Raw genomic sequence first — 57671 nt, forward strand, 5'->3', positions numbered from 1 at the left:
CTCGAGCGCCGCGAGGCGTGCCGCGGACCGCCGGGCAGCGGTGGCGCGGCGACGCGCCACCGCCCGGCGCGCCGCGGCGCGGAGCCGGGCGAGGGCCGCGAAGCGCCGTGCTTCGTCCCGCCGGAACGCCGCCCGGCGGACACCGGCGCGGGGCGGCGGGCGTCGAGGATCGGCCGCGGAGGGGCGTCCGGTCCGGCGCCCGCGACCCGCTCCCGCCGCCCCGGCACCGACCCGTCCGGCGCCGGCGCCCGCCCGGCCGGCACCGGCACCCGCAAGACCGACTCCCGCGCCCGCTCGCCCGGCGCCGGCACCCGCCCGACCGGCACCGGCGCGGGGCGGCTCGTCGGGATCCGACGGGAGCGCGGCGGCGGAGTTCCTGCCGTAGGCGGGCGTCCCCTGCAGCGCCGGGCGTCGCCCCCCAGCGCGGCCGACGGACCCGACGCGGGTCGTGTCGGGTTCGGTACCTCAGCGGTCCACGATCCGACACACCGGGCCCGCCCGTGCCGTCAGACCTCGTCGTGCGCCGGGGCGCCGGCCGCCTTGCCGCGGATGTCGGCCAGCTGGTCGTCGATCCAGTCGCCCGGGCTGCGGCGGAGGACGATCTCGCGCAGGCCGTCGGCGCGGCGCTTGCGCTCGGCGCCGCTCATGGTGAGGGCCCGGTGGATCATGTTCGCCAGGTCCTGCACGTCGAACGGATTGACGGTGAGGGCGAACTCGCCGAGCTCCTCGTGGGCGCCGGTGTTCTCGGAGAGGATGGAGACGCCGTCGCGCTCGTTGACGATCGGCCCCTCCTTCGCCACGAGGTTCATGCCGTCGAACATCGCGTTGACGATGTGGACGTCGTAGTGGCGGTAGGAGGCCATGGCCTCCTCGAGGTCGTCGCGGAGCTTCAACTGGATCGGCATCCAGTCCGGGGTGCCGTGGCGGTGGTTGACGACCGCGACCAGGGCCTCGATGCGCTCGAGGTACTCCTGGTACTCGGGCACGTCGGTCCGGGACGGCATCAGCTGCGCGACGAACGTGACGCGCTCGCGGAACTCGGGGTGCTGGTCGAGGAAGAGGTCGAACGCCGAGAAGCCGCGCAGGACGTTCTTCGACAGGTCCGCGCGGTCGACGCGCAGGATCATGTGGTCGCGGCGGCGGCGGAGGAGCTCGTCCTCGAACTGCCGGACGCGGACGCGGCGGGAGACCGTGCGGGTGGCCGCGGCGTCGATCGGCAGCGGGTAGGCGCGGACCCAGACCTCGCGGCCGTCGATGTGGACCACGCCCTGCTTGTGGTCGACCTCGAGGTCGAGGAGGTCCTCGCAGCACTGCAGGAAGTTCCGGCGGTAGTTCCGCGTGTGGAAGCCGATGATGTCGTTGGCGAGGATGCCGCGGTAGATCTCGTCGCGCATCTTCGGCGGCAGCACCCGCCAGGAGTCCGACTGCGACCACGGGATGTGCACGAAGTGGTGGAGGAAGACGTCCGGGCGGCGCTTCCGGATCATGCCCGGGAGCAGGTAGAGGTGGTAGTCGTGGACCATCACGACGGGGTCCTCGACGCCGTCGATCTCCTCGACCACGGCGTCGGCCATGTCCTCGTTGACGAGCTTGTAGCCGTACTCGTACGCCTCGACCTCGTGGGTGCGGATGTCCGGCGCGTTGGACTGGTCCCACAGGTAGTGCTGGATGAACCACAGCATCGGGTTGCTGATGATCGAGTAGAAGCCCTCGTAGGCCTCCTCGTCGGACACCACGAGCCGCACGTCGTAGTCGCCGCCCACGGGCGACTGCACGGTGAACGCCTTGCCGCCCGCCTGCCGCGCCCGGTCGGCGTCGCCGCGCCCCATCGCGCTGGCGATCCAGGTGACCGGCCGGTGCGACGCCAGACCCGTCAGCGCCGTCACCAGGCCGCCGGTGCCCCGGCTGATCGTCCCGTCGGTGTCGAAGGTGACCGGCCCCCGGTTGGAGACCAGGACGAGCGGCTTCTGGGGGCGATCCGGCATCGGACTCCAGGGTATCGGGGCGCCTCTGCGACCCCGTGGACGGAACGTGACCGTGCATGGATGCCCCGCCGGGGTCGCCGGCATGCGTCGCGACCGTCCGACGCGACGCGGGCGGGTTCGCGTCGCGCCCGAAGAGGCCTGCGGGTGCCCGATGCCGCGCCGCAGCCCGGCGTGGCCCTACCCGCGACGCAGCGGGCGGGGCCCGCACCCCATCCTCAGCCCTTCGGGGCGACCGCCGGCCGCGTGCCGAGCTTGACCTTCACGTCCCGCTCCTTGCCGCCGCGGAAGATCTTCATCGTCACGGTCTGCCCGGGCTTGAAGCCCTGGACGACCTCGGCGACGTCGGTGGAGGTCTTCACCGGCTGGTCGTCGATGCCGACGATCACGTCGCCGCCGGGGGCGAACGACGAGACCTGGAAGGCACGGGCCGGGCCGGACGGGCCGCGCAGGCCCGCGTCGTCACCGGGGCCGCCCTTCGGGATGTCCTGGATCCAGGCGCCGCTGTCGGTGCCGAGGTCGAACTCCTTCGCCAGCTGCGGGTACACGCCGACGGTGGAGACGCCGAGGTACGGGTACTTCGCCTTGCCGGTGCCGCGGATCTGCTCGATCGCCCGCTCGACGGTCTTGGCGGAGATCGCGAAGCCGACGCCGGAGCCGTCGCCGCTGGAGGTCTCGATCTGCGAGTTGATGCCGATCACGCGGCCGCGGGCGTCGAGCAGCGGGCCGCCGGAGTTGCCGCGGTTGATCGCGGCGTCGGTCTGGATCGCGTCGACGGTGTCGAAGCCCGACGTCGACCGGATCGAGCGGTCGAGCGCCGAGATGACGCCCTCGGAGACCGACTGCTCCTCGCCGAACGGGGAGCCGATCGCCACGACCGGGTCGCCGACGTGGGCATCCTCGGGGCCGGCGAAGCGGAGCTTCACGAGATCCAGGTCCTTCGGATCGATCTTCAGCACCGCGACGTCGTTGAAGCGGTCGGTGCCGACGACCTTCGCCGCCACCTGGTTGCGGTCCGCGAAGCGCACGAACACGCGCTTGGCGACCGGCGACGTGGCCTTCTCGCCGAGGGAGACGACGTGGGCGTTCGTGACGATCTCGCCCTTGTCGGAGATGACGAAGCCGGAGCCGAGACCGCCGGCGTCGGTGTTCGTGGCGCCGGCGGCGATGATCGTCACGACACCGCCGCCGAGGCGGGTGTAGATCGTCCGCGGGTCGATCGCGAGGCCCTTCTGGCTGCCGGAGTCGGACTGGATGTCCGGGATCGCGGTGACCGATCCGGACCCGGAGGACTGCGTGGAGACCGACGCCTTCGGGGAGTCGTCGTCGCCGCCGCACGCCGCGAGGGCGAGTGGCGAGGCCGCGAGCAGGGCGATCGCGGCGAGGCGTGCGGGTACGGCGTTCATGCAGGGAGCTCCAGGGTGAAGGTCGTCGTAGTGATACCCGATCCGCCCGCCTCGACGCCGAGGGTCCCCCGCATGCGGTGCGCGAGCTCGCGCGCGATCGCGAGGCCCAGACCGGCCCCCGAGCCGTCGCCGGTGCCGTGGAACGGCTCGAACACGCGGGGCAGGTCCTCGGCGGAGATCCCCGTGCCGTGGTCGGTGACCTGGATCCGCGCGGCACCGCCGCCGCGCGACACGCGGACGATCACCTCGTCCGTGGTCCCCGAGTGCTTGAACGCGTTGTCGACGAGGATCCGGACGATCTGCGCGACCCGCTCGGGGTCGCACCAGTGCTCCACCGGGTCGCCGGCGAGCCGGACGGTCAGCCGGCGGCCCTCGCGCTCCGCCCGCGGGACGAACTCCTGGGCGACCTGGCGGGCGAGGTCGTGGAGGTCCGTCATCTCGGGACGCAGGTCGAGGCCGCCGCTCTCGAGCTTCGAGAGGTCCAGCAGGTCGTAGGAGAGGCGCGTGAGCCGCCGGACCTGCGTGGCGAGCTGCTCGAGGAACGCGCGCCGCTCCTCCTCGTCGAGCTCCTCGTCCTGCAGCAGCTCGACGAACCCGGAGAGCGACTGCAGCGGCGTGCGCAGCTCGTGCGAGGCGGTCGCGATGAACCGCTTGCGGCTGGAGTCGAGCTCCTTCAGCTGGTGCTGCATCGTGTCCAGCGACCGGGCCAGCGCGCCGAGCTCGTCGGGGGCGTCGACGTCGAACCGGGTGGCGAAGCGCCCGGCCGCGACCTCGCGCGACCCGTCCTGGAGCCGCCGCAGGCGGGTGGAGACGCCGACGGCGAACGCCGTGCCCGTCAGGACCGCCACCACGAGCCCGAGGATGCCGCCGAGCACGACGCGGCGCCGGACGAACGACACCGTCGCGCGGACGTCGGCGAGGTCCTCGGTGGCCACGACCGCCCGCCGCTCGCCGGTCGACGTCCGGCCGGGCGACGCGATCGCCACCCGCGCGCGCAGCCGGTCGCCGTCGTCGACCGCGCGGGCGTCGTCGCGGTCCTCCAGGGACCGGCGGGCGAGTCGCAGCGCGGCGGGGTCCGACGACCCCGTCCCGGCAGAATCCCGGACGACGCGCACCGCGCCGGCGCCGTCCTCGGCGACCAGGAGGACGTCGGCGCCCGTGCGGGCGGCCACCGCGGCGACCACCGCGCGGTCGGACCGGGGACGACCGCCCGCCGGCGCGACGTCGGCCACCGCGGAGGAGGTGTCGCGGTCGAGCGACTGCAGGCGCTGCTGGGCGAGCGACGACTCGAGGCTCGGGAGCACCTGCAGCGCGATCGCAGCGACCGCGACGACCGTCACCGCCACGAACGCGAGCGTCAGGCGCAGCCGCAGCGAGCGTCGCAGCCGCGCGGTCGGCAGCAGCGCTCGGATCCCCGACGCGGACCCGTCGGGCCCACGGCTCGCCGGGTCCGCCATGCGATCAGCCGTCGACGTCGCGGAAGCGGTACCCGAGCCCGCGCACGGTGATGACGTACTCGGGGGCCTTGGGGTTCTTCTCGATCTTCTCGCGCAGGTGCAGCACGTGGACGTCGACGGTCCGCCGCTCGCGATACGCGGCCCCGCCCCACGCGCGCTCGAGGAGCATGTCGCGGGTGAACACCCGACCCGGCGCGTAGGCCATCGTCGTCAGGAGCTCGAACTCGAGGTGGGTGAGCTCGACCTCCTCCCCGCGCACGAGGACGCGGCGCCGGTCGGGGTCGACGACGAGGTCGCCGATCTCGATCGGCGGGGCCTCGCCTGCCGTGGCGGCCGGCATCGCGGCCCGGCGCAGCGCGGCGCGCACGCGGCTGCGCAGCTCGCGGACGGAGAACGGCTTGGTGACGTAGTCGTCCGCGCCGCTCTCGAGGCCCGTGACGCGATCGCCCTCCTCGCCGCGCGCCGAGAGCATGATGATCGGGACGGATGATCGCTGGCGCAGCTGCCGGCAGACCTCGAAGCCGTCGACGCCGGGGAGCATCACGTCCAGGAGCACGAGGTCGGGCCGGCTGCGGTCGAAGATCTCGAGCGCCGCGCGACCGTCGGCGGCGGTCAGGACCTCGTGCCCGTCGCGGCGCAGCGGGAAGGCCAGGAGGGTCCGGATCGATTCCTCGTCGTCGACGACCAGGATGCGGGCGGTGGAGGTCACGGTCGTTCGATGATGGTGGAATCGCGCGGCCCGCCGCAGCGGTCGTGAGGGTCTGCCCCGAAGGCGCGCCCGGACGGACCGGCGCAGCCACAGCGTAGTGCGCCGGTACGCTGGCGGTCCTTGGCGATTCGGATCGGCATCGGTGCGCTGCTCCTCGCGGCGCTGGTCGCGGTGTTCTCCCTGCGTGCGCTGCCTGGTCCCCTGACGGCCGACCTCCCCGCCGAGGCGTACGACGGCCCGGCCGCGAAGCGGATGAACGACCGCCTGAGCGAGATGTTCCCCGACCGTCGCGCCGGATCGCCGGGGGACGCCGCGCTCGGGCGGTTCGTCGCGACCGAGCTGCGCCGGGTGCTGCCGACGGCGAGCATCCGGGAGGACGAGTTCGAGGCCGACACGCCCGACGGCCGCCGGTCGCTGCGGAACGTCTCCGCCACGCTCCCGGGCCTGCCGGGCAAGGAGATCCTCGTCGTCGCGCACCGCGACGCGCTGCGCCGCGGTGCCGCGGCGGAGCTGACGGGCACGACCGCGCTCCTCCAGCTGGCCGCGATCGTCGGGCAGAACCGCTTCCGGCACACCGTGCAGTTCGTGTCGACCAGCGGCGGGTCGGGCGGCGGCCTGACCGGCGCGACGCGCCTGGCCCGTCAGGTCAAGGGCCGCGTCTCGACCGCGATCGTGCTCGGGGACCTGTCGGGCGACCGGGCCCGCGGACCGCGGGTCGTGACGTGGGCCAACGGCACCGCCGCGGGGTCCCTGCGGCTGCAGCGCACGCTGGAGACCGCGCTCCGGGCCGAGAACCTGCGCCCCTCGGACTCCGAGGCGATCTGGCGGCAGATCGTGCGCCGGGGGCTGCCGGCCACCGTCGGGGAGCAGGGCGAGCTGAACCAGGCCGGCGTGCCCTCCGCGCTCCTGACGTCGGAGGGCGCGTTGCCGGGCGCCGCCGACGCCCCGGTCGTCGGCGAGCGCTTCGCGGCGTTCGGCCGCGCAGCGCTGCGCGGGCTCCTGGCGGTCGACGAGCCGTCCGCGAGCGTCGGCCCGCCCCAGACGGGCGTGGTGATCGCCGGGCGCGAGCTGTCGGGCTGGGCGCTGCGGGTCCTGCTCCTGTGCGTCCTGCTGCCGCTGACCGGCGGTGTGCTCGTGCTGTCGATCGCGCTGGCCCGCGACGGCGTCAACCTGCTCGCCGGTCTGGCGTGGACCGCGGGCTGCGGCGTCGGCCCGGTGATCGCGGGCCTGGTGGCGATCGGCTCGGGCCGCAGCGGCCTGGTCGAACCGGCGGTCCCGGCACCGTTCGCGGGGCCGGCCCTGTCGACGAACGTGGGCTCCTGGGTGCTCGTCGTCGTCCTCCTGCTGGTCCTGGCGGGCACGACCGCTGCCGCGCGACCGTTCCTGACGCGCGAGGTCGCCGGGCTCCACCGGCCGACGCGGCCGGGGGTCGCGTTCGGGGTCTTCACGGTGCTGTGGGCGACGACGCTGGCCCTGTTCGTCCTCGATCCGCTCGCCGCGTTCCTCCTGCTCCCCGCGCTCGTGGCGTGGCCGGCGGCGGTCTCCCCCGTGCCGGTCGTCGCGCCCCTGCACCGGCTCGGGCTCTTCCTGGTCGGCGCGGTGCTGCCGGTCGCGGCGGCGACGACCGTCGTCGCCGACCTCGACGTCGGGATCCTCCAGGTCCCGTGGTGGCTCGTCCTGCTCGTGGCCGGCGGGCACGTGACCCCGGTGGCGATGCTGTTCATCAGCCTCGTCGTCGGGGCGGCGATCGCGACGGCGCTCTCGCTGGTGCCGCCGGTCCGCAACCCCTTCACGGGCCGGCGGGCGGCGCCGGCCGCGGCCGGGCGGGGACCGCGGCGCGGCGGGCGGCGTGCCCCCGCGGTGCCGGAGGACGCGGGTCCGAGCGCGGGCCGTGACGCCGGGCCGGGGCGCCCCCGCGGGCGATCAGGACGCGCGGGCCGCGGCGCGGGGCCGGGGCGCACCCGCCGGCGATCAGGACGCGCGGGCCGCGGCGCGGGGCCGGGGCGCACCCGCCGGCGCGCCGCCGGGGGGTCGGAGAGCGATGGTCGGAGCCCGGGCGACGGGGGTCGACTCGAGGACGACGCCTCCGACGGCCCGTTCGGCGTCGGCGAGCCGTTCGAACCCGTCCTGCCCGACGACGTCGTCCCGGCGGAGGATCCGGACCCGTTCGACGACCTGCCGTTCGGCCCCGACGACCCGCAGCTGCCCCGCCGCAGGAGGCGCCGCGCCGGGTCGTGAGCCCGCGCGCCTCTCGTGACGGCGAGCCGGATCGCGTCCGCGGCCCGAAGCGGCCCCGCTTGGTCGGTGACCGACCACGGGTGACCCCCGCGATCCAGGTCCCACGTTCTCCGCGCTTCCGAGGTCACCGATGGTCCACCGTCGACCGCCGAAGCCCCGACCAGGCCCACCACACGATCCCCGAGGTCACCGATGGTCGGATACCGACCACCATCGACCGCCGAAGCCCCGACCACGCCCACCACACGACCCCCGGGGTCACCGATGGTCGGATACCGACCACCATCGACCGCCGAAGCCCCGACCACGCCCACCACACGACCCCCGAGGTCACCGATGGTCGGATACCGACCACCATCGACCGCCGAAGCCCCGACCACGCCGCCGACACCTCCGCCGACGACCCCGCGGCCCCAGCCCCCGACCGCCTCGCCGGAGGCCGTACCCTACGCCCGGTGCTCGTGGCCGCGCACGGCGACCGGCGCGCCGTCCCGGAGCATCCGGACGCCCGGGGACTCGCCGGCCCCCGGCTCGCGGACGACGCCGACCCAGGTGATCCCGGACAGGCGGTCCGCGAGGGTCGGCGGTGCGGTGACCAGCAGCTCGAAGTCCTCGCCCGCCGACGCAGCGTGCACCATGGGGTCGCGCCCGAGCGCGCGGGCGACGTCCGCCACGCCGGCCTGGAGCGGCAGCAGATCGAGGTCGACGTCGAGGACGACGCCCGAGGCGCGTCCGACGTGCGCGGCGTCGGTCGCCGCCCCGTCGGAGAGGTCGATGCCACAGCGGACCCCGGCCTCGTTCAGCGCGAGCCCGGCCTCCAGCCGCGGACGGGGGCGCAGGTAGCGCTCCAGCAGCCGTCCGTGGACGGCGTCGTCGAGCGCGCCGCGGTCGGCGTCCCCCAGGACGAGCGCGAGGCCGGCCCCGCTGCCGCCGAGGGCCCCGGTGACGCCGACGCGGTCGCCGGGCCACGCGCGGTCGCGTCGCAGCAGGGCGTCGCTGCCCGACGCCCAGCCGACGACGGTGACGGTCATCACGAGCGCCGGCCCGGAGGTGACGTCGCCGCCGGCGACGGTGGTGCCGGTGCGGGCCGCGAGGGCCTCGAGACTGCGGACGGCGCGCAGCACGTGGTCGTCGTCCCAGTCGGCGGGGACCGTCAGCGCGACGTAGGCCTCGCCCGCGGCCACGCCCATGGCGGCGAGGTCCGAGAGGGCGGTCGCCAGGGCGCGGTGGCCGACGACCTCGGGCGTGCTCAGCGGGTGCCGGTCGGGCAGGTGGACACCGAGCACCGTGGTGTCGGTGCTCGTGACCGCGACCGCTCCCGCGGGGCGGACGACCGCGGCGTCGTCGCCGGGGCCGATCAGGAGGCGTCCGTCGCGGGCCTTCAGCCCGGCGGTGAACGCCTGGATCAGTGCGCGTTCGCCCACGGTCGGAGAGCTCGGTGGGGACCCGGAGCGGGTCGGAGGGAGCGCGCGGGACCGGTTCGACGCACGGTCGTGCGCCGCGTCCCGACCGGCGTCCTACCGGTGGCGGTAGACGATGCGCGCGCGGCTGAGGTCGTACGGCGAGACCTCGACGCGGACCCGGTCGCCCGGGAGGATGCGGATGCGGAAGCGTCGCATCTTGCCGGCGACGTGTCCGAGGACCTCGTGGCCGTTGTCGAGCTGCACCTTGAACATCGCGTTCGGCAGGGCCTCGACGACCTCGCCCTCGAACTCGACTTTGTCTTCTTTGGCCATCCGACCTACGGTACCAAGGCCCGGAGGCCCGACGCGGAGCGCCTACCACGCGCATCGCCTGCCATGGCGGGGGATGCGCCGGCCGGACCGGCGCCCCGCCTACGGCGTCGGCGAGGTGTCGTAGGTCTGACCGGTCCCGGTGCCACCGGCGTCGCCGGTGCCGTCGACCGTGTTGCCGTACTGGTCGACGGTGTTCCCGTACTGATCGGTCGTCGTGGTGCCGGCGGAGCCCGACTTGCCACCGGGGCGGCCCTTCGTGCCCTTGAACGGCACGAGCCCCTGGAACTGGCCGCAGAAGTCGCCGTGCGCTCCGGCCATGTACTCCTTCCAGATCGGCGCCGAGACGCTGGCGCCCTGGATGTTGCCGCCGGCCTGGGTGGTCGAGACGATCGTCTTGCGGGACGTCGGGTACCCGACCCAGACCGCGGTGGCCAGCCGCGGGGTGAAGCCCGCGAGCCACACGTCGCTCGGGCCGTCGGTCGTGCCGGTCTTTCCGCCCGCGGGGCAGCCGAAGTCGGCCGAGGCCGCCGTGCCGCCCTTGATGTCGGCCTGGAGGATGCGGTTGACCTCGGACGCGACGTCCTGCGGGATCGCGCGGGTCCGGCGGACCGGCTGCGGGCGCTTGACGTCGCCGTTCTCGAACTCGACCTTCGTGATCGCGCGCGGCGTGACGCGCATGCCGCCGTTGGCGATCGTCGCGTAGACGCGGGCGATCTCCATCGGGCTGACGCTCGCCGAGCCGAGCGACTCGGACGGCAGCGACTGGAGCTTCGACGTGATGCCCATCGCCCGGGCGGTCTTCGTGACGTTCTTCATGCCGACGTCGAGACCGAGCTGGAAGAAGACCGTGTTGACCGACTTCAGGGTCGCGGTCTTCAGGTCCATCGACCCGCCCTTGCTGCTCTCGCCCGCGAAGTTCTTGACGACGCCGGTGCCGTACTGCGGCGGGATCGGGATCGATCCCGGCGCCGGGTAGCTCGTGCTCGGGCTGATGCCCTGCTCGAGCGCGGTCGTCAGCACGATCGTCTTGTAGGTCGAGCCCGGCTGACGGCGACCCTGCGTGGCCAGGTCGTACTGGTTGCTGCCGAACTGCGTGGACCCGGTCGAGGCCTCGATGTCGCCCGTGGCGGGGTCGAGCGTGACGATCGCGGCCGACGGGTCGCCGGCCTTCGGGTTCAGCTTGTCGGACATCGCCTTGCGCGCGAGGTCCTGCTTCTTCAGGTCGAGCGTCGTGTAGACCTTCAGCCCGCCCTGGGCGACCCGCTTCTTGCCGTACTTCTGGACGAGGATGTTGCGGACGTAGTTCAGGAAGAAGCGCTCGCGCTTGTTCGTGTAGTAGCTGCCGCCCTTCTTGACGCCGAGCGGCTTCTCCTGCGCCTCGAGCGCCTCGGACGTCGAGATGTACCCCTGCGCCGCCATGCGGCCGATGACGTCGTTGCGGCGGCGCAGCGCGCCCTCCGGGTTGACGTACGGGTTGTAGTCCGTCGGCGCCTGCGGCAGGCCGGCGATCATCGCGGCCTGCGGGAGCGTCAGCTTCTTCGCCGTCGTCTTGAAGTACACGCGGGCGGCGGCCTCGACGCCCTTGATGGCCTGGCCGCCGTAGGTGCCGTACGGCGCGGTGTTCAGGTAGGTCGTCAGGACCCACGTCTTGCCCTCGCGCCCGGGGTGGCGGTCCTCGAGCTGCTGGGCGAGCTTCGCCTCGCGGATCTTGCGCTTCAGGCTCGAGGTGGTGTCCTTCGTCCACAGGTTGCGGATCAGCTGCATCTCCAGCGTGGACGCGCCCTCCGCGTTGCCGCCCTCGGAGATGTTGCGGGTCGCCGCGCGGAAGATGCCCTCGACGTCGACGCCGGAGTGCTCGTAGAAGCGGCGGTCCTCGACCGCGACCGTCGCGTTGCGGACGAGGTCGGTCATCTCGCTCGTGCGGACCTTCTCGCGCAGCACCGGGCCCGGCAGGTAGCCGAGCTTCGTGCCGTCCTTGGCGTAGACGACCGACGGCGCGCCGGGGTCGACCTGATCCATCTCGTTCAGGTCGACGGAGTCGGCGACGCTGACGACGTAGCCGACACCGCCGATCGCGCTGACGCCGAGACCGACGAAGACGACGGCGAACAGCACGAGGAGCACCCGTGCCGCACCGCCCTTGGAGCGTCGCTGGCGACGCTTGCGGGCTGCGTGGGACATACCTGTCGGCCACGATACCCGCCCGAGGGCCGTTCTCCTGCCGGTTGCATCGACGGATGCGCGGTCGAGCGGCGACGGCACCCGCCCGCACCCGCCGCCGGGGCGGGTCACGATCAGGCCGGTCGCGGGAGCGGACCGCGATCCGCGATCCGGCCACCCGAGGTGGGGGCGGGCCGCCACCGGGCCGTTCCGAAGGATCGACGAAGCACGCGCGGCCCCGCGATCCGCAACCATGGGGGCGGATGGGGCGACACACAGAGCTCGAGCGCCCCGCCGTGCTCGAGCCCCTGCCCGCCCCGCCCGGGTCGCCGGCGCCCGCCCCCGCGACGGTGGTGCCCGCCGCCCCCGCCGCGCCGCTGAGCTGGCGCGACACCGCGCGGGTCGTGTGGCCGCCGTTCGTGATCACGCGGATCGTCGCGCTGATCGCCGGGCTGCTCGGCACCGCGCTGTGGCCGACCCACGAGGCGTCGGACACGAACGACCCGCTCGGCCTGACCCGCGGCTTCGGCGAGCTCGGCGACCGCCTGCTGGCGCCGTTCGCGCACTGGGACGCCGTCTGGTTCCTCGACATCGCCAACAACGGCTATCCGACGGACTACGCCCCGAGGACCGCGTTCTTCCCGCTCTACCCGGCGATCCTGCGCGTCGGCGACGCGCTGTTCCAGTCGCCGCTGCTCTTCGGGCTCCTCGTCTCCACCGTCTGCGCGTTCGTCGGCACGATGATCGTCCATCGCCTGGCCGAGCTCGAGCTCGGCCGGCCCGCGGCCCGGATGACCGTCTGGGTGCTGCTCGTCTTCCCGGGCTCCCTGTGGCTGACGGCCGTCTACTCGGAGGGCCTGTTCCTGCTGCTCTCGGCCGCCTGCCTGTACTTCGCCCGCGAGGGCCGCTGGGGCCTCGTCGCCGTCGTGGGGGTCCTGGCCGCGACCACCCGCAGCGCCGGCATCGTCCTCGTGGTCCCCGTGCTCGTGTTCGCGTGGCAGCAGCGGCACGCGCTGCTGGCCCGGGCGGGCGCCGCCAGGGGCCTCGTGCCGGCCACGGCCGGAGGCACGGTGGGCGTCGGCGGATCGGCGTCCCCCACCGGGCCGTCCCGGCCGACCCCCACCCCGACCGGTCGGCCCGTCCGGCTGATCGACCGGCTGCCGATCCCGGCCCGGGCGGCGCTCGGGCCGCTCCTGGCCGCGGCCGCGGTCGTCGGCGGCCTCGTGCTCTTCGTGGTCGCCCTGCGGCTCAACGGGTTCGGGTGGCGCGCGACGTTCGACCAGCAGGAGGAGTGGGGCCGGCGCAGCGTCGGGCCGCTCGACGGGATCGTCCGGGCCGTCGACCACGGCGTCGACGGCGCCCGGCAGGTCGTCGACGCGGCCGGGATCTCGCTCGCCCGCGCCATGCAGGCCGACTGGATGGACCCGCTGCTGCTCGTGTTCCTCGTCGTCGGGCTCGTGGCGCTCGTCGGCGCCGCCCGACGGCTCCCGCCCGCCTACGCGGCGTACGCGGGCTGCGCGCTCCTGATGCCGCTCAGCGCCCCCGGGGTCGTCGACGGCACGGCGCCCCTGATGTCGCTCCCGCGGTTCCTCGGGGTCCTCTTCCCGCTGGCGATGTGGGCCGGCTGGTGGCTCTCCCGCGGCCCGCGACGGCGCACGCGGCAGCTGGCGCTCGGCGCCACGGGCCTGCTGCTCCTGATGCTCGTCTCCGAGCTGACGGCCCGCTGGATCTTCTTCGCGTAGCGCCGTCCGGTCGTCGCGCGGCGCCCGGCGGTGGGCCGTCCGGGAGGTCGCTCCGGATACCCTGGGCCCGGTGAAGCCGCCCGAGTCGACGACCCCGTCGTCCCCGTCGTCCGCGGAGCAGGGCGCACCGGCCGCGACCGACGGCGCCGCCGTCCCGCCGAAGTACTGGGGCTGGCAGGGTGCGGCGCTGGCGTTCGTCGCGGCGTTCGGCGCGCTGATCTTCGTGTCGATCCCCGCGGTGGCGATCGGCGACGACACGCCCGGGGCGACGGCCGCCGGGTCGGTCGTGAGCTCGATCCTGACGTGCGTCGTCTTCGTCGGGATGCCCGTCCTGATCCTCTCGATGCTCGTGGGTGGCCTGCGCCGGCGCGACGTCGGCCTCGTGCTCCCGTCGCGGAAGCTGTGGAAGATCCCGCTCTACGCGGCGATCGCCTTCGTCGTCTACCTGCTGCTGTCGAACGGCCTGCGGGAGCTCCTGGACGCCGGGGACCAGGAGGACGACCTGCCGAAGAAGCTCGGCGCGGAGGGCTCCGCCGCCGCCGGCATCGTCATCGGCATCGCGGTGACCGTCTTCGCGCCGATCGGCGAGGAGTTCCTGCTCCGCGGCATCGTCTATCCGGGGCTGCGGGACTCGCTGTCGGGCGTGACGTCCAAGTGGACGGCGATCGGGATCGCCGCCGTGCTCGACGGGATCCTGTTCGGCGCGCTCCACATCGGCGGCTCGAAGCTGGTCTTCGTCCCGATCCTCGCGGTCTTCGGGATGGCGCTCTGCCTGCTCTACCAGGCGACCGGCTCGCTCTACGCGAACATCCTCGTCCACGCCACGAACAACACGTTCGCGATCGGGATCGCCCTGGACTGGTCGTTCCTCGGCGGCCTCGCGCTCTGGGCCTTCGCGGTCACCTGCATCACCCTGATCGCCCTCGCGGCGCGGGCCCTCGAGCTCCGCCTGCCGCCTCCCCGGCCTCGACCGGGCGCGGTCGCAGCCCACCGCTGACGGGTCCACGGCCGGCGCGCGGCCGCATCACGGCCCCGACGCCCGGCCGGGACGACGCGACATCCGCCCGACGACGCGGCCGCACGCGGACGAGGGAGTTCCCGTATGAGGATCGCGGTACGACCATCCGGACCGGGGTACCATGATGCGATGAAGCCGCGTCGTGTCCCTGGTCGCAGAGCAGCCCTCGTGACGGCCCTCCCGGCCGCCGCACTGCTGGTCCCGACCGCCGCCCACGCCCAGTCACCCACGACCCCGGCACCGACCACCCCCGCGCCCGCGCCGGTCCAGACGAAGCTGACGCTCGTCACCGAGAAGGCCCGCACCGGCGAGGTCCTGAAGGGCACGAAGTGGCGGGCCCTCGCGGTCACCGACCAGTTCGTCGCCGGGACGAAGGTGCGCGTGTCCTACACCGCGGGCAAGCGCCGCGTCTCCAAGCTGATCACCCTGAAGCAGCAGAAGGACGGCGAGAAGGGCTACGTCCGCATGGCGCTGCCCAGCAAGGTCGCCAAGAGCTCGCGCGTGGTCGTCCGGGCGTCGATCCCGAACAACATGCCGATCGTCGCGGTCATCGCGAAGACCCGCGTCGTCCGGCAGGCCACCCCGAACGTCAGCCCGGGAGAGCGCGGCCTCGCCGTCCGCATGCTGCAGGACATGCTGGCGAAGAAGGCCTACGTGATCGGCAAGAAGGGCGTGTACGACGCCCGGACCCAGCGCGCCGTGCTCGCGTTCCGCAAGGTCCTGCGGATGGACGCCACGACCCAGGCCAACTCGGCGGTCTTCCGTCGCCTCGTCGCCGGCAAGGGCACCTTCCACCTGAAGTTCCCGAAGCACGGCCGTCACGTCGAGGGCGACATCGAGCGCCGCGTGCTGGTCCTCGCCGACAAGGGCAAGGCCATCCGGATCTACCACACGTCGCCGGGCAAGCCGTCGACCCCGACGATCCGCGGCAGCTTCCGCGTGTACATGAAGGACCCGGGCACGAACGCCAAGGGCATGTACAAGAGCTCGTACTTCATCCGCGGCTACGCGGTGCACGGCTACCCGTCGGTCCCGGCCGGCTACAGCGCCAGCCACGGCTGCTTCCGCGTCCCGATGTCCGACGCGGTGAACATCTACAACTTCATGACGCCCGGGATGCCGGTCGACACGTACTAGCAAGCGGGCGGGGCCGGGCGACCGGCCCGGCTGCAGCGGCCCACGCGGGGCGCGCCGCGCGCCGCGCAGCACCCACCGCCGGCCCGAGGGCCGGCGGTCGTCGTTCCGGGGGCGTCCGCCCGGGCCGCCCGCGCCAGCCGATCGGCCGGCGCCCCGTCCGGCCTACTTCTTCCTGAAGCCGACCGTCGCCGCCTTCCCGGGCGCGGTCGTCGCCGTGACGCTCAGCTTGTAGCTGCCCTTGCCGAGCCGGCCGAGCGCGATCGTGCCCTTCCCCTTCCGCACGGTCTTGACGAGCGTCTTCACCGTCCTCGAGCCGCGCTTGACGACGATCCGGACCTGCCCGGCGGCGCTCGCGGTGTAGCTCAGGGTCGTGCCCTTGACCTTCAGGCCGGTGAGCTTGGGCGAGGCGGCCGCGACGGTCGTCGTCTTCCCGGGGACGGTGACCGTCGGGCCGGGGACCGGGACGAGCGTCGGCGCAGCAGGCGCCAGCGTGGTGAGCGCGATGTCGGGGCCGTTCGTCGTGCCGCCGCTCGTGGTGACGACGAACCGGTAGTGGCTGTTGGCGCCCGCCGCGAGGCCCTCGAGCGCCGCGGCGACCTCGGTCTGACCGCGACCGGCGGCGAGGCTCCTCGGCGTCGTCGCGCTGCCGTACGCGTCGGTCGGGCCGTACTCGACCTTCCACGTGCCGGCGAGGCCCTTCGTGTCGGCGATGCCGGCGACCGTCGCACCGTTCGTCGTGATGTTCGACGGGGCGCCCGTGATCGCGACCGGGGCCGGACGGAACTCGTCGGCGCCCGCGTCCGGCGCGTCGCCGAGCGTGCGCGGGTCGCCGTCGACGTCGAGACCGCTCGACCCCGGCGCCGCGCCGGCGGCGTCGATCGTCGGGGAGCCCGCCGCCTGGTGGACGTCGCCGGACGCGGCGCCCACGAACAGCGGGGTCGCCGTCGAGTTGCCGCCGCCGTTGACGACGGTCGGGGCTCCCGTCGTCGAGAACGAGGCGAGACGCGCGAACGACGATGCGACGTTCAGGGTCGCGGAGTCGGTCGCCTTGACGACGCTCGCGTCGTTCGTCGGCCCGCGCAGGATCGAGCCGGTGACGGTGGCCTGGGCGGAGCGCCCTGCGACGCTCTCCACGCGGATGCCCGCACCGGTCGCGCCGTTGGCGACCGCGGTCACGTGGTCGAGCTGGGCGCTGACCGACCCGAACGCCGCCGGACCGCTGACCTGGACGCCGAAGCCCGATTCGGCGACGAACGAGGAGTCGCGGATCGTGACGAGGTCGCCGTCCATCACACGCGCACCGGAGGCGTTCCCGACGGCCCGCGACGAGACGCGCTCGACGACGCTGCCGGCGAACGCGGTCAGCGGCGTCCCGCCGGCGGTGCTGGTCCCGACGAGGTCGACGTCGGAGATCCGGCCGTAGCTGCCGACCCGCATGCCGAAGACATCACCGAACGTGATCGTCGGCCGGGGCTGTCCCGCCTGCCCGTGGACGTACGACCCGCTCGGCGACGTCACCTGGGTGGGCTGGGTGTACGAGCCCGGCGTGAGCACGATCTCGTCGCCCACGGCGGCGCCGGTCAGGGCGGCACCGAGCGTGCAGGGCGTCCCGACGGGGCAGGCCCCGGACGACGCACCGGTGGGCGCGGCGTACCGGACGGCCGCGCCGGCGGTCGCAGCGGTCGCGGGCAGGGCGGCGCCTGCGACGAGCGCGACGACGAGGATGCGGGGTGAGCGGGCCATGGGGGTCCTTCCTGGCGGTGGTCGCTGCAACCTAGGTGGCGCCACCGGCCCCGAGGTCCCGGATCGGTCCCGTCCGGACCGACGTCGGACCCCGCGGCCGGCCAGGGGATCGACCGCTGCCCCGGCGGGCGCCGACCGTCGTGGCGGACGGTCGCGGCCCCGCGCTCCGCCGCCTCCTCGTAGCATCAGCCCCCTGATGCCTGAGCCCGGGAACGCCAAGGACCGCCTGGTCGCCGAGCTGCGCCGGCACGCGCTGGTGATCGGGGAGGTGACGCTGACGTCCGGGAAGACCGCGTCGTACTACGTCGACGCGAAGCGCGCCATCCTCCGGCCCGCGGGGTTCAAGGCCCTCGGCGAGCTCCTCGCCGTCGAGGTCGAGCGCCTCGGTGCCACGGCCGTCGGCGGCCTGACGATGGGGGCCGACCCGGTCGCCTGCGCCGCACTCGCCGGCGGCGCCGACGCCAACGCGTTCTTCATCCGCAAGGAGGCCAAGGCCCACGGGCTGCAGCGCCGCGTCGAGGGCCCGTTCCTCGGCGACGCCGACCGCTGCCTCGTGGTCGAGGACGTCGTCACCACCGGCGGCTCGACGGTCCAGGCCATCGAGGCCCTGCAGGCCGAGGGGCGCACCATCGTCGGCGTCGTCTCCGTCCTCGATCGCCTCGCCGGCGGCGGCGAGCGCATCGAGGCCGCCGGCGGCGCCCCCTACGTCGCACTCACCACGATCGACGACGTCCACCCGGACCGTCCGGAGGCCTGAGCCATGACCTTCCTCGGCGTCCTCGTCCTCTTCCTCGGCATGATCGTCGCCGGAGCCGGCGCGGGCCTCGCCCTCTTCGAGCGCGTCGCACCCCGCGGCACGCTCCGCCTCATGGGCATCGGCTCGGTCGTCGGCATCGTCGGCCTGGCGATCACCCTGTTCAGCGCCGACGAGAACGAGAAGCTCTCCGCGGGCACCTTCATCCCCCTCGCCCTCGTCGTCGCGATCGTCCTCTACGCCGCCTGGTTCGCGAGCCGCTCCGACCGCACCACCTGACCCCCCGGCGGGCCCGCGCCCGCCCGAGGGGACGCACTAGGATTCCCCCTCCCGCCCCCGTAGCTCAGTGGATAGAGCAGTGGTTTCCTAAACCATGTGCGCAAGTTCGATTCTTGCCGGGGGCATGCTGGACGTCCGAGGATCGGCCTCCCGTGCGAGCGCGACCCCGCCGCGGGACCGCCCGCACGAAACCGGCGTTCTCCGGGGCACCCCGGCGGGGCGTGCGTTCGTCGGGGCATGGTCACGCTCGACGACGGCGGGGCGTACGTGCACCTGATGCCGGGTGAGGCGTCGATCGTGCGCGAGTCGATCCCGCTCGACGAGCTCGACGCGGCGGACCGGGTGCCGACGCTGGACGCGCTCACGCTCGACCTCGACCACTACGGGCGGCTGATCGGCATCCGGGTCGCCGGCGCGCCCGACTCGGTGCTGCTGCCGGCGCTGCTCGACGCGGCACGAGCCGGCTGAGGGTCGGGAGCCGGACCGGAACGCACGACGGCCGGCCCGCCCCCGGGGACCGCCGGCACACTGGCGGGTCCGGGGGCGAGCGGGCCGTGCCCGATCGGGTGGCGGTGCCCGCCACGTCGAGCCGCTCCTCGATCCCCCCGAGCGTCGTCGCGTACGCCTCGGTCATGTCGACGTCGAGACGATCGGCGAGGACGAGGACCCACCGGAGGAACCCGGCGAGCTTGCCCTCGAGCTGCTCCGCCACGCCCCCCTCGGGCGCCCAGCGCCCCTCGAGGACCCGCTCGCCGGCGCTCCCGGCCTGCGCGAACCGTCACGGACGTGGCGCGCTGCCGCTACCGTGAGCGGTGCTCCGGCCATGTCGGGCCCGGAGGCTCCCCCGTCCCCGAGGTCCCCGTGCGCGCTTCACGCCCCGCCCTGCTCCACGTCCTGCCGCTGGCCGGCGCCGTCGTCGCCCTGGCGACCGTCGGCGTGCAGGCCGCGTCCGCCGCGTTCCTCGGCGAGGCGGAGGACCCGGCCGGGGATGCGACGGTGCCCGAGGCCGAGCGGGACATCACCGCCGCCGGGTTCGGGTACGACCCGGCGACCGGGCGGATGGGTGCGGCGGTGCGCCTCCGGGGCCCGTCGGCCGGGGCGCCGGCGACGCTGATCGCCTACGCGGGCAGGCGCACCGCGACGGGCTGCGACCGCGGACCGACGATCGGGTTCGCGTCGGACACCGACCGGGACGACGCGTCGTGGCTGCGGACCGCCGCGGACGCGAGCATCGTCTCCCGGGGCCGGATCGACAAGGCCGGCGGGCGGTCGGCGCTGCAGCGCTTCGACGTCTCGAGCTCGGCGTTGCGGGACCTGAAGGCCGACTGCGCGCTGATCTCGACGACCGCGCTCGGCGACGGGACCACGATCTACGACCGGCTCTCGTTCGACCTGAAGGGCCAGCCGGAGCTCAGCCTCAGCACCGCCGGCCTGCCCAGCCGACTCACCGCGTCGTCCAAGCGGCACGCATTGCGGGTCGTGGTGCGGAACCCCGGGCACGGCCCCACGGGGAAGGTCCGGGTGCGCCTCGGGACGGTGCGCGGCATGCTCGCCACCCGGTCGACGGTGACGTTGCCCTCGATCGCGTCCGGGAAGTCGCGGACGGCGGCCTTCCGGGTCCGCTTCAGCAAGCGCGCCCGCCTGCGCACGGAGATCCCGGCGACCGCGAAGGCCGGGCGCCTGACCGTCGAGACGGTTCGCGACGTCCGCGTCCAGCAGCCGCAGGCACGGAAGCCGCGGCGCTCCGGTGGTGGCGGCGGGACGGGCGGGACGCCCTCGAGCTGCGTCCGGTACTTCCCCGACTTCTCCGGGGAGTCCGGCGGGTCGCTCGGCCTCGTGCCCTGCCTGCGGTAGCGCGGGGCGCCTGCGCGTCGGGCGGCACGGCGCCGTGCCGTCCGTCGTGCGCACGGCACCGATCCCGCGGCCGCGCGATCGACCACCGGTCGGCCTCAGCCGTCGTCGGGTGCCGTCGCGATCGCGACCGTCGTCCCGACGATCGCGGCCACCAGCGCCGCGTCGTCGATCGCCAGCGTGCCCTCGATGCGCCCGGTGATGAGCGCGATCGTCGCGCCGCCGATCGCGGTCGCCCGGCGCCGGCGCTCGTCGGCGCTGATGGGGCTGTCGGGGAAGAACAGCGTCCAGCGCTCGGCGAGGAGGCCGAACAGCCCCGCGACGGTGCGGCGCCGCTGCTCCTCGAGCTCGCGCACGCCGATGCCCTCGACGAGCGCGGCCCGGCCCCGCCGGGGATCGCCGACGTAGAGGCCGACGATCGCGCGGGTCGCGACCTCGACGCGGGCGACGGGCTCCAGCGCGCCCGCCGCGATCGCGTCGAACGCGGCCGCCCGCAGCTCGCGGTCCAGGTCGTCGAGCAGCGCGCCGTAGAGCGCCTCGCGGGTGCGGAAGCTCTCGTAGAAGTACCGCTCGGTCAGCCCGGCGACCCGGCAGATCTCGGTCATCGTCGCCTCGGCCCAGCCGCGGGTGCCGACGACGTCGAGCGCGGCGTCGAGCAGCCGCGCGCGGCGCTCGGCACGGCGCTCCTCCGTCGACCGGCCGCCGTAGCGCCGCCCGCCGCCCGTGTCGTCCGCGCCGGCCATCCCGCCGATCTTGACAGACCGCCCTGTCAGATGCCACGATCGCTTGTGACAGGACCCCCTGTCACTTCGAGGAGGACCGAGCCCTGAGCACCACCGCCCCCAGGCCGACACCCCGCGACGCCCCGAGCGCCGCCCCGCCCCCGTCGCGCGACCGCCGGATCACCCGCGAGGTCGTCCGCGACCTCCGCGACGAGCGGGCCGCCCGTCGCCGGCTCCCGCTGCCCGCCGGCGAGCTCCGCCCGAGCCTGCGCAACACGCTCGGCGTGACGACGGCCCCGCTCGAGATGCTCCTGCGCCACCAGCGGCGGTACGGCTCCGTCTTCACGCTCCGGCACGCCCACCAGAGCGTCGTGTGGGGCATCGGCGCCGAGGCCAACCACGACATCACCGTCAAGAACGCCGACGCGTTCTCGTGGCGCGAGAGCCGGTTCGGCGACCTGTGGCCGCTGCTCGGCGACAGCTTCTTCGCGATCGACGGGGCCTACCACCACGAGACCCGGCGAATGCTGCTGCCGGCGTTCCACGCGCGCTCGGTCGCCGACATCGCCCAGGGCGTCGTGGACGAGGCCGTCGCCGGTGCGGCCGAACTGACGCCCGGCACGCAGGTCGACGTGAACCACTGGGTCCGCGCCCTGGCGATGCGGATCGCCCTGCGCGTCCTGGCCGGGATCCGCACCGACGCGGCCACCGAGCGCGAGATGACGGACCTCTTCGAGCGGGCGCTCGCCTTCCACGGCCTGCCGCTGCCCCTGCAGATGCTGCGCGGACCCCGGACCCCGTACGCCGCGATGCGCCGGTCCCGCGCAGCCCTCGACCGGCTGCTGATCGCGGAGATCGACCGACGCCGCGCGGCGGAGGATCCGGGCCCGGGCGTCCTCGGCATGCTCGTGGCCGCCACGGACGAGCAGGGCCGCCCGCTCCCCACCGGCGCCGTCCGCGACCACCTCGTGTCGCTGCTGTTCGCCGGCCACGACACCACGACGGCGACGTTCTCGTTCCTCGCGCACGAGCTCGGCCGCACGCCGGGCGCCCGTGAGGAGCTGACCGCCGAGCTCGACGAGCGGCTCGACGACGGGCTGCCGACCGCGTCGACGATCGACGGGAAGGCGCTGCCCGTCCTCGAGCGCGTCCTCTCGGAGACGCTGCGACGCTACCCGTCGGCGTGGGTCGGACCCCGGCGGACCGTCGCCGACACCGAGGTCGCAGGCGTCCCCGTCCCCGCGGGCGTCGCCGTCCACTACTCCAGCTGGGTCACCCACCACCTGGAGGAGCTCTACCCCGATCCGCTGGCCTTCCGCCCGGACCGCTTCCTCCCCGGCGGCGAGGTCGACGCGCTGCCGAAGGGCGCCTACGTCCCGTTCGGTGGCGGGTCGCGGATGTGCCTCGGCAAGCGCTTCGCCGAGTACGAGCTCCGCGCGATCGTCGCGGCCGTGTACGGCCGGGTGCGGCTGGCCCCCGACCCCGCGCACCCACTGCGTCTGAGCTTCACCCCGACGCTCGGGCCGAAGGACGGGCTCGTGATGGCGGTCCGAGAGCGCTGAGCGTCGTCTCCCGGCGCCTCCGACCGGCCGGACGACGCCGCGCCCTGCCGGTCGGACGTCGACACCGCACGCACCCCGACGGTGGACGGTCGCCGGATCGAGGGACGGAGCGCGAGGTCGGCCGTCTGGCGGATGCCCGCGCTGGTACACCTCTCCGGGTGGACGACCGACACCAGCACGCCGTCCTCCGGCCGGACGTCGCCGTCGCCGAGCTGCGCGAGACGATCGACCGGACGTGCGCGACGGCAGCGTTCCAGGGAACGACGCCGAAGTGGTCGCTCCCGCCGGTCCGACGCCGGTGGCTCCGCACCAGCCGCGAGGGACCCGACGAGCTGCGACGCCGCCGGGCCGTTGCGTTGCTGCTGCTCGGGCTGCCGGGGTCCGCGTCGTACGACAGCGAGGCCGAGCACGCCCTGCACCTGGGGTCGGAGGATCCCGACGGGGCGGCGTGGAGCACGAGGGTGTCCGAGGCGTTCGACGAGATCCGCCGCCGCGGAGACGGACGCCGGGGATCCGCCGAGCCGGCATGGGAGCGTCCGCGGCGGGGGGAGTCCGGGGTCCTCCGCCACTGGACCGACCCGGCGACCACCGGCGGCATGCACCTCGTCATCGCCAACCTCGGGGACGTCCCCGCTGCCGTGCCGGACGGATCGATCGCCTTCGCCTCCGCCGACCCGCTCGGCCCGCTGCGGTCGACCAGCGACAACCACGACCTCCCACCTATGACGACCATCTGGCTCGCGCCGAAATAGCGGGCCATCGCCTCCCGACGAACGACCTCCGGCCCGAGCCGCGACGACCACCAGATCCGCCATTCGGCGGATGGAGCGCCCCACGCCCCCGGGATACCCTCGGGCGCTCATGGAGTGCACCGCCGCGATACCGGAGAAGGAGCGGCAGCCGAAGGCGCCGTCGCTCGTCAAGCCGCAGTTCCAACCACACGAGGGACCCGAGCCCTACTGCTTCGTGAGCTACTCGCACGCGAACTCGGACCACGTCTACTCGATCCTGAACGACCTCGCCGAGCACAACTTCCGGATGTGGTTCGACGACACGATGGAGATCGGCGACGACTTCCGGAAGGAGCTCCACGACCGGATCGCCGCGTGCGACGCGTTCCTGCTCTTCGTCTCGAAGGAGTCGATGAACTCGAAGTACTGCGGCATGGAGATCATCACCGCGCACGCCCTCGGCAAGCGCATCTATCCCGTGCAGCTCGACGCCTCGGCGGAGATTCCCGCGGCACTCAAGCTCGTCCTCGAGAACCTGCAGCACGTCAAGGCGCACACCGGCGAGGACAAGTACGTCCAGCGCCTGATCAAGAGCCTCCCGCCCGACACGATGCGGCGCCTGATCATCGAGGACGGGATCGTCACGAGCTGCGCCGACAACGGCACCGACGTCCTCGTCCCGGAGGGGATCACCGGGATCGGCGAGGCAGCGTTCAAGGAGTGCGTCAAGCTGCAGCGCGTGACGCTTCCGGAGTCCCTGCGCCGCATCGAGGACCAGGCGTTCCGCGGCTGCTCGCAGCTCCGGGAGATCACCCTCGGCGAGCACGTGGAGTACGTCGGGCACAGCGCGTTCCGCGACTGCATCGGCCTCGAGCGCGCCACGCTGGCGAACCCCGAGACCACGCTCGCCGGGAGGACGTTCGAGAACTGCGCGAAGCTCGTGGAGGTCGACCTGCCCGACGCCACCGAGGAGATCTTCGAGGCGGCCTTCAACTCCTGCGGTGCGCTCCGGCACTTCCGGTTCCCGTCGCACCTGAAGATCATCGGCGACTCCGCGTTCTCCGACTGCATCACCCTCGACAACGTGGAGCTGCCCGACGGCGTGGTGAAGATCGACGCGCGCGCCTTCGCCGACTGCGTGAGCCTGAGCTCGTTGCAGCTGCCGCCCCGCCTGTCGAAGATCGGGCGGTACGGGTTCAAGGGCTGCACCTCGCTGCGCGAGATCGAGATCCCCGTCGGGGTGGACTCCCTCAACGGCGACGCGTTCCGGGAGTGCGTGGAGCTCGAAGCCATCCGGGTCGCGCCGGCCAACCGCTTCTTCAAGGCCGTCGACGGGGTCCTCTTCAACAAGAACCGCTCGGTGCTCGTGGCCTACCCCTCGATGCGCGAGGCCAGCGAGTACGAGGTGCCCGACAGCGTCACCGTCATCAACCACTGGGCGTTCTGCCAGGCCGACCTCCTGCATTCGGTGGCCATCCCCGACAGCGTCGAGGTCGTCGGCGAAGGGGCGTTCTTCTCGGCCGAGAAGCTGGAGAGCGTCGTCCTGCCACCCTCCCTGGAGCGGATCGACGACATCGCGTTCCGCGACTGCGCGAGCCTCCGCCGTGTCGAGATCCCCTCGCACGTCTGGCACATCGGATGGGGTGCCTTCCTGAACTGCCCCGAGGTGGAGATCGTGTGCGAGCCCGGCTCGTACGCCTCGCGGTACTGCGCCGAGCACGACGTTCCGCACCGGAGCCCTGAGTGACCCTCGGTCGCGGGGCGCTCGGGCGCCTCGCGAAGCAGCACTTCGTCGTCCTCATCGCGTTCGTGGCCGCCGCCGCGTCATGCGTGGCCGTGCCCCCGGACGGCGAGTACGGGGACTACTTCGAGACCCGGACGCTGATGTGCCTGTTCTGCACGATGGCGGTCATCGCAGCGCTCGACAACGTCCACTTCATCTCCGCACTCGCGGGGCGACTGGTGCGTGGACTCGGGACGCGGCGCCGGCTGATCCTCGGCCTCGTCTACGCGACGGCGCTCTGGGCGATGCTGATCTCGAACGACATGGCGCTGCTCACGTTCCTCCCGCTGACCTACGTGGCGTTCGATGCCACCGGGAACCAGCGCTACCTCGCCTTCACGTTCATCATGGAGACCGCCGCCGCGAACCTCGGCGGGATGCTGACGCCCTTCGGGAGTCCGCAGAACCTCTTCCTGTACTCGTTCTACGAGATCCCGGCGGGCGAGTTCTTCGGGGTCATGGCGATCCCGTTCGCGGTCTCCATGCTGCTCATCACCGTGATCTGCCTTCGGGTCCAGGACGACGAGATCCGGGCCGTCGACCTCGACCAGGCGTTCAGGACCCGGCCGACGGTCGCGTACCTCGGCCTCTTCCTCCTGGCCATCCTCATCGTCTTCCGGGTGCTCCCGGTGTGGACGGGCTTCGTCGTCCCCGCGGCGCTCCTCGTGCTCGACCGCTCGGCCCTGGTGAAGCTCGACTACGGCCTGATGCTGACGTTCGTCCTGTTCTTCGTCTTCAGCGGGAACCTCGCCCGCATCGACTCGGTGAGCTCGGCCCTGGGCGAGCTCATGGACTCCCACGTGCTGCTCTGGAGCACGCTCGGGAGCCAGGTCATCTCGAACGTGCCGTCGGCGATCCTCTTCGCCCAGTTCACCGACGACTACCGCGAGCTCCTGGTCGGAGTGAACATCGGGGGCGTCGGCACGGTCGTGGGATCGCTGGCGAGCCTCATCGCCCTCGCGAAGTACCGGGAGTACCAGCCCGGGAGGACCGGCAGCTTCCTCGTCCTCTTCTCCCTCGTGAACTTCGGGCTGCTCGTCGTCCTCTTCGCCGTGATGAGCCTGGCGTTCGCCGTCGTGCTCTGAGCTCCGCGGCGGGGCGGGCTCAGCTCGCGGACGCGTCGTCGTCGAGGGCGTAGGACGCCGCGAAGCGCGCCGCGGGGACGATCCACTGCTTCCCCGCGTCGTCCTCGACGACCCAGTCGCCTGCCCGCGCGGTCTCGATGCCCTCCGTGGACACGACCTGCTCGCCGGCACGCGTGGCGCGCGCCGAGACGACCCCGGTGCGTCGATACGTCTCGCCCTGCACGTGCTCGTACGTCCGACGGAAGTCGGTGTCGGTGACGGACCACGCGTTGCCGTCGGCGTCGGACACCCGCCAGTCCCCCGGCTGCGCCGACATCTCGGCCCCGCTCTCGGTGCCCCACGCCCACGAGGCGTCGAGCCTGCGGGCGGCGACCGAGCCGCTGCGGCGGTAGCGCCTGCCGGAGTCCCTGCTGTGGGATTCGAAGGGGATGTAGCCCATGGCTTCGAGGTGCTTCAAGCAGTGCTCCAGACTCGCCACCGTGTAGGCGCGGTCCCGGTCCGGGAGGTCCTCCCACGGCACCAGGCCCGGGTGCCGCAACGTGCGGTTCGGCACCTCCCGGCGCGGTCCCGGTCGGAATCCACCGGCGAGATAGTACCGCCACCACGACTCGTGCTCGAGGTGCGCAAGGTCTCGTACCTCGTCGCTCCCGAGGCGCGCCGGGACGCGGCTGCCCCGTGACGGCGGGAGCCACGTGCGACCCGCACGCATCACGATCTGCAGGGCCACCGCCACCCGACGGCGGTTGCTCTCCCGATAGAACCGGGACAGGTCGTCCCACGGGAGCTGCCCGGGGCCCGGAGGGCCGTCGCCCGGCGACCGGGTGGCGACGTACTGCTCGTGGAGCCGGCGGGCGATCCGCTCCCACCCGTCCTCCGGCAGGACCTCGACGGTTCGCTCGCCCGTCCGGTGCGTGGCCACCAACGTGAGTCCGAAGGTCGTCACGTTCTCCAGCACGTTGCCCGCGGCGATCCCCTGGACACCGTCGTGCCACGCCAGGAACGGCACGTTCGGGTACCGCAGCGCCAACCTGCTCGTCAGCTGCCCCTGGTCCTCCGACGGCTCCGTCGCCACGACCACCAGCGCCGGGAGCTCGGTGTCGAGCGCTGCAGCGACGGACGCGACCGCCGGGACCGCGGCGACCGGCGTCGGCCGTTCGCCCCCGTCGATCCGGTCGCCGTACCACTCCTGCCCGCGCACGTGATCGATGAGCAGCTCCTCCGCGTCGGGCGCGATGACCACGACCTCGAGGTCGGGCGGGGTCCCGTCCACCGCCTGCTCGCGACGGTGCTGGACCAACTCCTCGAGAACCGCGACCGCCATGGGCGTCGAGCCGAGCACCACGAGTCGCCGCGGGTCGTGCCCCAGGGCCTCGTCGACGACCTCCTGGGCCGTCACGCGGAAGAGCCCGACCGTGTCCGTCAGCAGCTCGTGGTCGTCGGCGATCTGCCTGCGCCGCCACGCCTCCGCGTGCCGCGGATCGTCGAACCGCGCGACGAGGCGTGGCGAGGCGGCGTCGGTCGCCAGGTCGCCGACGACCGAACGGACGTGGCCGGCGATCGTGAGGGTCTCGCTGGCCTCCGGAGTGAGGATGTACGCGGCGCACAACCGATGCCGGTGCCCGAGGGGCCCGCGACCCACGAGCAGCCGCCGGATCTGCTCCGGGTCCGTCGGGTCGCCGTAGACGGCGCGGACGCCCCGCCTCCGGAGCTCGCCGACGAAGGGGTTGCCGCGGGTGGGCTCGAGCAGCACGACCGTGCTGCCGTCGAGGTCGTGGTGCGTGAGGATCTCGATGAACCGCCGCGTCAGGTCGTCGAGCCCGACGACCAGGACGACGGACCGCGCGAACCGCGCCCGCAGGCCGTCGCGCTGGGAGACCAGGGCCGTGAGGCCGACCGCTCCCAGGGAGAGGAACGTCGTCAGGATCGCGGTCAGTCGGGCGACCTGGAGGGCGAGCGGCTTCGTCGGGCCGCACACGTCCTCGGCGCTCCCGAGGAAGAGCGACAGCGTCCAGGTGACCGGGGCCCAGAACTGCGTCTGCCCACCGGTGCAGCTGACGTACGCCGGGACCGCGAGCACCACCGTCGTGACGACGAGGCTCGCCGCGACGAGGACCCCGAAGCCCGTCTCGGTCAGGCGACGCCACCTCCAGTAGAGCGCCGCCGCGACGATCGCCGCAGCGGCCATCACGAGCACCGTCTCCCACGAGGCGGGCTCCGCCGCCCGGGACAGCCACCGGGGGAGGTCGTCGACGACGCCGGGGCACGGACCTCGAACACCAGCAGGACCAGCGCCAGCACCATCACGGCGGAGGACACGACGATCCCCACGACCAGCGCGACGACCAACCACCGCGGGTCGTGCGCCTCCCGCACCAGCGGGCGCGCGAGCCTGCGGGCCCGGACCAGCCGCCACCACGGTGCACGGAGCACCCGCGGCGGCGTCGGGGTCCCGGCGGGAGGACGGTGCGCGCGGTCGGTCTGGCGGTGCACGGAGGGCCGGCGTCAGCGGGCGTGGAAGCCGACGAGCCGCCGCGCGTCCACGTCGTCGGCCGGTGGCCGCCGGGGAACGCCCGGCCGGGAGTCCGCTCGGCCCGGTGGTGCGCCGAAGGAGACGGACGGAAGCGTCGAGGAGTGCATCAAGAGGGTCGGTCGCGGTCGCCGAGGAGCGAGTGAGCGTAGTCGGAGGCACGCGGCGGGTCCATCCGCCAGATGGCTGAGATGGCCCGCACGGCGCGGTCAGGACCGACGAGGCGGGACTCCTGCGCGACAGGCCCCGGAGACGACGCACGGACGGGTCGGGCACGACGGGGGAGATCCCCCACGGACCGCCCCCGATCCGCCGTGCGGCGGAGGCGCAGGATCCGGTTCGGCCGATGGGTCCGGGAGCCCGGACCGAGGCCACGACCAGGAGCCATGACCGCATGACCGCCCCCACCCCCGACCCCGACCACCGCGACGGCGCCCGGGCGCTGACTGCCCGTGAGCGCGAGATCCTGCTCCACGTCGTCGCGGGCAAGTCCAACCGCGAGATCGCCGGCGAGCTGTGGCTCTCGGCCCGGACCGTGCAGACGCACCTCAAGAACGCCTCCCGGAAGCTCGGCGTCCCGAACCGGACGTGCCTCGCCGTCGCGGCGCTCAGGCACGGCATCGTCCCGCTGCACCCGTCCGGGCCCGACGGGACCGACGACCGGCGGGACGACGGCCCCGGACCCCGCCGCCGCGCGACGCGACCGTTCCCCCGCCGTGATGCCCGGCACCATCGCGTGGTGACGCTCCGGTGACGGACCCCACCCGGCCACGGGACCGCGGTTCGCGAAGCGTCGCGATCGCCGGTCGGGCGCCGGAACGTAGTCTTGCGGCACGTGGACCACACCCCGATCACCCTGGCACCCGCCCGCTGGGTCGCCGGCACGCACCCGGACGCCCTCGGCGTGTACGCCGGGGCGGGACGCGCGGTCGCGGTCGCGGGAGCGCAAGGCCTCTGGATGGCGGTGGCCGAGACCACCCTGGGCCCACGGGACCGCATCGTCGGTGTTCTCGGGTCGGCGGCCACGATCGCCGTCGGCGCCGCGGGGACCCGGCGCCCGGACGTCCTCGCCGACGCCGTGCGCGGCCCGCTCCCGGCGCCGGTGCTCCCCGGCCTCGCGATCGCGGCGGTGGCGGCCAGTCGACCCGAACGCAGCCCGCTCCTGATCCCCTCGATCGTGCTGACCGCGCTGGGGACCGGCAACACGGGCGAGCGGGGTGGGCTCGTGGTCGGGGCGGGTACCGCCGTGGCCTACCTCGGGGCGGTCGGCGTCGGCGCGCGCGCGTGGCGCCACCCCGACCGGCACCTCTGGTGGAACGCCGGGACCGCCTCCGCGTTCGTGGTCGCGGGGCTCGTGGGTTCGACCGTGGGCGACATCGCCCTCGGGGCCCGTGCGCTCGAGCGCCTGCACGGCCGACGTGCGTCCGCGGGGATCGCCGCCCCGCTCGCCGACCTCGTGACCCGGGCCGCGGCGATCGCGTCGGAGGTCGACGACCTGCTCGCCGCGATGGACCGCCCCCGGGATGTCGAGGAGGTGGGCGACGACGACACGCTGCGGCAGGCCGTCCGCGAGAGCCGGCGCCTCGCGATCCACCATCGCCTCAGCCCGCTCCTGGTCGCCGCCGCGCACGACCGTCCGCTCGCCCTCTCGGAGACCGTCGGCACGATGGTCGCCGCGTACCGGGCGGCCTGGGCGGAGAAGGACGTCCGGGTGACCGTCAGGGATCGCTCCGGCGACGGGGCGGCGGTCTCGGCTGCCGCGACGGCCGCCCTCATCCATGTCCTGAAGGTCGCCCTCGACAACTGCGCGGCGCACGAGGTGTCGCCGCTCGCCGACGTGCGCGTGCGGATCGACGGGACCGCCGAAGCGCTGGTGGTGACGGTCGAGGACGACGCCGGCGGTGCCGTCCCGGCCAGGGCGACGTGGGGCACGGGGCTGACCGAGTCCGCAGCGCTGCTCGACGCGGTGGGCGGGGGGCTCGAGCTGGAACGCGGCCGCGCAGGCGTCCGCGTCGTCGCCACGGTCCCGCGACGCGACGGGACTCCGGCGGGCCGCCCGCTGCCGCGGGGCGTCGTCGACCGGATGGACACCGACCTCGCGATGATCGCCCGACAGCTGCGTCGCGCGAACGTCCTCATGGGCGCGACGGGTCTCCTGACGGGACGGGACCGGCAGGAGCGTCGGGCGTGCCTCGTGCTGTTCCTCGCCGGGGCGGCGTTCGACGGCGTCCGCGGCCCGGCCCCGGGACGCTCGCGCGACGCGCCCGCGCTGCACGGGACGCTCGTGGCGCTCGCCGGCCTCTGGCCCGCGGACGGTCGTCCGCCGTCGGGGACGATGGGCGCGGCACTGTTCCTCGACGGGTTCCTCAACGGCTCACGCGTCCTCGGCCCGACGGGTGCGGCGGCCGGCGCCCTCGTCGCGTCCGCCCGTCGGGTCCGCGGATCCGTCGACCGCGGCAGGAGGGCGGAGAACGTCGTGTTCCCGCCGCTCTGCGCGGCGATCGGCCTGGCGGCCGGCCGCGGCCGGCGGGCGTTGCAGGTCGCCGAGGCCCGCGTCCAGTCCGGCCGGGCACGGTCGCGCCTGGTGGAGCAGATCGCCTACACGGCCCGCCTGCACCACAACATCATCAAGCCGCTCCTCGCCGCCCCCGCCTGGTGGGACGTCGTCGACGGCGACGCCGAGCAGCGACTCGTGCGGCTCTCCGCCGACCTGAGCTCCGTGCTGCGCGAGCTCCGTGCCCGCGTGGTCGCTGCGGATCCCTTGGCCGAGTTGCGCGACCATCTCGCGGCCGTCCTCGCGCCGGCCGAGATCATCGTCGAGGGCGACCGTCCCGATCGTGCCGGTCCCGGCCCGCGCAGGAGCGACGACGTGGTGCTCGAACGGGCACGGCAGAGCCTGGCGCTCACGACCGCGGCGGAGGAGATCGCGGACGAGATCCTGGCGATCCACGCTCCCGGGCCGCTCGGCATCTGGCGTCTGACCCGCGTTCGGTTGCTCCTGCGCCGTGACGCTGCGGATCCGGGCCGCACGACGATCGAGGTGCGGACCGAGCCGCGACGCCCGGGGGCGCGGCGATGGGAGAATCGGACCCGGCTCGCGGCGGCGCTCGACCGGGTCGGCGGTCGCGCCGGCCCGACCGTGTGCGACGGCGGCTTCACCCTGTCCGTCCCCTCCGACGTCCTGACCCCGTGACGATCCCGCACCCGCCGATCACGTTGTTCTCCTTCGACGAGGACCGTGGCGACCACGCCGGGGCACGAGCCCTGCTCGAGCGCCGTCTCGGATGCACCCCGGACCACGGGTTCGCGGTCCTGTCGCACTCCAACCGCATCCGGTTGTTCGACGCGATCGCCGCGCAGGCGACGCCCGCGGTCGCGCTCGTCGACCTGCAGGCGGAGGACCGCCTCGACAACGAGTACTCGGGGCATCGCGTCATCGAGATCGTGCGGCGCCATCCCGAGCTGCACGCGTCGTGTCGGCCCGTCGCGTTCACCGCGTTCGCCTATCCGGGGGTCGTCGAACTGACCCGGCGCCACGGCGCCTACGGGGTGATCAGCAAGCAGTGGGCGCAGACCCGGGACGTCGACCCCGGTGCCGTCCGGGAGTGGCTGCGTGCGATCGCCGGCGCGCCGCCCGTCCCGATCGAGGAGACCGACGGGTTCCGGACGCTCGGACCCCGGCTCGAGGCCGGCACGGAGGGCGAGGACGAGGTCGTCGCCTGGTTCTTCCGGGACCGGCCGTCGATCGTGGAGCAGCCGTTCTTCTGGGACGTCGTCCGGTACCTCGCAGACGACCTCGACCGCCGGTCGATCGCCCGGTGGGTGCACGCCGACCACCCTGGCGTCAGCGAGCAGGCCGTGGAGCGGCACCTCGAGCGGATGGGCGACGCCGTGGATCCCCGGTACCGGACCCAGGGACTCCGCCTGGAGGAGTTGGCGCGAGACCTGATCGCCGAGCTCCCCCACCGCCGCGCGGCGCCGACCAACGAGGTCCTCCTCCGCACCCTGCACCGGCTGCAGGAGCTGGGGACGATGACGACCGACTACCGCGTGGTCGCCGCGGGCCGGATCGACGAGGAGGCCCTGTCGGTCACCCGGCGCGTCCAGCGCGCCCTCGAGCAGGTCCGCATCCAGGGCGGTCAGCACGCCCACCACGCCGCGCTGCTCGACGTGCTCCGCCGGCTGGAGCCGGACAGCGGCGGCCGGGTCCTCCACGCGCCGCTGATCCGCGGGGTCCACGGCGTGGTGGACACCTGGAACGCGTTCCAACCGGGCGAGCTGGACTGAGGCGGACGAGCGCGGCCCGTCGCCGTCACCGCCACGGCTCCGTGTCTCAGCCACCACCCATCGCGGTGCGCGCAGCGCGCACCCACGCGCGCCTGCGCGTCGCCGCCGTGTCCTCTCGGCCGGGCGCCTCCGCTCCGTCGCAGGCCTGCAGCTCCTCCAGGAGGGACAGCGCACGAGGACGATCCTCCGTCGTCACGGCGTGCACCGCCGCCTCGCTCAGACCCCGGGCCAGGTACGCCGACCGTGCATGGCCGTCGGGCAGCAGGTCGTCGGCGGCGACCCGCGCCGCGCGCAGCATGTGCTCGTAGGCGGTCGCCGCCGCCGAGCCCTGACCGACGCGACCCAGGGCCCGTGCGTGCAAGGAGTGCGCCCGCGCCGCCCGGTGCGCCGACGATCCCGAGGGCACGTCCTCCGCGGCCACGGCGTCCGCCAGCTGCGCCGACTCGGCGAGGTCGGGGATGGCCTCGTCGTCCCGTCCCGCGACGAGGAGCTGTCGGCCGGACCACTCGACCGCGTCCTGCAGCGCCGCGAGAGCCTCGGACGACCCCGGGGCCCGCGCGACCCCGCCGCGGCGGATCGCGACGATCGCGGACCCCGCGGCGCGCCAGCGTCCGGGGACGTCGATCGAGCGCTCGAGGTGCTCGACCACGCGGTCGACCGCCCCGGGTCCGTGACCGGCGAGTGCGTCCACCAGGGCTTCGAGGCAGCGCCGTGACGCCTCGGCCTGGTCGGGGTCAGCCTCCCGGAGCACCTCGGTGCCCTGCGCGGCCGCCGCCAGCCAGCTCGAGACCTCGTCGACCGGGCCGGCACCGAGCGCCAAGGGCTCGATCGTCGCCATCGCCTCGGCGTGCAGATCCGATCGCCCCCCGCCGTCCGCGATCAGCGCCGTCTCGGCCAGCGCCCACATGATCGTCGTGCGGTGGATCGCGGGGTCGTCGTCCGCACGCAGCTCGTCCACGACGAGCCCCAGCACCTCGACGGCGAGCTCGGGGTGTCCGTCGCGGGCCGCTTCCACCGCCAGCGATCGCAACGTCTCGACCCGCGCCGCGATGCTCTCGGCGAACGGCGTGCCCGCGTGGCGGCAGAGACGGACGAGGGAGACGAGCTCGGGGTGCAGCTCCCGGATCGTCCGCGCGTCCCGCTCCCCGATCGCGATCCGCAGTCGGCGCACCGCGGCCCGCACGAACGCGCCTCGGACCTCCCGGAGCGTGTCGGCCTCGGTGAACGCGAGGTTCTCGATGTCGAGCCGGGTGCGGCTCCGGCGGCGGAACGCGAGTCCCTGGCGGTGCCGGCGTCCCTCCGGCCAGACGGCGAACACCTCGCGGGCGGTGGTGAGGGATCGCTCCAGCAGGGGGATCGACGTCCGATGCCGCCACCCGTCGAGCGCGCACCCGACGAGGACGTCGAGTGCGCGGAGCTGCAGCACCTGTCGCCGGTGATCGGGTTCGTCCGGCAGCTGGTCCGCGGCCCGGAGCGCTTCGGAGGCGGCGACGAGCGCCTCCGCGTCGCCGCCGAGCGCGTGGAGGGCCTCCGCGATCAGCACGAGTCCGTCCGCGAGGTCTTGGACGGGCGCCGGGTACCTCGTGCCCTCAGCGACGCTCCACAGCCGCTTGCCGATCTCCTCGATCTCCTGACGGGCGCGGGCACGAGCGTCCGGACCGTCCGCCTCGCGGAGGACGAAGATGCGGCTGCGCGGGTCGTCCAGGGTCGACGCGAGAGCCGTCCGCTCGCCCTGGTCGAGCCCCGGCGCGGAGAGTGCGAGGTCGGCGACGAACTCGCGGACGGGGGTGTGCGTCATCCCGGGTGACATGACGTGCGGGTTCATCGACCCGCCGGACCGCGGAGGCTCGTCGGTGACGGCCGCGGACAGCACGTCGATCGCGGTCCGGTCCGGGCGCTGTGCGGCGATCGCCTCGGCGGCCACGCGGAGGGCCCCGTCACGGGCGCGCGCCCCGCGGTGCAGGCGCTCACAGCACGCCGCCACGGCGTCGACCGTCGGCCGGGTCGCGTGGAGCAGGTGCGTGAGCAGCTCCAGGTCGTCGATCGGGTCCTCGGTCTGCGCACGGTTGAGGTGGGAGACGATCGCCACCCGGGCTTCGGGGATCACGTCCCGGACCGAGCGCTCCGCCGCCAGACGGCCTGCCTCGTTCCGGAAGGTGAGCCGGGTTCCCCCGACACCCGTCGTCAGAAGTCCGTCCAGCGAGCGGACGACACCGGCGACGACCAGGTCCGAGCTCTCGCAGATGGTCACGAGGTCGGCGCGGCGAAGTCCGAAGGGCGACGCGACGAGGAGGCCGAGGACCTTCCGCACCGCGGTGGTTCCGTAGCGGACACCCGTGCGCTCGACGACGCGCGAAACGAGCGACCCGAGATCGTGGGGGAACGATGCGGCGGTCCGTCGGAGCAGGAGCTCGGGTCCGTCGTCGCCATCGGTCTCGGACTGCCGGAACTCGTCCTCACCGAACGCCCGGAGATCGTCGACGGCGACGCGCAGCCAGAGCGGCCACCGCGGGTGCGCACCCAACGCGCCGGCGACGGCCGGGGAGATCGCCCGGTGCTGCGCCGCGGCGATCCCCCGTGCCGCATCGGCGGCCTGCTCCTCCCCCAGCGGATCGAGATGGATCCGTGCGAGGCCGCGCGCCGCCAGGAGCCGGCCATCGGCGCTCTCGGTCGTCGTCACGATCGCCGGGACCCCCAGGTCGCGCAGGAGGTCGAGTCGCGCACGGGCCCCGCTCGGGTCCATCCGGTCGAGTCCGTCGATCGCGACGACGAGCCCGGGGTGCCGGGCGGCTTCGGCGTACCACGCCTCCACCAGCTCCTCGCCCCCGATGGCGGACGGCCGCTGGATGGCGCCCGACGACTCCAGCAGCGACAGCATCCCGCGTTCCCTCCGCGTGAGCTCGGGGAACACCGGAGGCTCCCCGCCACATCGTCGGATCAGCCGGCGCACGATGCCGTCGTGATCACGGACCTGCGGCAGCGCGCCCACGGTGTGGGTCACGACGGTGCGCCCCGACTCGCGGAGGCGGGCGATCGAGGCCGCCCACACGGCGGACTTGCCCGAACCCGAGGGGCCCTCGATGCAGGCACCGGCGCCCGCATCCACGGCGGCGAGCACGCCCTCCACCGCCTCATCGTTCCCCGCCACGCCCCGGGCGACCTCGGCGATGAACAGCCGCTCGGCCGCGTCGTACGGGTCGGTGCCGGCGGCGCCGCGGCGACGGGCGATCGCCTCGACCCGCGGTGCCAGTGCCGACACCACGCGATCCTCGAACCCGGAGAGGTCGACGACCCGTTCGCCGTCGCACCGGGCGACGTACCGCTCGATCGCGCTGTCCGGCACCTGCGCCCGCAGCAGCCGGACCGCCGCCTGGTCCTCGTCCCTCCATCCGGGCGGCGTCGGGCCCTCGATGTCGCGGACGAGGAAAACGGGATCCGCGTCGGGGTCGAGCAGGGCTCCGTAGTGCACCTCGAGCGCGGTGACGGATCGGACGTCGGCGTCCGGACCGAGCCCGGCCTCGATCGCGACCTGCCGGAACCGCCGGGCGGGCGGCTCCCAGCCCGCCCGATCGCCGAGCAGCCCGAGGAAGACCGGCCGGCATCGATCGATCTCGGCCAGGCAGACGTCGAGCACCCGGTCGTGACGCTCGTCGTCCGACAGGGTCGAGGTGTCGACGCCCCACCGCAGGTCCACGAAATCGATCCGGGCCCCCAGGGGCTCGAGCAGCTCGTCGAGCCGGTGCCGGACGGCGCCGTTGAGCACGTCACGCTCCGCGTGGAAGTCGCGGAACGTCGACGAGACGAACACGGGAACGAGCGTGACGTCGTCGACGCCCTCGGCATCCGGACCCCGGCGACTCATGCGCCCACCCAGGGTCCGTCGTACGCGCCGAGTCCCACGAGCTCCGGCGGTGCCGGGGGCGTGTCCGGGTCGACCGCCCGTGCGGCGATCGGGATCTCGCTCCTGCACCCGATGCAGCGGATCCGGTCGTCGCGATTGCCGTCCCGTCCGCACCGGGGACAACGCCAGGGGCCTCCGGTCCGCCCCGCTGCGGCCTCGTGGTCGGCCCGGCTCGCGCTCGGCACCGACGGCACGTCGCCCGTGCCGGGCCCGGAGACGTCCGGGAACTGCCGGCGCCCCTCAGGGGTCAGGGCCCACGTCGCAGCCCCGAGGGGACGGACGACGAGACTCTCGAACGACCGCGACCCGCCGCCGTCGCGGACCGCCTCGCCCTCGACCACCGGACGCAGGGTGGTCGCGAGCCCGTCCCAACGTCGCCTGCGGGCCGCTACGACGGCGTCCATGGCGACCGCCGCGTCCGCTCCTGAGAGGCGCAGGTCGAGACGCAGCTCGCGCCGCGCGCGTCGGGTCTCCAGCACCGTCGTGCACGAGAGCTCGTCGCCCGATCCCTGGAGCTCGGCGACCGCCTCCAGGAGGACGTGCGCCGCGTAGACGGAGTGCGTCAGGCGGAAGAGCATCGCGCTCGCCAGGTGCTCATCGATCCGGAACCGGTCACGTCCGACCAGCTTGAGCTTGGGGAGCGTCGCCACCAGGCGTCGGTCGGTCAGCACCAGCCGGCCCTTCGAGCGGTTCGAGACGCGCGGGAGCCCCGGAGTCGACGCCACCCAGTCCCGGACGCCCTCGGGGCCGTCGAGCCGGCGGACGAAGGTCGAGCACCCCGCGAGCCGCCAGGACCCGACCACCGTCTCCCCGTCGGCGAGCACGGGCTCCTTGGCGGCGTCGTGCGGCGGATAGGCGGCCGTGTCCGGCCCGTCGTCCGCCTCGTCCGGATCCCGGACGTCTCCGAGGAGGAAGTCATCGGCCTCCACCCCGCGAAGGCCCCACCCACCGGTGCTCATCCGCCCGTGGCCCGCTACTGCTGCTGCCAGTTGTTGAACCTGCGGACGGCCTTGTACATGACCGTCGCCTCGGCCTTGCAGACCCGCTTCGCGTTGCCCGAGAACATCCGCCCGCAGATCCGGTTCATCTCGTTCCGGAACTTGACGTCGATCCTGTACCTGCGGTTCTCCGTGCGCTCCAGCATCAGCCCGTTGCCGAAGTTGCGGTAGCCGAAGTCGTGCTGGAGGCACGCGTTGCGGAAGCGCTCGCGCAGGTGGTCGGGCGTGGGCGGGCTGCAGCCGTCGTCCGACCAGTCGAACTCGTTGTACGGGGAGGGCTTGTTGCACCCGGCGGGACCGGTCCAGCAGCCATGGGCGACGAAGTCCGCCTTCCGGGCGGCGAACTGGTCCGCGGTGTAGCCGATGGACTCCTTGCCATAGCGCAGCTGCTCCTTCGTGAAGGCGTGCGCCGGCGTCGCCGCCGACAGCGTGGCGGCCAGGGCGACCAGCGCCACGACGAGCGCGACGAGGGCTGAACGGTTGCGGAGTCGTGCGGAGAGCGCGGTCATGGTCGGTCCTCGGGAGGGTCGGTGGACGTCGGGCGAGCCGGGCTTCGGAGCACCGTCTCGGTCGATCGCTCCGCCAGCGTCGCACCCGCCCGACCGATCCTCCAGCAAGATCCGCCGTCTGGCGGAGAGCTCTCCGAGGCGCCGGGCACGAGCTCGAAAGACCCGAGGAGGTCATCCGCCGGACGTCGTCCCCGGCTCCAGTCTCCGGGCGAAGATCCACGCAGAGCAGCGGCAGGGGTGTCCGCAGGCCGGGCAGTCGTACTCGTGCTGTTCGCTGTCCGCAGTCCAGAAGTCCGGGATCCGGCGGATCTCCGCGAATCCGGTCGCCGACATGGCCCCCGCGATGTGGCACCCACCTTCGGCGGAGTGCCAGCCGAAGGCGACGGCGGCGCGGGCGCCCTTCGTGGTCGCCCACTCCATGGCGTGCTCGATGAGGCTCGAGGCCGTCCCGCGTCCGCGGGCCTTCGGGATCACCGCGACGTTCTTCACCAGCACGGTGTTGCGGACATGCCGCACGCCGGGCAGCCCGTTCACCGCCCGTTCCTGCCCGGCGGGGGCGTGCGTCGAGAGTTCAGAACCCGGGATGAGCGCGGCGGTGAGGGCGCCGATGAGCCGGCCGCGCGCGTCGCGCGCGACCAGGCAGATGGTGTCCGGATCGTGCGCCAGGGCGATCACGTCGTCGAGCGTCACGTAGGCGTCGCCGAGTGCGCTCCCGAGGAGCGCGCACACCGCGTCGGCGTCGTCGCTCGTGGCCCGACGGATGGACTCCGCCATCACGCGGCGGAACACGTAGCGCCCCTGATCGAGGCCGTTGTCGTGCGAGTCGAACCCGGCCCACATGCCGATGAGATCGCCGGCCGTACCTTTGACGTCGAGGAAGAAGGTCCCCTGGCCGCGATCGTGTGGATCGGCAGCACCATAGATGCCGTGGATGAAACCGCCGGGCTCCAGCGTGCCGACGAGGCTCCACGACCGCTCTCCGTCCTCGAGCGTGCTCCCCGTGATCCGCGTCCCGCGCTGTCGCAGCTCGGAGATGCCGTAGTGGCCGCTCACCACCCCGGCCTCGGTGTCGTCGTACAACGTCCAGTACCGCCCGGTGAGTCGATACCGCTTGTTGAGCCGATGCGCCTGCAACGCCTTGCGCGCACGCGCGGCGCCGCCGCCGATGACCGCGGCGATCCCGGCGACGCCGAGCGACGTCGCGAGATCCATGTAGGGATCCGCCACGTCGGCTCACCCCCTCCGGACGCCGTCGGAGGACGACGATCCCCATGCCGTCATACCTCCCACACCGTGCCGCTCGACGCATCGTCGGTCCCGTCGCCATCGGTGGGCGCGCCATGACCCGGCGTCTCCGCAGGGCGATCCACGTCGGCCTCCGGCCGTGCCACCGCGGCCACCGACGCCAGGGACGCTGCGCCGACGGGGTCCGTGAGCTCGATCCGCTGGACCAGCACGCGGACGGGGTGACGGAACCGCGTGGTGCCCGCGAGCGCGACCACCGTGCCCCCCGGGGGCGTGACGTCGGGCGGCGGGGGGACGACCTCCCGGACGTCGTTCTCGGAGCCGCGCTGGTCCGCCCAGTGCCGCGGGAGCATCGAGATGCCGTCGTGGTCGACGAGGATCCGTCCGAGGAACCGGCTGGGGAGCTCCTGGCCGTCGTCGACGAGTCGATCGACGGGGGTGCGGTCGAGGACGCGGAGCAGCGCGGCCCCGAGACCGCTGTGCTCGACGTCCTGGTCCTTGCCCTCCCGGACCGCCGCCAGCAGGGCCCGGCGCGGCGAGCTCGGGTCCTCCGAGGTGTCCGCCGCGGGGTCCGGCCGGACGCCGGCGTCGGCTCGCCCCTGCACCTCGACGAGGGCGTCCATCGCGTCGGCCTCGAGCGCCCCGTAGAGGTCGGAGATCCAGCGGGTGTGGAAGACCTGCTGGCGCGTCTGCTGGGCGAGCTCGCCGATGCGGGCACCGGTCTTCGGGCGGTCCACGACCAAGGCCTCGGGGACGGTCTCCAGCCTGATCGCCGCGTCGACCAGCCGGTCCTCCGCGCGGACCTCCGTCCAGGGCCGGTGCACGAGCCAGCCCACGATCTCCGCCCAGTCCAGGAACTCCGTGTACCGACGCTCCAGTCGGACCGCGTCCCCCGTCCGCTGAGCGCGCAGGACCGCGGTGTTGATCCCGTCGAGCTCCCGCTGCAGCTCCTCGGTCGCGTCGCGACGCTCGCGGGCGAAGCGGGACCGGACCAGCAGCAGCACGGACACGACCCAGGCCGCGAGGACCGCGAGGGTGCCGACCGCGGCGAGGATCGCGCCGGCGACGACCCAGAGCACGACCACGACGACGAGGGCGAGCGCCGACCGCAGGAGGACGCCCTTCAGCAGCGACGGGCGCTTCGGCCGCGCCGGCGCCGACGCCGCCGGGGCGGCCTTCGGGACGTCGCCCGCGGCCGTCTCGGCCGGGTCCTCCGCGCCGTCGTCGATATCGCCCTCGGCGCGTGCCCGCGTGAGCTGCTCGGCGATGTGCGCCCCGACGATCCACGTCGGCGTGCGGAGGTAGGGCGTCACCCAGACGTCCGGGTCCACGGTCGGCGTGTCCTTCGCCCCGGTGCCGGCGGCGTCGTCCGTCGGCGTGGCGTCCGCTCCGCCATCCGCCCCCGCGGGAGCGTCGGCGTCCTCGCCCGTCGCCCCGGAGACGCCGGCGCCGGTGGTCCCGGTGTCTGCGGGGTCGGCCGCCGGCGCGAAACGCGGGTCCAGTGCCAGGGGGTCGCAGGCGCGGACCTCCCGGTCGCCGGACCCCGCGGGCGGCAGGGCGCCCGGATGCGGTGCGATCGCGAGCGGGTCCGTGATCACCGCGCGGAGCGCTCCGTGCTGGAGGCGATCCGTGTCGACCCCCTCGGGCAGATCGGAGCCGTCGACCAGCCCGACGCTGAGCGTCCGCAGATCGCTCCACGCGGCGGCGACCGGACCGTCGGGGACGACGATCGGCCGGCCGAGCTGGTCGGCCAGGTCGGCGAAGCCCTGCTCGCGGCGCCACGGCCGGATCACGATGTCGGTGTCCGGACCGGCGAGGCGCATGATGCGCTTCGACGCGGCCTCGTACGCCTTCCGGGCGACGGCCTCCGCCATGTCGACCGGCTTGCGGCGGATCCGCGCCGCGAGCTCCCGTCCGAGCTCCCGGACGGCCTCGCACAGGGAGAGCTCCTGCGGCGCGGGCAGGGTCAGGGGCTCGAAGCGGCTGAGCCCCAGGACCTCCGCGTGCTTCTCCAGGTAGCTCCCGACGACGTCGGGCACGACCCTGGTGGCGCCGGTCGAGCGATCGAAGCGCGCAGGATCGGGGTTCGGGTAGGGCTCGTCGGTCCGGAACGTCGCCTCGGCGAGGTGCCCCGCCAGATCACCCAGGTCGACGATGCGCGTGAACGTCCGCGCCAGCCGGACCGGAGCCGTCATGGCGCCCGACGGTCCGGGGTCGACCGCGTCGAGCGGCGAGACCGCCCCGGCCGACGCCGAGATCCAGAGGCCCGCGAGCGAGGCGAGCGCGTGCGCCGCGTGCCGGTGGTGCGCGGTGACGTCCTCGGCGAGGTGGTTGACCGCCAGCGGGTCGGTCCGGTCCTCCGGCGCCACGTAGACGTTCGCGGCGTGCCGCGAACGGAACAGCGATGCGGGCACCGCCGCCGCCACGGCCGGCGGGGCGACCACCATCGTGCACGCCAGCGGGCGCCTGGCGTCGAACACCAACACGTCCGCGGCCGCTGAGCGGAAGTCCTCCACGAGCTCGGCGAACGCGGCGTCGAGCGCGGCGTCGGTCGCCGGCGTGAACGCGACGAGCGCCACGTCGGCGGGTGCCACGCCGTCGAGGGCCTCGGCCAGCGTGTCGGTGTTCACCGCACCGTGCAGGACCGTCGTGACGCCCACGGGCGCCGGATCGTCGCCGGTCGGCCGCTCGAGCGCCGCCCACGCGAAGGGCCGGACCAGACCGGAGTCCGACCACGACACGAGGTGCTCGAGGACGGCGTCCCCGTCCGGTGTCCGCGGTGCGAGCAGGATGCGCATTCAGACTTCCTCGACGGGCCCCGTCTGCGCGAGCACGTCGGCATCGTCCGCCCGCCTCAGCGGCTCGCGGACGTCGGTCAGGACCTGGCTCAGGGAGACCTCCAGGAGGTCGCGGATCTCCCACGAGCGGGGGATCGTGAGCGTCGTGGGGATCGTGACCCGCATCGCGGAGTACTTCGCGTGAGTCGCGGCCCGGATGCGCTCGATCTCCGTCGTCACGGCCGCCAGCCGGGCCTCCGAGGAGTCGTCGGCCGTGCCGGCCGCCGCGACGGGCGGCACGGGCGGCGCGGGCGCCCCCGGATCGGCGATCTCGAGCGTCCCGTGCTCGATCCAGCGGCGCAGCGCTCCGTGCGGCACGCCGAGGTCCTGGTCCACCGACCCGAGCTCGATCAGGCGCATGTAGGCCCGCAGCTGCTCGCTCTCGCCGTTCCCGAAGACCACCATCGCGAGGGGCAGCGTCTCCAGCAGCGCCGGCAGGACCTGGCCGTGCGCGTTGACCTCCATCGTGCCGCCGAGGGAGTCGTGCTCGACGCCCAGGAGGTACCGCGGGAACCGCAGCGAGCCGGTCGGCGACCAGACGGCGAGCGGCGACTCGCTCCAGCGGCCGCGGAGGGTCCCGACCTGGCCGAGGACGCGCGCGATGAACCAGCCCTTCACCAGCGCCTGCTGCCGGGCGGGCGACAGCGGCACGAACGACGGCAGCGGCCGGGCACGACGGAACGACCAGAACTGCTCGCGCATGCCCTTGTCGGTCTGGGCGTTCCAGGCGGCCTGGATCGGCTTCGTCACCGAGTCGATCACGATCGGGTGCACCGCCTGCCCGAGGAACGACATGAGCTCGACCGAGGACACCGCGGCGTTCGGGTCGAACGCCCGTCGGGCGTCGTCCGCGGTCGCCCCGCCCTGGACCAGCGCGTCGTGCACCGGATCGTGGGCCCGGTGGCCGTCGGCAACCGGGATCGGGCTGATCAGCAGACTGGCCCCCGGGACCGGGCGTCCGTGCACGGCGTGGAACGCCTCGGCGTTCAGGCTCGCGAGCGGGGCGCAGGCCTTCGTCGCCTGGCCCATGAGGTCCACGAAGCGCTGGGCCCGGGCCGCCGCGTCGGGATCGTTCGCGTCCAGCCACGCGGGCAGCGTCTGCCGGACGCGGTCGGACAACGCTCCGCGGCGCTCGGCGACCCAGGACGTCGCGACCCGCAGCACGGCCCGCGGCTCGACCTCGACGCGGAAGAGCGCCGGCGCCGGCGCGAGTCCCGGCTGCCGGGCCTCGGAGAGCGTCGGGATCCACGGCTGCAGCGTCGAGATGAGGCGCTGGGCGTCGCTCGGGCGGTCGTCGACGCGGATCGAGTCCCACCCGTTGGTGATGACCTCCTCGAGCGCGGCGGCCTGCGCCGCCTGCGGAGCCGCGCCGTCGAAGATGCCCTGGAGCAGGGCGTCGAGCTCGCCCGGGAACTCGGCGGCGGGGTAGAGGAGCAGCGTGTTCGGGGCCGGGAGGAGGTGCCGCGCGACGTCGTGGCCCGACCAGGACGCCACGAGCGCGCTGTCGGCCCGCGCGAGCGTCTGCTCGAGGGCACCCCGCGCGCTCACGAGCGCCTGTCGGAGGCCGGGGAGCACCTCTGCGACGAACCGGCGGATCAGATCGGCGGTGCGGTCCTCGTACCGGCCCTCGGCGCGGCGCTGCAACGTCTTGCGGCGGAGCTTCACGTTGTCGGCGACCGCCTGGTGTCCGGCGCCGACGACCCGTGCCCGGACGGTGCGCAGGAGCTGGAGGGCGCGCTTCGTCTGGCCGGCCTCGTCGCCCCGCCGGAGCTCGGCGTCGTGCGCGAGCTCGTCCGCCGCCGCGAGCAGCTGCTCGGAGAGCTCGTCGACCAGCCCGATGGCGGTGGGCAGGCCGTAGAGCCCGACGTACCTCGCGGTCGCCTCCGCCAGTCGCGGCTGGATGTCGGTGGCCCACCGCAGGGCGTTCTGCTCGAAGTGGGCGTCGGCGCTCGCGAAGAACGTCGCACCGAACGAGCTGAACGCCACGGTCAGCCGCTCGTTCCACTCCGCGGGCTTCGCCTCGAGGCGCCCGAGGTCGTCCCGGACCTTCGTGACGACCTCGTCGAGCTCCTTCCCGAGGGTCGGCCCGTGACGCAACGCGTCGATGATCTGGTTGTCGTCCTTGCCCAGCTCGGCCAGTCCGGCCGCCTCGAAGTAGCTGTCCTTGACCGCCTCGATCCGCTCGGCCAGGAGCGCATCGTCGCTGCGCCGCTCACGTTGCTCCCGCGAGACGCCCTCCAGGTGGCCCGCGGTCAGGCGGTCGAGGGCCTGCTTCGCCAGGCGCTCGGACGCGTACTGGGCGAACAGGTCGTTGCCGAGCGACACCGAGGCGAAGCCGATCGAGGACGCGGGGCGCGACGACGCCGCCGGCTCGGCGAGCAGGAAGCTCTCCGCGGTCGTCGTCCCGCTCTTGTTCGCCTGGAGGTACTTGTCGAACGCCTCCTGCACCGGCCCGACGGTCAGGAGCGCCGCCAGCGCCTGCCCGATCGACCGGTAGACGTCCCGGGAGTCCGTGAACGTCACGTTCTCGCTCTTCGCGCCGATGAAGAAGTTCGTCACCGCGACCCGCCGGCCCGCGAGCTGACCGACGCCTCCCGCCGCGCGGTGGGGGGCGGACTCGGTCTGGGAGACCTCGCCCTCGTGGTCGTAGGCGCTCAGCAGCTCCGAGAGTGCCGCGAGACTGTTGGGCTCGGTGCCGACCTTCATCCCCGCGGGCAGGTGTTCGAAGAGCTCGGCCGTGTAGAGGACCGTGACGAGCTCCTCACGCAGCTGCGTCGCGACGCTCATCCGCTGGATGTGCTCGAGGACGTCGAGGAACGCGCCCGACCCCGACCCGCCGGCCAGCGACGAGATCACGATGATCTTCGGCTTCGAGACCTGCGTCGCCGACGGCTCCGACCCGCCGAGGTGGCTGTTCAGCGACGCGAGCTGCTCGACCGCACCCGGTGCCGTGAGGACGGCGACCTCGCGGGCGATCGCCGCGCCGATCTGCGCGAGCTCGGTGAGCACGGTGACGCGACCCACGGCGCGCCGCTGCCCGGCGCCGCGGTGCGGGGCCGGGTGGTCGCCGTTCGGGTCCGGCCGCCAGCCGACCATCGCCGGGAGGTGCTCCTCCGCGCTGAGCAGCCGGCGGTCGTAGTCCCGGTAGTCCAGCTTCGTGTCGCCGAGGCCGAGGTAGTCGATGTCGGCATCGGCGGGCACGTCGGCCTCGATGACGTCCGTGGCGTTCGGCAGGTCGACGTGCAGGAAGCGCCACGCCTCGGGCATCCCGTCGTCCCAGCCCGCGGCCTTCAGGCGGCGGTCGAGCTCGCGCCAGGTGTACCGGAGCGTCTTGCCCCCGGAGCCACCGATGCCGATGAGGATGAACTTGTCCAGCATGTCTCGTCCTTCGTCCTTCGTCGACTACCAGTTCGAGGAGCTGCCGCCAGGTCCCGACGGCTCCTCGTCGTCGCGGCCCGCGAGGTCGTCGTCCGACCCGGTGTCCACCGATCCGGAGGTCCCGGACCAGTCGTCGTCGGACCCGGAGCCCGACGATGCGGAGCCCCCCGACGACCCGCCCCACTCGTCGTCGGGTCCGTCGTCCGCGAAGCCGTCCCCGCTCCCGCCGGCGGCGGACTCGTCGTCCGTCCACGGGACGTCCTGCGGTCCGCCGTCGTCCGACCGCCGGAACCGGGCCTTCAGCCGTGCGAGCGGCGACGGTCGGTCCGCCTCCGCGCGCTGCGCGTCCAGGACCCCGGAGACCGCGGTCCACGTGTGGGTCCCGAGCGCGCCCTCGGCCGCCGTGACGACGTCCGCGGCCGCGGTGAGCCCGCCGCCGTCGGCGACGAACAGGACGAGCGTGCCCCGGACCTCGTCCGGTTGCGCGGGACCGTCGCCGTCGTCGCCGTAGGCGGCGGCTGCCTCCTCGGGCCACCGGATGTCCTCGGGCACGAAGAGCCACGACCCGGCGAGCCCGAGCGGGACCTCGTGCGCGACGCCCCCGCGCAACGGGACGACCTCGCCGGCTCCGGCGAGTCCGCCGACGATCGGCCGACCGTCGCTCGTCGCGACGCCGTACGGCCCGCTGAAGAGCGTCAGGCGCCGGTCCTCCCGCGAGCCGCTCGCGACGGCGTGCAGCGCGACGGGACCGACCGACAGCTCGCGCACCGCACGGCTCTGACCGGTGTCGGAGAGCAACCCGAAGGCCTCCCAGTCGCGGCGCAACGGCCCGCGGTCCGTCGACACGTCGGCCGGCCGGACCACCACGTCGTCGACCACCTGCGCCCGCACCCGCTGGGGCGGCGCGAACCGTGCCGAGAGGACGTTCAGGACGTGGAGCAGCAGCAGCGGGATCGCGATCCCGAGGAGGGTGAGCACCGACACGATCGCCCACCGCAGCGCGACCTTGGGCTTCGAGTAGACCTCGCCGTCGAGTCGCAGCAGGACGCTGCGCGTCTCCCCGCGCTTGAGGTCGCTCTGCAGCGTGATCGGGAGCGTCGCGTCGACCGAGCCGGTGGCGTCGTCGTCCTTCGTCGTGATGGTCACCCGGACCGTCCGGCGCTGCCCGCGGCCGACCCGTACGCACCCGGTCCCGGCGTCGGTCGCGACGGTCGGGCGGCCGGGCCCGGACACGCGGGCGGTCCCGAAGGTCACGCACCCGCCGCCCGACGACGAGCCGGTGATCGTGACCATCGCGCCCGCCGTGTCGGCACCCGCGATCGACGGCAGGTGCAGCTCGTCCGGCGTCACCACCGGGAAGCCCTGACCCGGGGGGTCGCGTACCGCGAGCTGGAACGAGCCGGTCTGCTGGGCGACCTGCAGGTCGCGTCCCGAGAACTCGATCGTCGCCTTGAGGAACAGGCGCGCGGCGGCCGAGCTGCCGGGCAGCGACGTCCGCGCGACGAAGAGGCCGCCGGGCTCGGGCGTCACGGAGACCGGGGACGTCTCGGAGGACTCCGGGTCGGTCACCTCGGCCGTCATCGTCCCCCCGGTGATGAGGGGACCGCCGGTGACCCGGGTGCCGTCGCGACGCTGGAGCGCGAGCCGCAGCGTCGTCGGCGCGCCACGGACGATCTCCTTCCGTCCGAGGAGGACCGGCGAGACGTCGGCGAACAGCTGGAGCGTGGACCGCGGCCGGGTGTCGCCGGCGCCGACCGGGGTGAAGCCGTAGGTCCAGCCCCCGATCCAGTCCTCGGACCTCCGGTCGAAGCGTCCTTCGATCTCCACCGCGCGGCGGCTCACCCAGCGCTGGGTGATCGTCGCACCGTCGAGGCGCTGGGTCGTCGGCCCGCCGAGGCGCAGGTCGAGGCGGTGGCCCCGCGGCCCGGTGAGCCGGACCGCGACCCCGTCGGCGCCCGTGACGGCGCGCAGGATGAACCGGTCCATCCCCTGAGCGGCGCGGAACTCGCCGTCGCCCTCGGTCGGGGCGGTGTCCGCGCCCGCGAGGAGATCGCCGAACTTGAAGAAGAGGTCCTGGCTGCCGTCCGCGCCGAGGTACTGCCCGACCTTCGGGGACCTCCGGTCGCCGCAGGGCGTGCCCGTGCCGTCGGTCATGCCCTCGAGGAACGAGCGGTCGGCCTGGGACAGCCGGCTGGACAGCGCGACCGTGAAGAGCAGCGTCCCGAAGGTGCCGTCCGTCGCGTACGCGTCCATGAGGCCCCCGGTGCGTCCGCCGGTGCGGCAGAGGTAGTCCTTGCCCGCGCGGACGGCGGCCTCCACCGTGACGTCCCGTCCGTCGCCGGTGACGTCGACGCCGGGCGCGTACGAGAGCTGCGTCGGGAGGCCCTGTGCCCTGGCCTTCCGGCCGTTGCGGTCCCGGATGTCGAACTCGCCGTCCGTGAAGAAGATGACGGCCTGGCACGGGCGCGCCGCGGTCTCCGCCGCCCCGTCGGCACGAGCGAGGTCGGCCGCGCGGCCCTGGAGGAACCTGCGGGCGCCGGTGAGCGCCAGTGCGTAGTCGGTGTCCTGTCCGGTGTCGGCGTCGGTGTAGAGCCGGCCCGCGGTCTGCAGGACGCCGTCGAGCGTGCTCGGGTTCAGGGACCGCCACTGGGCGCCGGCCGCCGACGGGTCCGGAACGACCTTGCCGGAGAACCCCGCGAGCAGCACGTCGACCCTCGGCCGGCGCCGGTCGCTGCCCGACGGGGTGTCCGCGAGCCGCGAGAGCCCCGCCAGCGTCGCCCGCAGGCCCTCGACGCGCTGGGCGTCCGGGTCGGTCGCGGCGAGGCTCCCCGACTCGTCCATGAGGACGACGACCGACAGCCGACCGCGGGTCTGCACGCACGTCGCGAGCCGGGACGCCGCCGTGTCGCCCGCGGCAGGCGACGCCGGACGTCCGCCGCCCTGGGACGCGGTGCGCGCCGGGACGACGGACGGCATCGCCAGCGCGGCGAGCAGGAAGACGATCGTCGCGGCGACCGCGCGCAGCGCCCTCATCCGTACACCCGTCCGATCAGGTACGCGTGTCCGCCGGCCTGCAGGACCCCGACGACGATGGCGGCCGTCATCGCCCACCGCACGACGGCGGGCGTCGCCACGCCCGTGGCGGCGACCCGCCGGACGAGCCAGCGGCGGTACAGGGCGACGAGGACGAGCGCCGCGACGCACCCGATGGCGTACCCGGCGAGGTTGACGCCGAGTCCGCGGCCGCCCGCGAAGGTCGCCAGTCCGACGAGCAGGCTCAGGACGATCGCGACGGGGAACGCGACGGCGGCGGCGCGCGCGCCGTCACCGGACGTCGTCGTGATGGGGGCGTCGTCGTCGGTCATCGGGTCACCAGTCGGATCCGGAGGAAGGGCGGTCGCCGAGCGGCTCGGGCTCCGCGCGGTACCGGTCGGACTCGTCGCCGAAGACCGCGGCGGCATCGATCACGCGGCCGCCCCGGGTGGTGACGGCGACGATGGCCCACCCGAACGGTCCGAGGAACGCCCCCCACGCCAGGCCGGTCGCCCACGAGCCGCCACGCGACCGCGCCAGGAGCGCGCCGATCCCGCCGAACACGAGGATCCACACGAGGACGAAGAGCAGCAGGACCTCGGCGAGGACCCCGAAGACCCCCGCGGTCACCACGACGGCTCCCGTCCCGGGGTGCGCGCCCAGATCACGAGCCCGGCGCCGGCTGCGGCCAGGAGTCCGGCGGCGAACGTCGCGCCGACCGCAGGGCCGATGTCGAACCCCGCCTCGATGCGGTCGAGGGGCACCGACCCGAAGCTCGAGACGTGCAGGTCCTTCACGCCGACGCGGCCGACCGACGAGGCGGCGACGATGACGATCGCGGACGCGAGCGACAGGAGCCAGCCGGCTCCCGCCGCGAGCAACGGTCCGGTCGTCCCTCGGTGGACGAGCGTGAGCACCAGACCACCGACGAGCATCCAGACGGCGAAGAGCGTCGTCGGCCCCAGCCACGGGAGCGCCCAGCCGTCCAGGCTCCCGTCGCTGCCGACGACGGTCGTCCGCAACCAGGGCTCGTAGCGCAGCACGCTGACCGCGACGCAGGAGACGGTGAGGGCGGCGAGACCCACCGTGAGGGGCCAGTCGATGCGGCGCCACGCGGGTCCGGCGACGTCTGCCGCTCTCGCGGACCCGTGCCAGGTCGCCGAGAGGGTCTCGAGGATGCGGTCCCAGAGCCGCCGGCTCCCCACGGCGACCGCGAGCGTCGACGCCCCGAACGCGAGCCAGAGGCCGGCGCCGCCGGTCACGTCGACCGAGCTCCTGCGGATCGTGTCGGGGAGCAGGCCGTTCGGGATCAGCGCGGCGACGCTCTCCACCAGGAGCAGCGCCAAGCCGCACGCGACCGCCACCAGCCCACCGACGAGGAGCACCACGGGCGGCTGGCCCGGTCCCCGCCCGTCCCGCTGCGCGACCGCGCCCGCGGCGACGATCACCGCGAGGACGATCACGAACACGGACCACCCGGCGCTGGAACTCAGCGTGAGGGACCACGAGCGGTCCAGCGCCTTGGCCTGGACCCAGGGAAGGAAGGGACTCGACGCGAGCGCGAGCACCGCGACGCCGAGGACGCACAGGCGGGCGACCTGTCCACTGCGAGTTGCTGGTCGTTCGGCGGAGAAGTCCGTGACTGAAGGGCTTCCCCACATGCGCCGGGCCAGCTTACGGCGCAGGATCGCGCCCGTCGAGAGAGATCCGCCATCTGGCGGAGGGGCCTTGCCGCCAAGGTCGTTCCGAGACGGATCCGGTCGCCTCGGATCGTCGTGGGCGCAGCCCAGGACGTGCCCCGGCGCCGAGGCCGACATCCGCCGCCGGAGCCGTCACCGCACCCCGCGCCGCACCGCCGTCGGCCTCGCGACCCCCAGCCGCTCGGCCAACTCCCACGCCGCGGCCCGGCCCGCGCGGTTGGCGCCGACGGTCGACTGCGAGGGCCCATAGCCGATCAGGTGGACCCGCGGCTCGTCCGCGACCCGGGTGCCGCGCAGCTCGATGCCGCCCCGGTCGTTGCGCAGGTGGAGCGGGTCGAGGTGGGCGATGTGGGGCTTGAAGCCCGTGGCCCAGAGGAGCACGTCGACCGGGGTGTGCGAGCCGTCGGGCTCGCGGACGCCGTCCGGCTCGACGGCGACGAACATGGGACGTCGGTGCAGGACGCCGCGCTCGCGGGCGGCCCGCACGTAGGGCGTCTCGATCAGGCCGGTGTAGGAGACGACGCTGCCGGTCGGGTTGCCGGCCTCGACGTCCGCCGTCACCCGCTCGATGACCATCCGGCCCTCGACCTCGGCCCGGAACTCGCCGTCGAGGAAGACCGGCTCCCGCCGCGTGTACCAGAGCACCGTGGACTTCCGGGAGAGCTCCTCGAGCAGCTGGAGCGCCGAGATGCCGCCGCCGACGATCGCCACCCGCTGCCCGGCGAACGCGTCGGCGCGCACGTAGTCGCGGGTGTGCAGCTGCCGCCCGCGGAAGGTCCGCTGTCCGGGGTAGGCGGGCAGGACCGGGGTGTTCCAGGTGCCGGTGGCGTTGATGATCGCCCGGGTCCGCAGGCGCCCGTCGGCGGTCGCGACGAGGAGGTCGCCGTCGGGGTCCTCGTCGGCGCGGGTGACCTCCGTGACCGTCACGGGGCGGCGGATCGGCAGGTCCTCCGCGCGCTCGAACGCGGCGAAGTACTCCGGCACGGCGACCCTGCTGGGAGCGTCCGGGTCGATCGGCGGCTTCGGGAACCGCGGCAGGTCGAAGATGCCGTTGACGGTGCGCATCGTCAGCGACGCCCACCGGTGCCGCCACGCGCCGCCCGGAGCGTCCTCGGCGTCCAGGACGACGAAGGTCGGGGCCGCCGTGGTGGATTCCGCGGCCGCTGCACCCGGTGCCGCGGCCATCGACGACCCGGCGTCGGAGGCCGCGACGTCCGCGAACCCCCGGCGACGCAGGTGGTACGCCGCGGACAGGCCGGCCTGCCCCCCGCCGATGACGACGACGGTCGCGTGTCCGTCGCCCGGGTTCCCCGTCGCGCCGCTCATGCACCGAGTGTCGCGCGTCGCGGCCGGGACCCCGTCACGGGGCGGGGATCCGGCGACCGCAGGGACCCCGACGACGGCCTGTTCTAGGGTCGTGGGCGTGCGCCTCTACCACCTGCCCGGTTCCCGATCGACGCGCGCCCTCTGGACGCTCGAGGAGATCGGCGCGCCCTACGAGCTCGCGCTGCTGCCCGGCGACGAGCGTCGCGGCGAGGAGCACCTCCGACGGCACCCGCTGGGTCGGGTCCCGGTGCTCGAGCTCGACGACGGCCGCCACGTCTTCGAGTCGGGCGCCATCTGCCTCCACCTCGCCGACCTGCACCCCGACGCCGGGCTGCTCGGTCCGGTCGGCTCGACCGAGCGGGCGCTGGTCTACCAATGGGCGTTCTTCGCGTTCTCCGAGCTCGAGGGCACCGTCTTCCCGTGGATGCGGGCCAAGCGGGCCGGCCAGGACCTCGACGCCCTGGCCGAGCGCTTCACGCCGGTCGCGGCCGCGCTCCGGGCGACGCTCTCCGAGGGCCCCTGGCTGCTCGGCGACCGCTTCACGGTGGCCGACGTGCTGTGCAGCGGCCCGCTCGGCGCCGCCTTCCGTCGCGGCCTGATCGACGAGGACGGCCCGCTGCGCGACTACCTCGACCGCGCGGCGGCCCGGCCGGCGAACGTCCGGGCGGAGGCCGTGCGGGTCCCGGGACCCTGACGACGGCGCGCGTGCCCGGCGGCCGCGCGCCGGGGCCGGACGCACCGCGCGCCCCGGCTACCCTTCCGCGGATGACGTCCTCCGAGGTCGGCCCCTGCGAGCTGGAGGTCGGCACCGAGGTCCTCCGCCTGCACTCCCGCGTGATCGACGCGTTCTCGTCGCGCTCGGACTGGTCGATGCGGATCCACGTCGACCACGTCGTGTTCGCCGCCCGGGCACCCGACCGCAAGGGGCGCGTCCAGGTGCGCATGGGGCGGCTGGACGAGAAGGGCGAGATGCGCCTGGGCTCCGAGCGGCTGAAGCTCGACCTCGATCCGCAGGAGTGGGAGCGCTTCGAGGCCTTCGTCGCCGTGGTGAAGCGCGTGCAGGCGGCGGGACCCGAGCCCTGGTGAGGCGGACGCGGCGCGGCGGTGCCCCCGGGCACGCGCGCGCCGCGACCGGCCGCCGGTCAGTCGAAGACCACGACCGGCTTGATGACCTCGCCGTCGGCGGACGACTTGACCGCCTCGTTGATCTGCTCGAACGGGAACGTCTTGATCAGCTCGTCGAACGGGAACTTCCCGTCGAGGTACATCTCGACCATCTCCGGGATGAACTGCTGCGGGTCGACGTCGCCCTCGATGACGCCCGAGAGCGTGCGGCCGAGCAGCAGGTGCCCCTGGTCGATCGAGATGTTGTTCTCGAGGCCCTGGAAGCCGACCGTCGCCGCGTGCCCCGGCGACTTCAGCACCTCGAGGGTGTTGCGGATGACGCCCTCGGTGCCGACCGTGTCGAACGAGTAGTCGAGCCCGGTGTCCGTGATCTGCTGGATGTCCCAGATCAGGTCCTTCGTCGCCGTCGGGTCGAAGACGTGCGTCGCGCCGTGCTCCTTGGCGAACTCGAGGCGCGCGGCGTTCGTGTCGATGCCGACGATCGGGTCGCAGCCCGCGGCCTTGGCCGCCATCAGCGCCGCGAGTCCGACGCCGCCGAGGCCGAAGATGGCGATGCCCTGCCCCGGCTTCGGGTTCAGGACCTTGAGGACCGTGCCCGCCCCGGTCTGGATGCCGCAGCCCAGCGGACCGAGCAGCTCGATCGGTGCGTCCTCGCGGACCTTGACGGTGTTCGTCGCCTTCGCGATGGCCCGCGACGCCCAGGACGACTGCTGGAAGAAGTTGCCGTAGACCTCCTCGTCGCCCTTGCTGTACGTGGTGGTCCCGTCCAGCCGCGTGCCGAAGTAGTTCAGCGCGGCGAAGAGCTCGCAGTAGGCCGGCCGTCCTCCGGTGCAGACGTCGCACTCGCCGCAGTGGCCGAAGCTGAGGACGACGTGGTCGCCCGGGGCGACCGTCGTGACGTCGGAGCCGACGGCGGCGACGATGCCGGCCCCCTCGTGCCCGAGCACGGTGGGCAGCGGGAGCGGGACCGTGCCGTCGATGCCGGTCATGTCGGTGTGACAGATCCCGGCGCCCTTGATGTCGATGAGGACCTCGTCCTCCTGGAGCTCCGAGACCTCGATCTCCTCGATCACGAGCGGCTGATCGATCTCGCGTAGCACTGCAGCGGTGGCCTTCACGGTCCCTCCGGACTCTCGGTGTTGCTGACGTTCCGACGCTACCCCGGGGCCGGGCCGCCCGCCTATGGTCCGATCGGGAGAGGTTCCTCGCCCGGGTGGCCGGCGTCGGACCGGCAGCGACGCCCCGAACGCGCGAAAGCGGCGCGGAGGTGCTCGACGTCCGCCGTACGGGAGAGGGAGACACCGTCCGCGAGGGATGGCCGTCGCGCGCGCCCGCGGAGAGAATCGCCCGATGACCACCACCACGCCGTCGGGGAGCACGGTCCTCCTGGACGTCTCCGCCGGGATCGCGACCATCACGCTGAACCGGCCGGAGACCGGCAACCTGTTCGACCACGCGATGACGGAGGCGTTCCGCGAGGCCGCCGCCACGGTCGCCGCCGACCCGGCCGTCCGGGTCGTCGTCCTGCGCGGGTCCGGGAAGGCGTTCTGCTCCGGTGGCGACGTCGAGTACTTCGGGGCGGCGGACGACCCGGCCGCCGCGCTCGACGGCATGGCGACGAACCTCCACGCCGGGCTCCTGCTGCTCACCGAGAGCGCCGCTCCCGTCGTGGCCGTCGTCCGCGGCGCGGCCTTCGGGGCCGGGCTCAGCCTCGCCGCCTTCGCCGACGTCGTGATCGCCGGGTCGTCCGCGAAGTTCCTCGGCGGGTACCCGGGCGTGGGCCTGACGCCCGACGGCGGCATGACCTGGAACCTGACCCGCAAGGTCGGCCTCACGCGGGCCACGTCCCTGCTGTTCGCCGGCGGGATGTGGCGGGCCGGTGACGCGCTGGCCGCCGGGCTCGTCTCGGAGGTCGTGGAGGACGACGAGCTCGAGGCCGCCGCGACGGCCCGGATCGAGGCCCTCGCCGCCGGGCCGACCGGGGCGTTCGCCGCGATCCGGCGCCTGCTCGACGAGGGGACCCGGCGGTCGTTCGCCGACCACCTCGACGTCGAGAAGGCGCAGATCGTCGCGCAGGCCACGTCGCCCGAGGGCCGCGAGGGGATCGAGGCCTTCGCCGCCCGGCGGACGCCCCGGTACGCCGAGATCGGGACCGCGTCGTGAGCGTCGCGCTCCCGAAGCTCGGGATCTCCCTCGCCTACTGGCCCTGGTTCACGTACGACGAGCAGGTCGAGCTGGCCGTGCTCGCCGACGACCTCGGCCTGGACTCCGTGTGGGCGAGCGAGGCGTGGGGGCAGGACACCGTCTCGATGCTCGGCGCGCTCACCGTCCTGACCGAGAACGTCCGGCTCGGCACCGCGATCATGCAGCTGCCGGCCCGGCCCGCGACGACCGCGGCGATGGCCATCGCGTCGCTCGACGTGATGTCCGGCGGCCGGCTGTGCGTCGGCATCGGGCCGAGCGGTCCGCAGGTCTCCGAGGGCTGGTACGGCGCGCCGTTCGGGAAGCCGCTGAAGCGGACCCGCGAGTACCTCGCCCTGATGCGGGACGTGATCGCCGGGGAGACGATCCCCGAGCAGGTCGACCCGGACGCGGAGGGCGTCACCGGGCTCGGCAAGGCGCTGCGCCTGCTGGTCCGTCCCGAGCGCCCGAAGGTCCCGTTCTACCTCGGGGCCACGGCGCCGAAGGCGATCGAGCAGTGCGCGAGGATCGGCGACGGCTGGATCGGGTTCCTCGTCGATCCCGAGCACCCGGGGCCGCTCCTCGACCCGCTGCAGGCCGCGCTGCGCGAGGCGGGCCGCACGAACGACGACTTCGAGACCTGCTGCCTGATCCCGACGTGCGTCGCCGACACCGTCGAGGAGGCCCGCGAGGCGGTGCGGCCGTGGGTCGCGTTCTACCTGGGGGCGATGGGCGCGAAGGGCAAGAACTTCTACGTCGAGCTGGCGGCGGCCTACGGGTACGGCGACGCCGCCACGGCGATCCAGGACCGCTACCTCGCCGGCGACCGGGCGGGTGCCGAGGCCGCGGTCCCCACCGACCTCGTGGACGCCGTCACGGTCGCCGCGACCCCCGACACGCTGGCCGCCCGCCTCGCGCAGTTCACGGACGCCGGCGTCGACACGATGATCTGCATCCCCTGCGGCGACACCATCCGCACGGTGCACGAGCTCGGGGCGGTGCGGGACCGGGCGTAGCCGGCGGGGCGCGGCCGGCGGCTGCGCGCCGGCCGCGGCCCGCCCTACTTCACGATCCTGAAGCTCTGCCGCGACGCCGCGGAGGCGTTCTTCGACGGGTCGGTCGCCACCACGCCCAGGCGGTACCGGCCCTCCGCGAGGCGCCGTCCACCGATACGGGCCGGCAGCGGGACGCTGTTCCGGCCGGCCGCGCCCGCGACGACGAACGAGCCGACCTTCGTGAACCGGTCGCAGCGCTTCCGGCCGCGGTTCTTCGACGTCTGCCTGCTGCAGGTCTTCCCGACGCGCCGGCCGGTGCTCCTGCGCTCCACGGTCGCGACGACCTTCCCGGGCTCCGACAGGTCGAAGGAGAGCTCGATGCCCGACGTCGTCCTGGACGAGGGTCGCGAGAGCGACACGCGACGGACGCTCGGCGCGGTGACGTCGGGCGGGGTCGGGACGGTCGGAGTCGGGGTCGGCACGGTGGGGGTCGGATCCGGGACGGTCGGCGTGGGGTCCGGCGTCGGCGGCGGGCACGTCCCCGGGCCGACCACCGTCGGGCAGGCATCCTGCGTCTCGTCCCCGTACCCGTCCTTGTCGGCGTCCGGCTCCACGCGGACCGACAGCGGGAACGACCAGGCGCCCAGCGTGTTGAACGTGTAGGTCGTGCCCGGCTGGATGTCGGGCATCGTCGCGCGGTCGTCCCACAGCGAGTCGTCGACGCCACCCTGGGTCGAGGCCCAGCAGGGGGAGTTGACGTCCGTGTAGAAGCCGACGCGCTGGCCGGCGACGACCGGGATCCGCACGGGGTTCAGCGTGGCGGTGTTGGGGAGGAGCGTCACCGACTCGCTCTGGGCGTCGGTGCGGACGATCCGGTTCGTGGAGCTGGTGCCGACCTTCAGCTTGAAGACGGCGAACCCCGCGCTCCCCGTGCGGAACGTCCACGACGTGATCACGCCCGGAGAGGCGATGACGAACGGGTCGGCCGTGGTCTTCTGCGGGTAGTACGTGTGCGGGGCGTTGATGCAGTTCGACGTCGGGTTGAAGCTCAGGCCGACCGTCGTCGCCGCTGGGCCGCTCGCCGGCAGGGCCACCACCAGCATCGCCACGCCTGCTCCGGCCACCGCGCATCTGCTCTTCGTGCGCCAGAACCTACCCCCGGACGGATACGGCGTCCACACGATCGGTGCCGAGGACCTCCGGCACGGGCGGGTGAGAGACGTCCGGCCGCGACCGCCCGGCTCCGGGCGGCGTTCCGGCGCGCCACCCCCTGAGCGCCGCCACGGGCCCGTGCAAGCATGGCCCCGTGCACGTGGCCATCCTCGGAGCCCTCGAGGTCCGGCAGGGCGGGAGCCCGGTACCCCTCGCGGGCGGGCGCGTCCGCGCGCTGCTCGTGCGACTGGCGCTCGACGCGGGCCGCGACGTCGGCACCGCGACGCTGATCGACGCCATCTGGGAGGAGGCGCCACCGGCCGACGCGGCGCACGCGCTCCAGGCGCTGGTCTCCCGGCTGCGGCGTGCGCTGGGGTCGGGC

The 57671-nt window shown here is 74.0% G+C and carries 43 protein-coding genes and 1 tRNA gene (1 of these 44 cut by a window edge); 21 read left to right on the top strand and 23 right to left on the bottom strand.

Translation table 11 applies throughout. The features are described from left to right. Nucleotides 1-506: 506 nt before the first annotated feature. The 4 genes from PATMI_RS0102820 to PATMI_RS0102835 all read right to left on the bottom strand — a co-directional run bounded on the left by PATMI_RS0102820 (nt 507) and on the right by PATMI_RS0102835 (nt 5554). Nucleotides 507-1985 (bottom strand): alpha,alpha-trehalose-phosphate synthase (UDP-forming), encoded by a 1479-nt coding sequence (locus tag PATMI_RS0102820; protein ID WP_026909771.1) that lies wholly within the window; start codon nt 1983-1985, stop codon nt 507-509. 215 nt (nt 1986-2200) lie between these two features. After that, nucleotides 2201-3388: a S1C family serine protease gene (locus PATMI_RS26925; protein ID WP_051470973.1), complete on the bottom strand. Its 1188-nt coding sequence runs from the start codon at nt 3386-3388 to the stop codon at nt 2201-2203. Continuing rightward, on the bottom strand, nt 3385-4845 hold the full coding sequence (locus PATMI_RS0102830) for a sensor histidine kinase (RefSeq protein WP_026909772.1): 1461 nt from the start codon (nt 4843-4845) through the stop codon (nt 3385-3387). Before PATMI_RS0102830 ends, PATMI_RS26925 begins: the two co-directional genes overlap by 4 nt. Before the next feature lie 4 nt (nt 4846-4849). Next, on the bottom strand, nt 4850-5554 hold the full coding sequence (locus tag PATMI_RS0102835) for a response regulator transcription factor (protein ID WP_026909773.1): 705 nt from the start codon (nt 5552-5554) through the stop codon (nt 4850-4852). 120 nt (nt 5555-5674) lie between these two features. On the opposite strand from PATMI_RS0102835, the gene PATMI_RS0102840 reads away from it, so the two are divergent. Next, nucleotides 5675-7792 (top strand): zinc-binding metallopeptidase family protein, encoded by a 2118-nt coding sequence (locus tag PATMI_RS0102840; RefSeq protein ID WP_026909774.1) that lies wholly within the window; start codon nt 5675-5677, stop codon nt 7790-7792. Nucleotides 7793-8238: 446 nt separating this feature from the next. Here PATMI_RS0102840 and thiL read toward each other — a convergent pair whose 3' ends face one another. The 3 genes from thiL to PATMI_RS0102855 all read right to left on the bottom strand — a co-directional run bounded on the left by thiL (nt 8239) and on the right by PATMI_RS0102855 (nt 11709). Continuing rightward, nucleotides 8239-9216 carry a thiamine-phosphate kinase gene (gene thiL, locus PATMI_RS0102845; protein WP_026909775.1) on the bottom strand — a complete coding sequence of 326 codons (978 nt, stop codon included), beginning with the start codon at nt 9214-9216 and terminating at the stop codon, nt 8239-8241. A 93-nt stretch (nt 9217-9309) separates the two neighbouring features. Continuing rightward, a complete protein-coding gene (infA, locus tag PATMI_RS0102850) occupies nt 9310-9528 on the bottom strand; it encodes a translation initiation factor IF-1 (protein ID WP_007577037.1) in 219 nt (72 codons plus the stop codon). Nucleotides 9529-9627: 99 nt separating this feature from the next. After that, nucleotides 9628-11709 carry a transglycosylase domain-containing protein gene (locus tag PATMI_RS0102855; protein WP_169738319.1) on the bottom strand — a complete coding sequence of 694 codons (2082 nt, stop codon included), beginning with the start codon at nt 11707-11709 and terminating at the stop codon, nt 9628-9630. A gap of 242 nt (nt 11710-11951) precedes the next feature. On the opposite strand from PATMI_RS0102855, the gene PATMI_RS33765 reads away from it, so the two are divergent. The 3 genes from PATMI_RS33765 (at nt 11952) to PATMI_RS33770 (ending at nt 15585) form a co-directional block, all read left to right on the top strand. After that, entirely contained in the window at nt 11952-13430 is a 1479-nt protein-coding gene (locus PATMI_RS33765) for a mannosyltransferase family protein (RefSeq protein ID WP_051470974.1), read from the top strand. A 70-nt stretch (nt 13431-13500) separates the two neighbouring features. Next, nucleotides 13501-14427: a CPBP family intramembrane glutamic endopeptidase gene (locus tag PATMI_RS0102865; protein WP_026909778.1), complete on the top strand. Its 927-nt coding sequence runs from the start codon at nt 13501-13503 to the stop codon at nt 14425-14427. Between the two features lie 150 nt (nt 14428-14577). Beyond that, a complete protein-coding gene (locus PATMI_RS33770; protein ID WP_169738320.1) occupies nt 14578-15585 on the top strand; it encodes a L,D-transpeptidase family protein in 1008 nt (335 codons plus the stop codon). A gap of 162 nt (nt 15586-15747) precedes the next feature. Here PATMI_RS33770 and PATMI_RS0102875 read toward each other — a convergent pair whose 3' ends face one another. Continuing rightward, nucleotides 15748-17328: a hypothetical protein gene (locus PATMI_RS0102875; RefSeq protein ID WP_026909779.1), complete on the bottom strand. Its 1581-nt coding sequence runs from the start codon at nt 17326-17328 to the stop codon at nt 15748-15750. A gap of 196 nt (nt 17329-17524) precedes the next feature. Between PATMI_RS0102875 and pyrE the strand changes: the two genes are divergently transcribed. From pyrE to PATMI_RS0102900, 5 genes are all read left to right on the top strand, one after another. Continuing rightward, nucleotides 17525-18085, top strand: a complete 561-nt coding sequence (gene pyrE, locus PATMI_RS0102880) for an orotate phosphoribosyltransferase (protein WP_026909780.1) — start codon at nt 17525-17527, stop codon at nt 18083-18085. Between the two features lie 3 nt (nt 18086-18088). Then, nucleotides 18089-18361 carry a hypothetical protein gene (locus tag PATMI_RS0102885; RefSeq protein WP_026909781.1) on the top strand — a complete coding sequence of 91 codons (273 nt, stop codon included), beginning with the start codon at nt 18089-18091 and terminating at the stop codon, nt 18359-18361. A gap of 53 nt (nt 18362-18414) precedes the next feature. Then, nucleotides 18415-18486: transfer RNA gene (locus PATMI_RS0102890), tRNA-Arg, on the top strand. Nucleotides 18487-18598: 112 nt separating this feature from the next. Next, the gene (locus PATMI_RS0102895) at nt 18599-18829 is read left to right on the top strand and encodes a hypothetical protein (RefSeq protein ID WP_026909782.1); all 231 of its coding nucleotides are present in this window, start codon (nt 18599-18601) and stop codon (nt 18827-18829) included. A 393-nt stretch (nt 18830-19222) separates the two neighbouring features. Then, the gene (locus PATMI_RS0102900; RefSeq protein WP_026909783.1) at nt 19223-20215 is read left to right on the top strand and encodes a hypothetical protein; all 993 of its coding nucleotides are present in this window, start codon (nt 19223-19225) and stop codon (nt 20213-20215) included. A 95-nt stretch (nt 20216-20310) separates the two neighbouring features. On the opposite strand, the gene PATMI_RS26940 is transcribed toward PATMI_RS0102900, so the two are convergent. Next, a complete protein-coding gene (locus PATMI_RS26940) occupies nt 20311-20955 on the bottom strand; it encodes a TetR/AcrR family transcriptional regulator (protein ID WP_051470976.1) in 645 nt (214 codons plus the stop codon). Nucleotides 20956-21218: 263 nt separating this feature from the next. Here PATMI_RS26940 and PATMI_RS26945 point away from each other — a divergent pair, with 263 nt between their 5' ends. The 4 genes from PATMI_RS26945 (at nt 21219) to PATMI_RS26950 (ending at nt 26095) form a co-directional block, all read left to right on the top strand. Beyond that, nucleotides 21219-22496: a cytochrome P450 gene (locus PATMI_RS26945; protein WP_051470977.1), complete on the top strand. Its 1278-nt coding sequence runs from the start codon at nt 21219-21221 to the stop codon at nt 22494-22496. A 158-nt stretch (nt 22497-22654) separates the two neighbouring features. Next, nucleotides 22655-23248 (top strand): hypothetical protein, encoded by a 594-nt coding sequence (locus PATMI_RS0102915; protein ID WP_026909784.1) that lies wholly within the window; start codon nt 22655-22657, stop codon nt 23246-23248. 109 nt (nt 23249-23357) lie between these two features. Beyond that, nucleotides 23358-24974: a leucine-rich repeat protein gene (locus tag PATMI_RS0102920; RefSeq protein WP_026909785.1), complete on the top strand. Its 1617-nt coding sequence runs from the start codon at nt 23358-23360 to the stop codon at nt 24972-24974. Beyond that, a complete protein-coding gene (locus PATMI_RS26950) occupies nt 24971-26095 on the top strand; it encodes an SLC13 family permease (RefSeq protein ID WP_051470978.1) in 1125 nt (374 codons plus the stop codon). The genes PATMI_RS0102920 and PATMI_RS26950 overlap by 4 nt, the downstream gene beginning before the upstream one ends. Nucleotides 26096-26114: 19 nt before the next feature. Here the strand turns inward: PATMI_RS26950 and PATMI_RS0102930 are convergent, their stop codons facing one another. Continuing rightward, entirely contained in the window at nt 26115-28280 is a 2166-nt protein-coding gene (locus PATMI_RS0102930) for a RyR domain-containing protein (protein ID WP_026909786.1), read from the bottom strand. 736 nt (nt 28281-29016) lie between these two features. Between PATMI_RS0102930 and PATMI_RS33775 the strand changes: the two genes are divergently transcribed. The 3 genes from PATMI_RS33775 to PATMI_RS0102950 all read left to right on the top strand — a co-directional run bounded on the left by PATMI_RS33775 (nt 29017) and on the right by PATMI_RS0102950 (nt 32909). Continuing rightward, a complete protein-coding gene (locus tag PATMI_RS33775) occupies nt 29017-29376 on the top strand; it encodes a response regulator transcription factor (RefSeq protein WP_026909788.1) in 360 nt (119 codons plus the stop codon). Between the two features lie 81 nt (nt 29377-29457). After that, nucleotides 29458-31815 (top strand): ATP-binding protein, encoded by a 2358-nt coding sequence (locus tag PATMI_RS0102945; protein ID WP_026909789.1) that lies wholly within the window; start codon nt 29458-29460, stop codon nt 31813-31815. Next, a complete protein-coding gene (locus tag PATMI_RS0102950) occupies nt 31812-32909 on the top strand; it encodes a hypothetical protein (RefSeq protein WP_026909790.1) in 1098 nt (365 codons plus the stop codon). The genes PATMI_RS0102945 and PATMI_RS0102950 overlap by 4 nt, the downstream gene beginning before the upstream one ends. A 46-nt stretch (nt 32910-32955) precedes the next feature. Here PATMI_RS0102950 and PATMI_RS0102955 read toward each other — a convergent pair whose 3' ends face one another. The 11 genes from PATMI_RS0102955 to PATMI_RS0103010 form a co-directional block, all read right to left on the bottom strand. After that, complete coding sequence (locus tag PATMI_RS0102955; RefSeq protein WP_051470979.1) at nt 32956-36771, bottom strand: DUF4062 domain-containing protein; 3816 nt, start codon at nt 36769-36771, stop codon at nt 32956-32958. After that, nucleotides 36768-37769, bottom strand: coding sequence for a hypothetical protein (locus tag PATMI_RS0102965; protein ID WP_157260585.1), 1002 nt, complete (start codon nt 37767-37769; stop codon nt 36768-36770). Before PATMI_RS0102965 ends, PATMI_RS0102955 begins: the two co-directional genes overlap by 4 nt. A 14-nt stretch (nt 37770-37783) precedes the next feature. Then, nucleotides 37784-38317, bottom strand: coding sequence for a phospholipase A2 (locus tag PATMI_RS33780; protein WP_051470980.1), 534 nt, complete (start codon nt 38315-38317; stop codon nt 37784-37786). Nucleotides 38318-38488: 171 nt separating this feature from the next. After that, complete coding sequence (locus PATMI_RS0102975) at nt 38489-39529, bottom strand: GNAT family N-acetyltransferase (protein ID WP_026909793.1); 1041 nt, start codon at nt 39527-39529, stop codon at nt 38489-38491. A gap of 65 nt (nt 39530-39594) precedes the next feature. Next, on the bottom strand, nt 39595-42360 hold the full coding sequence (locus PATMI_RS0102980) for a hypothetical protein (protein WP_026909794.1): 2766 nt from the start codon (nt 42358-42360) through the stop codon (nt 39595-39597). Further along, a complete protein-coding gene (locus tag PATMI_RS0102985) occupies nt 42361-45777 on the bottom strand; it encodes a tubulin-like doman-containing protein (protein ID WP_026909795.1) in 3417 nt (1138 codons plus the stop codon). 24 nt (nt 45778-45801) lie between these two features. Further along, nucleotides 45802-48810, bottom strand: coding sequence for a VWA domain-containing protein (locus PATMI_RS0102990; RefSeq protein WP_026909796.1), 3009 nt, complete (start codon nt 48808-48810; stop codon nt 45802-45804). Next, a complete protein-coding gene (locus tag PATMI_RS0102995; RefSeq protein ID WP_026909797.1) occupies nt 48807-49142 on the bottom strand; it encodes a hypothetical protein in 336 nt (111 codons plus the stop codon). Before PATMI_RS0102995 ends, PATMI_RS0102990 begins: the two co-directional genes overlap by 4 nt. A gap of 4 nt (nt 49143-49146) precedes the next feature. Beyond that, entirely contained in the window at nt 49147-49443 is a 297-nt protein-coding gene (locus PATMI_RS26965; RefSeq protein ID WP_036725157.1) for a hypothetical protein, read from the bottom strand. Then, nucleotides 49437-50471, bottom strand: coding sequence for a hypothetical protein (locus PATMI_RS0103005; RefSeq protein ID WP_157260586.1), 1035 nt, complete (start codon nt 50469-50471; stop codon nt 49437-49439). Before PATMI_RS0103005 ends, PATMI_RS26965 begins: the two co-directional genes overlap by 7 nt. 171 nt (nt 50472-50642) lie before the next feature. Further along, entirely contained in the window at nt 50643-51836 is a 1194-nt protein-coding gene (locus PATMI_RS0103010; RefSeq protein WP_051470981.1) for an NAD(P)-binding domain-containing protein, read from the bottom strand. Between the two features lie 97 nt (nt 51837-51933). Here PATMI_RS0103010 and PATMI_RS0103015 point away from each other — a divergent pair, with 97 nt between their 5' ends. Continuing rightward, on the top strand, nt 51934-52530 hold the full coding sequence (locus PATMI_RS0103015) for a glutathione S-transferase family protein (protein WP_026909800.1): 597 nt from the start codon (nt 51934-51936) through the stop codon (nt 52528-52530). Between the two features lie 71 nt (nt 52531-52601). Continuing rightward, nucleotides 52602-52922 (top strand): hypothetical protein, encoded by a 321-nt coding sequence (locus PATMI_RS0103020; RefSeq protein ID WP_026909801.1) that lies wholly within the window; start codon nt 52602-52604, stop codon nt 52920-52922. A gap of 56 nt (nt 52923-52978) precedes the next feature. Here PATMI_RS0103020 and PATMI_RS0103025 read toward each other — a convergent pair whose 3' ends face one another. After that, on the bottom strand, nt 52979-54079 hold the full coding sequence (locus PATMI_RS0103025; protein WP_036725162.1) for an NAD(P)-dependent alcohol dehydrogenase: 1101 nt from the start codon (nt 54077-54079) through the stop codon (nt 52979-52981). 232 nt (nt 54080-54311) lie between these two features. On the opposite strand from PATMI_RS0103025, the gene PATMI_RS0103030 reads away from it, so the two are divergent. Continuing rightward, nucleotides 54312-55124: an enoyl-CoA hydratase/isomerase family protein gene (locus PATMI_RS0103030; RefSeq protein ID WP_026909803.1), complete on the top strand. Its 813-nt coding sequence runs from the start codon at nt 54312-54314 to the stop codon at nt 55122-55124. After that, nucleotides 55121-56158: an LLM class flavin-dependent oxidoreductase gene (locus PATMI_RS0103035; protein WP_026909804.1), complete on the top strand. Its 1038-nt coding sequence runs from the start codon at nt 55121-55123 to the stop codon at nt 56156-56158. The genes PATMI_RS0103030 and PATMI_RS0103035 overlap by 4 nt, the downstream gene beginning before the upstream one ends. A gap of 44 nt (nt 56159-56202) precedes the next feature. Here the strand turns inward: PATMI_RS0103035 and PATMI_RS0103040 are convergent, their stop codons facing one another. Further along, on the bottom strand, nt 56203-57261 hold the full coding sequence (locus PATMI_RS0103040) for a hypothetical protein (protein WP_157260587.1): 1059 nt from the start codon (nt 57259-57261) through the stop codon (nt 56203-56205). Nucleotides 57262-57443: 182 nt separating this feature from the next. On the opposite strand from PATMI_RS0103040, the gene PATMI_RS26970 reads away from it, so the two are divergent. Further along, on the top strand, nt 57444-57671 hold the 5' end (the start) of the coding sequence (locus tag PATMI_RS26970; protein ID WP_036725164.1) for an AfsR/SARP family transcriptional regulator. It continues 3111 nt past the right edge of the window; 228 of the gene's 3339 nt are visible here — the first part of the coding sequence; the start codon lies at nt 57444-57446; its stop codon lies off the right edge, out of view.

It is taken from the genome of Patulibacter minatonensis DSM 18081 (assembly GCF_000519325.1).
GTDB lineage: Bacteria > Actinomycetota > Thermoleophilia > Solirubrobacterales > Solirubrobacteraceae > Patulibacter > Patulibacter minatonensis.

What these genes read in the sequence shown, in the direction of transcription:
- PATMI_RS0102820 (WP_026909771.1), bottom strand. Translation starts at nt 1,985, where the DNA reads ATGCCGGATCGCCCCCAGAAGCCGCTCGTCCTGGTCTCCAACCGGGGG.
- PATMI_RS26925 (WP_051470973.1), bottom strand. Translation starts at nt 3,388, where the DNA reads ATGAACGCCGTACCCGCACGCCTCGCCGCGATCGCCCTGCTCGCGGCC.
- PATMI_RS0102830 (WP_026909772.1), bottom strand. Translation starts at nt 4,845, where the DNA reads ATGGCGGACCCGGCGAGCCGTGGGCCCGACGGGTCCGCGTCGGGGATC.
- infA (WP_007577037.1), bottom strand. Translation starts at nt 9,528, where the DNA reads ATGGCCAAAGAAGACAAAGTCGAGTTCGAGGGCGAGGTCGTCGAGGCC.
- PATMI_RS0102855 (WP_169738319.1), bottom strand. Translation starts at nt 11,709, where the DNA reads ATGTCCCACGCAGCCCGCAAGCGTCGCCAGCGACGCTCCAAGGGCGGT.
- PATMI_RS33765 (WP_051470974.1), top strand. Translation starts at nt 11,952, where the DNA reads ATGGGGCGACACACAGAGCTCGAGCGCCCCGCCGTGCTCGAGCCCCTG.
- PATMI_RS33770 (WP_169738320.1), top strand. Translation starts at nt 14,578, where the DNA reads ATGAAGCCGCGTCGTGTCCCTGGTCGCAGAGCAGCCCTCGTGACGGCC.
- PATMI_RS0102875 (WP_026909779.1), bottom strand. Translation starts at nt 17,328, where the DNA reads ATGGCCCGCTCACCCCGCATCCTCGTCGTCGCGCTCGTCGCAGGCGCC.
- pyrE (WP_026909780.1), top strand. Translation starts at nt 17,525, where the DNA reads ATGCCTGAGCCCGGGAACGCCAAGGACCGCCTGGTCGCCGAGCTGCGC.
- PATMI_RS0102885 (WP_026909781.1), top strand. Translation starts at nt 18,089, where the DNA reads ATGACCTTCCTCGGCGTCCTCGTCCTCTTCCTCGGCATGATCGTCGCC.
- PATMI_RS0102895 (WP_026909782.1), top strand. Translation starts at nt 18,599, where the DNA reads ATGGTCACGCTCGACGACGGCGGGGCGTACGTGCACCTGATGCCGGGT.
- PATMI_RS26940 (WP_051470976.1), bottom strand. Translation starts at nt 20,955, where the DNA reads ATGGCCGGCGCGGACGACACGGGCGGCGGGCGGCGCTACGGCGGCCGG.
- PATMI_RS0102920 (WP_026909785.1), top strand. Translation starts at nt 23,358, where the DNA reads ATGGAGTGCACCGCCGCGATACCGGAGAAGGAGCGGCAGCCGAAGGCG.
- PATMI_RS0102930 (WP_026909786.1), bottom strand. Translation starts at nt 28,280, where the DNA reads ATGGCCGCTGCGGCGATCGTCGCGGCGGCGCTCTACTGGAGGTGGCGT.
- PATMI_RS33775 (WP_026909788.1), top strand. Translation starts at nt 29,017, where the DNA reads ATGACCGCCCCCACCCCCGACCCCGACCACCGCGACGGCGCCCGGGCG.
- PATMI_RS0102955 (WP_051470979.1), bottom strand. Translation starts at nt 36,771, where the DNA reads ATGAGTCGCCGGGGTCCGGATGCCGAGGGCGTCGACGACGTCACGCTC.
- PATMI_RS0102965 (WP_157260585.1), bottom strand. Translation starts at nt 37,769, where the DNA reads ATGAGCACCGGTGGGTGGGGCCTTCGCGGGGTGGAGGCCGATGACTTC.
- PATMI_RS33780 (WP_051470980.1), bottom strand. Translation starts at nt 38,317, where the DNA reads ATGACCGCGCTCTCCGCACGACTCCGCAACCGTTCAGCCCTCGTCGCG.
- PATMI_RS0102975 (WP_026909793.1), bottom strand. Translation starts at nt 39,529, where the DNA reads ATGGATCTCGCGACGTCGCTCGGCGTCGCCGGGATCGCCGCGGTCATC.
- PATMI_RS0102980 (WP_026909794.1), bottom strand. Translation starts at nt 42,360, where the DNA reads ATGCGCATCCTGCTCGCACCGCGGACACCGGACGGGGACGCCGTCCTC.
- PATMI_RS0102985 (WP_026909795.1), bottom strand. Translation starts at nt 45,777, where the DNA reads ATGCTGGACAAGTTCATCCTCATCGGCATCGGTGGCTCCGGGGGCAAG.
- PATMI_RS0102990 (WP_026909796.1), bottom strand. Translation starts at nt 48,810, where the DNA reads ATGAGGGCGCTGCGCGCGGTCGCCGCGACGATCGTCTTCCTGCTCGCC.
- PATMI_RS0102995 (WP_026909797.1), bottom strand. Translation starts at nt 49,142, where the DNA reads ATGACCGACGACGACGCCCCCATCACGACGACGTCCGGTGACGGCGCG.
- PATMI_RS0103005 (WP_157260586.1), bottom strand. Translation starts at nt 50,471, where the DNA reads ATGTGGGGAAGCCCTTCAGTCACGGACTTCTCCGCCGAACGACCAGCA.
- PATMI_RS0103010 (WP_051470981.1), bottom strand. Translation starts at nt 51,836, where the DNA reads ATGAGCGGCGCGACGGGGAACCCGGGCGACGGACACGCGACCGTCGTC.
- PATMI_RS0103020 (WP_026909801.1), top strand. Translation starts at nt 52,602, where the DNA reads ATGACGTCCTCCGAGGTCGGCCCCTGCGAGCTGGAGGTCGGCACCGAG.
- PATMI_RS0103030 (WP_026909803.1), top strand. Translation starts at nt 54,312, where the DNA reads ATGACCACCACCACGCCGTCGGGGAGCACGGTCCTCCTGGACGTCTCC.